At 60.1% G+C, this 56,350-nt stretch carries 53 protein-coding genes (2 of these 53 cut by a window edge); 21 read left to right on the top strand and 32 right to left on the bottom strand.

The features are described from left to right. On the top strand, nt 1–437 hold the 3' portion of the coding sequence (cadR, locus tag TK42_RS11180) for a Cd(II)/Pb(II)-responsive transcriptional regulator (protein WP_103734214.1). Its footprint begins 4 nt before the window's first position; 437 of the gene's 441 nt are visible here — the last part of the coding sequence; its start codon lies beyond the left edge, outside the window; the stop codon is at nt 435–437. A gap of 132 nt (nt 438–569) precedes the next feature. Here the strand turns inward: cadR and TK42_RS11175 are convergent, their stop codons facing one another. Next, on the bottom strand, nt 570–1,403 hold the full coding sequence (locus TK42_RS11175; protein WP_103734213.1) for a thymidylate synthase: 834 nt from the start codon (nt 1,401–1,403) through the stop codon (nt 570–572). A gap of 51 nt (nt 1,404–1,454) precedes the next feature. Then, entirely contained in the window at nt 1,455–2,267 is an 813-nt protein-coding gene (gene lgt, locus TK42_RS11170) for a prolipoprotein diacylglyceryl transferase (protein WP_005792329.1), read from the bottom strand. Between the two features lie 216 nt (nt 2,268–2,483). On the opposite strand from lgt, the gene TK42_RS11165 reads away from it, so the two are divergent. Then, on the top strand, nt 2,484–3,230 hold the full coding sequence (locus TK42_RS11165) for an NRDE family protein (RefSeq protein WP_103734212.1): 747 nt from the start codon (nt 2,484–2,486) through the stop codon (nt 3,228–3,230). A 98-nt stretch (nt 3,231–3,328) separates the two neighbouring features. Here the strand turns inward: TK42_RS11165 and ptsP are convergent, their stop codons facing one another. Both ptsP and TK42_RS11155 read right to left on the bottom strand, forming a co-directional pair. Then, nucleotides 3,329–5,608 carry a phosphoenolpyruvate--protein phosphotransferase gene (ptsP, locus tag TK42_RS11160; RefSeq protein WP_005792331.1) on the bottom strand — a complete coding sequence of 760 codons (2,280 nt, stop codon included), beginning with the start codon at nt 5,606–5,608 and terminating at the stop codon, nt 3,329–3,331. Between the two features lie 22 nt (nt 5,609–5,630). Next, the gene (locus TK42_RS11155) at nt 5,631–6,110 is read right to left on the bottom strand and encodes an RNA pyrophosphohydrolase (protein WP_003176750.1); all 480 of its coding nucleotides are present in this window, start codon (nt 6,108–6,110) and stop codon (nt 5,631–5,633) included. Between the two features lie 143 nt (nt 6,111–6,253). Here TK42_RS11155 and TK42_RS11150 point away from each other — a divergent pair, with 143 nt between their 5' ends. Continuing rightward, nucleotides 6,254–6,910 (top strand): HAD family phosphatase, encoded by a 657-nt coding sequence (locus TK42_RS11150; RefSeq protein ID WP_032878883.1) that lies wholly within the window; start codon nt 6,254–6,256, stop codon nt 6,908–6,910. Between the two features lie 94 nt (nt 6,911–7,004). Here the strand turns inward: TK42_RS11150 and TK42_RS11145 are convergent, their stop codons facing one another. Both TK42_RS11145 and ilvA read right to left on the bottom strand, forming a co-directional pair. Then, nucleotides 7,005–7,418, bottom strand: coding sequence for a DUF2269 family protein (locus TK42_RS11145; RefSeq protein WP_103734211.1), 414 nt, complete (start codon nt 7,416–7,418; stop codon nt 7,005–7,007). A gap of 40 nt (nt 7,419–7,458) precedes the next feature. Next, nucleotides 7,459–8,973: a threonine ammonia-lyase, biosynthetic gene (ilvA, locus tag TK42_RS11140; protein ID WP_032878878.1), complete on the bottom strand. Its 1,515-nt coding sequence runs from the start codon at nt 8,971–8,973 to the stop codon at nt 7,459–7,461. 138 nt (nt 8,974–9,111) lie between these two features. Here ilvA and rpiA point away from each other — a divergent pair, with 138 nt between their 5' ends. Continuing rightward, entirely contained in the window at nt 9,112–9,783 is a 672-nt protein-coding gene (rpiA, locus tag TK42_RS11135; RefSeq protein ID WP_032878877.1) for a ribose-5-phosphate isomerase RpiA, read from the top strand. A 317-nt stretch (nt 9,784–10,100) separates the two neighbouring features. Further along, nucleotides 10,101–12,047 carry an autotransporter domain-containing protein gene (locus TK42_RS11130; protein WP_103734210.1) on the top strand — a complete coding sequence of 649 codons (1,947 nt, stop codon included), beginning with the start codon at nt 10,101–10,103 and terminating at the stop codon, nt 12,045–12,047. On the opposite strand, the gene TK42_RS11125 is transcribed toward TK42_RS11130, so the two are convergent. From TK42_RS11125 to TK42_RS11110, 4 genes are all read right to left on the bottom strand, one after another. After that, nucleotides 12,048–12,956 carry an SdiA-regulated domain-containing protein gene (locus TK42_RS11125; protein WP_032878873.1) on the bottom strand — a complete coding sequence of 303 codons (909 nt, stop codon included), beginning with the start codon at nt 12,954–12,956 and terminating at the stop codon, nt 12,048–12,050. Nucleotides 12,957–13,077: 121 nt separating this feature from the next. Then, a complete protein-coding gene (locus TK42_RS11120; RefSeq protein ID WP_103734209.1) occupies nt 13,078–14,001 on the bottom strand; it encodes an SdiA-regulated domain-containing protein in 924 nt (307 codons plus the stop codon). A 250-nt stretch (nt 14,002–14,251) separates the two neighbouring features. Then, the gene (locus tag TK42_RS11115; protein WP_032878871.1) at nt 14,252–14,917 is read right to left on the bottom strand and encodes a fumarylacetoacetate hydrolase family protein; all 666 of its coding nucleotides are present in this window, start codon (nt 14,915–14,917) and stop codon (nt 14,252–14,254) included. A gap of 22 nt (nt 14,918–14,939) precedes the next feature. Continuing rightward, entirely contained in the window at nt 14,940–16,334 is a 1,395-nt protein-coding gene (locus TK42_RS11110; protein ID WP_103734208.1) for an FAD-binding oxidoreductase, read from the bottom strand. A gap of 205 nt (nt 16,335–16,539) precedes the next feature. Between TK42_RS11110 and serA the strand changes: the two genes are divergently transcribed. After that, complete coding sequence (gene serA / locus TK42_RS11100; RefSeq protein WP_005792342.1) at nt 16,540–17,769, top strand: phosphoglycerate dehydrogenase; 1,230 nt, start codon at nt 16,540–16,542, stop codon at nt 17,767–17,769. Nucleotides 17,770–17,833: 64 nt separating this feature from the next. Here the strand turns inward: serA and TK42_RS11095 are convergent, their stop codons facing one another. Beyond that, nucleotides 17,834–18,274: a DUF4399 domain-containing protein gene (locus TK42_RS11095; RefSeq protein ID WP_103734207.1), complete on the bottom strand. Its 441-nt coding sequence runs from the start codon at nt 18,272–18,274 to the stop codon at nt 17,834–17,836. A 134-nt stretch (nt 18,275–18,408) separates the two neighbouring features. On the opposite strand from TK42_RS11095, the gene TK42_RS11090 reads away from it, so the two are divergent. Further along, nucleotides 18,409–18,903, top strand: a complete 495-nt coding sequence (locus TK42_RS11090) for a transporter substrate-binding domain-containing protein (RefSeq protein WP_103734206.1) — start codon at nt 18,409–18,411, stop codon at nt 18,901–18,903. Between the two features lie 133 nt (nt 18,904–19,036). Here TK42_RS11090 and TK42_RS11085 read toward each other — a convergent pair whose 3' ends face one another. Beyond that, a complete protein-coding gene (locus TK42_RS11085; RefSeq protein WP_005792345.1) occupies nt 19,037–19,669 on the bottom strand; it encodes a 2OG-Fe(II) oxygenase in 633 nt (210 codons plus the stop codon). 132 nt (nt 19,670–19,801) lie between these two features. Here TK42_RS11085 and TK42_RS11080 point away from each other — a divergent pair, with 132 nt between their 5' ends. Continuing rightward, complete coding sequence (locus tag TK42_RS11080; protein WP_032878866.1) at nt 19,802–20,554, top strand: DUF2059 domain-containing protein; 753 nt, start codon at nt 19,802–19,804, stop codon at nt 20,552–20,554. Between the two features lie 100 nt (nt 20,555–20,654). On the opposite strand, the gene TK42_RS11075 is transcribed toward TK42_RS11080, so the two are convergent. Next, nucleotides 20,655–21,596 (bottom strand): alpha/beta hydrolase, encoded by a 942-nt coding sequence (locus TK42_RS11075; RefSeq protein ID WP_103734260.1) that lies wholly within the window; start codon nt 21,594–21,596, stop codon nt 20,655–20,657. Between the two features lie 99 nt (nt 21,597–21,695). On the opposite strand from TK42_RS11075, the gene TK42_RS11070 reads away from it, so the two are divergent. Both TK42_RS11070 and TK42_RS11065 read left to right on the top strand, forming a co-directional pair. After that, nucleotides 21,696–22,271, top strand: a complete 576-nt coding sequence (locus tag TK42_RS11070; protein WP_103734205.1) for a DUF6436 domain-containing protein — start codon at nt 21,696–21,698, stop codon at nt 22,269–22,271. A 26-nt stretch (nt 22,272–22,297) separates the two neighbouring features. Further along, entirely contained in the window at nt 22,298–24,652 is a 2,355-nt protein-coding gene (locus TK42_RS11065; RefSeq protein ID WP_103734204.1) for a penicillin acylase family protein, read from the top strand. 10 nt (nt 24,653–24,662) lie between these two features. Here TK42_RS11065 and TK42_RS11060 read toward each other — a convergent pair whose 3' ends face one another. Beyond that, nucleotides 24,663–25,628 carry a GlxA family transcriptional regulator gene (locus TK42_RS11060; RefSeq protein ID WP_103734203.1) on the bottom strand — a complete coding sequence of 322 codons (966 nt, stop codon included), beginning with the start codon at nt 25,626–25,628 and terminating at the stop codon, nt 24,663–24,665. Between the two features lie 240 nt (nt 25,629–25,868). Between TK42_RS11060 and TK42_RS11050 the strand changes: the two genes are divergently transcribed. Continuing rightward, nucleotides 25,869–26,510 (top strand): HD domain-containing protein, encoded by a 642-nt coding sequence (locus TK42_RS11050; RefSeq protein ID WP_032878860.1) that lies wholly within the window; start codon nt 25,869–25,871, stop codon nt 26,508–26,510. 128 nt (nt 26,511–26,638) lie between these two features. Here TK42_RS11050 and TK42_RS11045 read toward each other — a convergent pair whose 3' ends face one another. From TK42_RS11045 to TK42_RS11015, 7 genes are all read right to left on the bottom strand, one after another. After that, on the bottom strand, nt 26,639–27,523 hold the full coding sequence (locus TK42_RS11045; RefSeq protein WP_078822585.1) for an ABC transporter permease subunit: 885 nt from the start codon (nt 27,521–27,523) through the stop codon (nt 26,639–26,641). After that, nucleotides 27,520–28,440: an ABC transporter permease subunit gene (locus tag TK42_RS11040; protein WP_005792353.1), complete on the bottom strand. Its 921-nt coding sequence runs from the start codon at nt 28,438–28,440 to the stop codon at nt 27,520–27,522. The genes TK42_RS11045 and TK42_RS11040 overlap by 4 nt, the downstream gene beginning before the upstream one ends. Beyond that, nucleotides 28,437–29,579 (bottom strand): ABC transporter ATP-binding protein, encoded by a 1,143-nt coding sequence (locus TK42_RS11035; RefSeq protein ID WP_003195240.1) that lies wholly within the window; start codon nt 29,577–29,579, stop codon nt 28,437–28,439. The genes TK42_RS11040 and TK42_RS11035 overlap by 4 nt, the downstream gene beginning before the upstream one ends. Nucleotides 29,580–29,644: 65 nt before the next feature. After that, nucleotides 29,645–30,739 carry a polyamine ABC transporter substrate-binding protein gene (locus TK42_RS11030; protein WP_005792355.1) on the bottom strand — a complete coding sequence of 365 codons (1,095 nt, stop codon included), beginning with the start codon at nt 30,737–30,739 and terminating at the stop codon, nt 29,645–29,647. Nucleotides 30,740–30,888: 149 nt separating this feature from the next. Then, nucleotides 30,889–31,983: a polyamine ABC transporter substrate-binding protein gene (locus TK42_RS11025; RefSeq protein ID WP_032803992.1), complete on the bottom strand. Its 1,095-nt coding sequence runs from the start codon at nt 31,981–31,983 to the stop codon at nt 30,889–30,891. 149 nt (nt 31,984–32,132) lie between these two features. After that, nucleotides 32,133–33,497, bottom strand: a complete 1,365-nt coding sequence (locus TK42_RS11020; protein ID WP_103734202.1) for an aspartate aminotransferase family protein — start codon at nt 33,495–33,497, stop codon at nt 32,133–32,135. Nucleotides 33,498–33,555: 58 nt separating this feature from the next. Continuing rightward, nucleotides 33,556–34,914: a glutamine synthetase family protein gene (locus tag TK42_RS11015; protein ID WP_003195249.1), complete on the bottom strand. Its 1,359-nt coding sequence runs from the start codon at nt 34,912–34,914 to the stop codon at nt 33,556–33,558. A gap of 597 nt (nt 34,915–35,511) precedes the next feature. On the opposite strand from TK42_RS11015, the gene TK42_RS11005 reads away from it, so the two are divergent. Both TK42_RS11005 and TK42_RS11000 read left to right on the top strand, forming a co-directional pair. Beyond that, nucleotides 35,512–36,888, top strand: a complete 1,377-nt coding sequence (locus tag TK42_RS11005; protein WP_003213894.1) for a glutamine synthetase family protein — start codon at nt 35,512–35,514, stop codon at nt 36,886–36,888. 152 nt (nt 36,889–37,040) lie between these two features. Then, complete coding sequence (locus TK42_RS11000; protein WP_103734201.1) at nt 37,041–37,703, top strand: TetR/AcrR family transcriptional regulator; 663 nt, start codon at nt 37,041–37,043, stop codon at nt 37,701–37,703. A gap of 65 nt (nt 37,704–37,768) precedes the next feature. On the opposite strand, the gene TK42_RS10995 is transcribed toward TK42_RS11000, so the two are convergent. From TK42_RS10995 to TK42_RS10960, 8 genes are all read right to left on the bottom strand, one after another. Then, nucleotides 37,769–37,984 (bottom strand): molybdopterin-binding protein, encoded by a 216-nt coding sequence (locus TK42_RS10995; protein ID WP_003176783.1) that lies wholly within the window; start codon nt 37,982–37,984, stop codon nt 37,769–37,771. Between the two features lie 19 nt (nt 37,985–38,003). Then, complete coding sequence (gene ssuB, locus TK42_RS10990) at nt 38,004–38,810, bottom strand: aliphatic sulfonates ABC transporter ATP-binding protein (RefSeq protein ID WP_005792359.1); 807 nt, start codon at nt 38,808–38,810, stop codon at nt 38,004–38,006. Beyond that, nucleotides 38,807–39,592: an aliphatic sulfonate ABC transporter permease SsuC gene (gene ssuC / locus TK42_RS10985; RefSeq protein WP_103734200.1), complete on the bottom strand. Its 786-nt coding sequence runs from the start codon at nt 39,590–39,592 to the stop codon at nt 38,807–38,809. Before ssuC ends, ssuB begins: the two co-directional genes overlap by 4 nt. Nucleotides 39,593–39,601: 9 nt before the next feature. Further along, nucleotides 39,602–40,750, bottom strand: a complete 1,149-nt coding sequence (gene ssuD / locus TK42_RS10980) for an FMNH2-dependent alkanesulfonate monooxygenase (protein ID WP_005792361.1) — start codon at nt 40,748–40,750, stop codon at nt 39,602–39,604. 25 nt (nt 40,751–40,775) lie between these two features. Continuing rightward, nucleotides 40,776–41,744 carry a sulfonate ABC transporter substrate-binding protein gene (locus TK42_RS10975; RefSeq protein ID WP_103734199.1) on the bottom strand — a complete coding sequence of 323 codons (969 nt, stop codon included), beginning with the start codon at nt 41,742–41,744 and terminating at the stop codon, nt 40,776–40,778. A 96-nt stretch (nt 41,745–41,840) separates the two neighbouring features. Then, nucleotides 41,841–42,434, bottom strand: coding sequence for an NADPH-dependent FMN reductase (gene ssuE / locus TK42_RS10970; protein ID WP_103734198.1), 594 nt, complete (start codon nt 42,432–42,434; stop codon nt 41,841–41,843). Between the two features lie 317 nt (nt 42,435–42,751). Further along, a complete protein-coding gene (locus TK42_RS10965) occupies nt 42,752–43,390 on the bottom strand; it encodes a peroxiredoxin (protein ID WP_003195267.1) in 639 nt (212 codons plus the stop codon). Between the two features lie 273 nt (nt 43,391–43,663). Beyond that, nucleotides 43,664–45,004 (bottom strand): OprD family porin, encoded by a 1,341-nt coding sequence (locus TK42_RS10960; protein ID WP_032878849.1) that lies wholly within the window; start codon nt 45,002–45,004, stop codon nt 43,664–43,666. Nucleotides 45,005–45,374: 370 nt separating this feature from the next. Between TK42_RS10960 and tauA the strand changes: the two genes are divergently transcribed. Beyond that, entirely contained in the window at nt 45,375–46,361 is a 987-nt protein-coding gene (gene tauA / locus TK42_RS10955) for a taurine ABC transporter substrate-binding protein (protein WP_103734197.1), read from the top strand. Nucleotides 46,362–46,474: 113 nt separating this feature from the next. On the opposite strand, the gene argA is transcribed toward tauA, so the two are convergent. After that, complete coding sequence (gene argA, locus TK42_RS10950; protein ID WP_005792368.1) at nt 46,475–47,773, bottom strand: amino-acid N-acetyltransferase; 1,299 nt, start codon at nt 47,771–47,773, stop codon at nt 46,475–46,477. Nucleotides 47,774–47,906: 133 nt separating this feature from the next. Next, entirely contained in the window at nt 47,907–49,055 is a 1,149-nt protein-coding gene (gene argE / locus TK42_RS10945; protein WP_103734196.1) for an acetylornithine deacetylase, read from the bottom strand. Between the two features lie 158 nt (nt 49,056–49,213). On the opposite strand from argE, the gene TK42_RS10940 reads away from it, so the two are divergent. Next, entirely contained in the window at nt 49,214–50,581 is a 1,368-nt protein-coding gene (locus TK42_RS10940) for an inorganic triphosphatase (protein ID WP_103734195.1), read from the top strand. Between the two features lie 70 nt (nt 50,582–50,651). Here the strand turns inward: TK42_RS10940 and TK42_RS10935 are convergent, their stop codons facing one another. After that, entirely contained in the window at nt 50,652–51,122 is a 471-nt protein-coding gene (locus tag TK42_RS10935) for an Lrp/AsnC family transcriptional regulator (protein WP_005792372.1), read from the bottom strand. A gap of 127 nt (nt 51,123–51,249) precedes the next feature. Between TK42_RS10935 and TK42_RS10930 the strand changes: the two genes are divergently transcribed. From TK42_RS10930 to TK42_RS10905, 6 genes are all read left to right on the top strand, one after another. Then, entirely contained in the window at nt 51,250–51,588 is a 339-nt protein-coding gene (locus TK42_RS10930; protein ID WP_032878844.1) for a hypothetical protein, read from the top strand. A gap of 82 nt (nt 51,589–51,670) precedes the next feature. Then, nucleotides 51,671–53,365: a GspE/PulE family protein gene (locus TK42_RS10925; RefSeq protein ID WP_103734194.1), complete on the top strand. Its 1,695-nt coding sequence runs from the start codon at nt 51,671–51,673 to the stop codon at nt 53,363–53,365. Between the two features lie 76 nt (nt 53,366–53,441). Further along, nucleotides 53,442–54,362, top strand: a complete 921-nt coding sequence (locus tag TK42_RS10920; protein WP_003195285.1) for an SPFH domain-containing protein — start codon at nt 53,442–53,444, stop codon at nt 54,360–54,362. Between the two features lie 10 nt (nt 54,363–54,372). Continuing rightward, complete coding sequence (locus tag TK42_RS10915) at nt 54,373–54,819, top strand: NfeD family protein (protein WP_005792377.1); 447 nt, start codon at nt 54,373–54,375, stop codon at nt 54,817–54,819. Nucleotides 54,820–54,887: 68 nt separating this feature from the next. Then, nucleotides 54,888–55,202: a DUF2388 domain-containing protein gene (locus TK42_RS10910; protein ID WP_003176799.1), complete on the top strand. Its 315-nt coding sequence runs from the start codon at nt 54,888–54,890 to the stop codon at nt 55,200–55,202. A 164-nt stretch (nt 55,203–55,366) separates the two neighbouring features. Further along, a protein-coding gene (locus TK42_RS10905; RefSeq protein WP_032878841.1) for a DegT/DnrJ/EryC1/StrS aminotransferase family protein crosses the window boundary here: on the top strand, nt 55,367–56,350 show its 5' portion. The gene runs 159 nt beyond the window's last position; 984 of the gene's 1,143 nt are visible here — the first part of the coding sequence; it begins with the start codon at nt 55,367–55,369; the stop codon falls past the right edge of the window.

Genomic DNA, 56,350 nt, shown 5'->3' with positions numbered 1-56,350 from the left:
AGATCGGCGAACTGGCCAAACTCACCGACTGCCCGGTGGAAACCATCCGTTATTACGAGAAGGAAAGCCTGCTGCCACCGCCTGCGCGCACTGAGGGCAACTACCGGGTCTATACCCAGGCGCACACCGAGCGGCTGATCTTTATTCGCAACTGCCGCAGCCTGGACATGACCCTCGAAGAAATCCGCAGCCTGTTAGGGCTGCGCGACAGCCCCCAGGACCAGTGCGAAAGCGTGAATGCGTTGATCGACGAACATATCCACCACGTGAAAGCGCGGATCGACGGATTGCTGGCCTTGCAGGAACAACTGCTGGACCTGCGCCAACGTTGCGGCGGTGGGGATCAGTGCGGGATTTTGCAGCAGTTGGAGGTCAGCGGCGGGATTGCGGCCAGTGAGGCCGAGCCTTCACATGTGGGCCGAAGCCACGGCCACTAAACTCAAGCGAACACGCAACCCATGTGGGAGCTGGCTTGCCTGCGATAGCGGTGGGCCCGCGACATTGATGTCGCCTGACACTCCGCTATCGCAGGCAAGCCAGCTCCCACAGTTTTTTACCGCGTTGGGCCGTTAGATAGCCACGTCGGCCTTGATGCTTGGGTCCGCGTCGTAGCCCACGATCTCGAAGTCTTCGAACTTGTAGTCGTAGATCGAAGCAGGCTTGCGCTTGATCACCAGCTCCGGCAGCTTTTTCGGCGTGCGCGCCAACTGGGTCTGGATCTGTTCCATGTGGTTGCTGTAAGCGTGGGTGTCGCCAGTGGTGACAATGATCTCGTGAGGGATCAGGTCGCATTGCTGGGCCAGCATATGGGTCAGCAACGCCAGCGCGGCGGTGTTATACGGCAGCCCCAGGAATACGTCAGAGCTGCGGATATACAGCTGCATCGACAGATGGCCGTCATGCACGAACGCCTGATACAGCAAGTGGCACGGCGGCAGGGCTTGCTTGCCGTTGCGCGCGTTTTCCTGCGGGCTCCGGGTTTCGTCCGGCAGGTACTCGACGTTCCAGCCGTGGAACAGGATGCGGCGGCTGTTGGGGTTGGTCTTGAGCGTGTGCACCATGTAGTCGATCTGGTTGATCGTGCCGCCGTCCTTGGTAGGCCAGGCGGTCCACTGCTCGCCGTACACCGGGCCCAGGTCACCGTCTTCGGTGGCCCACTCATCCCAGATCTTCACGCCATTTTCGTTGAGCCATTTGATGTTGGTGTTGCCGCTCAACATCCAGATCAGCTCGTTGGCGATGCTTTTGAAGTGCAGTTTCTTGGTGGTCAGCAGCGGGAAGCCGTCGGCCAGGTTATGCCGATACTGACGGGCGAACACGGCCTTGGTGCCGGTGCCGGTGCGGTCGCCCTTGGTCAGGCCATTGGTCACGACGTCGTGCAGCAGTTCGAGATATTGCTTCATGTGAGTACCTGTATCGTTGAAGCCGAGGCGGGCAAACCTCGGCGTTCGAATTTAAAGCGCGGCGTTCTTCAGCGGCTGCGGGCGGTTGTAAGCCCACCACAACATGCCCAGGCCCGCCAGGATCATCGGCAGGCTGAGCACCTGACCCATGGTCAGCCAGCCCCACGCCAGGTAGCCCAACTGCGCATCCGGCACCCGAACGAACTCGACGATAAAGCGGAAAATCCCGTAGAACAGCGCGAACATGCCCGACACGGCCATGGTAGGGCGTGGCTTGCGCGAGAAGAGGTAAAGAATAAGGAACAGCGCCACACCTTCCAACGCGAACTGATACAGCTGCGACGGGTGGCGCGGCAGTTGCGCCGGGTCGCTGAACGGCGGGAACACCATGGCCCACGGCACGTCGGTTGGCTTGCCCCACAACTCGGCGTTGATAAAGTTGCCAATGCGCCCGGCACCCAGGCCGATCGGCACGAACGGCGCCACAAAATCCATCAACTGGAAGAACGACTTGCCGTTGCGGCGCCCGAACCACCACGCAGCGATCATCACGCCGACAAACCCGCCGTGGAATGCCATGCCGCCCTTCCACACTTCGAAAATCAGCGTCGGGTTGGCGATATACGCAGACAGGTCGTAGAACAGCACATACCCCAGGCGCCCGCCGACGATCACCCCCATCGACATCCAGAACACCATGTCGGAGAGCTTCTCCTTGGTCCAGGTCGGGTCGAAACGGTTCAGGCGCCGGGAAGCCAACAGCCAGGCACCGCCGATGCCGATCAGGTACATCAACCCGTACCAATGGATTTTCAGCGGACCAATGGCCAGGGCCACCGGGTCGATCTGCGGGTAAGGCAGCATTGCGACTCCTCGTTAAAACATTTAGTCATGACGCACCGGACCATGCCGATGTGCGATTAAGCCTGCGTTACAGCGGCGAGATCAAATTAAGAAGTTCACATACACGCCAAATAGCCCGGCATGTTAACGGATGGAAGGTGAACGGCCCAACTTCGTTACGATGGAACGCCTGCACATCTGTGGGTAGAGTGGCAAAAACACAAAAGGGGTCACCCGATGTGCCTGATTGTTTTCGCCTGGCGACCGGGCCATGCCCAACCGCTGATCGTCGCGGCCAACCGCGATGAGTTCTATGCCCGCCCCAGCCTGCCGCTGGCCCAGTGGCCGGATGCGCCGCAGGTCTACGCTGGCCGCGATCAGGAGGCCGGGGGCACTTGGCTGGGTGTCAACTCGGATGGGCGTTTCGCTGCGCTGACCAATATCCGCGACCCGCACCAGCCACCGGCACGCAAGTCCCGGGGCAAGCTGGTGGCGCGCTTTCTCAGTGGGTCGCTGCCCATTGATGACTATTTAGCCGACGTTAACAGACGTTCGATTGAATATTCCGGGTTTAACCTGCTGGTGGGTACGCGGGATGAGCTGTGGCATTACAACGCCAATGATACCGAGCCTACGTTGCTGAAGGCTGGGGTTTACGGGTTATCCAATGCCGGGCTGGATACGCCCTGGCCTAAGTTGGTGAAGGCCAAGGCGGCGTTCAGCGCAGTACTGGAGAACCCCGAGCCTAAGGCACTGCTGGGAATTCTCAGCGACCCGCAGACCGCCCCGTTTGCTGAACTGCCGGACACCGGCGTAGGCCTGGCGACCGAAAACCTGCTATCGAGCGTGTTTATCGCCAGCCCCAGTTATGGGACACGGGCCAGCACGGCGCTGATTGTGAATGCCGATGGGACGCGCAGGATGCTGGAGCGTAGCTTTGGCCCACACGGCGGGCGGCTGGGCGAGGTCGAACTGGAAATCTGACGGCGCTTGGACTGACGTCATCGCAGGCAAGCCAGCTCCCACATTTGGAATGCAGTTCCCTGTGGGAGCTGGCTTGCCTGCGATGAAGGCGCCTCGGTCTAGAGGGTTTTCGCCGAGGCCGGGTTGATCATCCGGGTCAGCCCGAGGTTCTTCAGCGCCAACTGCAACGAGCTGTGGATAACTTGCGGGTTGTCGATGGTCATCAACTGCGCGAGCAAATCCTTGGCCATGCCCAGGTCAACCTGGCGCAACATCCACTTCACCTTCGGCAAGTTGGTGGCGTTCATCGACAGGCTGTCAAAGCCCATCGCCATCAGCAACACCGCAGCGGCCGGGTCGCCAGCCATCTCACCGCAGATACTCACCGGCTTGCCTTCGGCATGGGCGTCGCGCACCACGTGTTGCAACGCTTGCAACACCGCCGGGTGCAGGTAGTCGTAGAGGTCGGCCACCCGTGGGTTGTTACGGTCCACCGCCAGCAGGTACTGGGTCAGGTCGTTGGAGCCCACCGAGAGGAAATCCACCTGCCGCGCCAACTCCTTGGCCTGGTATACCGCTGCGGGAATTTCGATCATCACGCCAATCGGCGGCATCGGTACGTCGGCGCCTTCGTCGCGTACTTCGCCCCAGGCGCGGTGGATCAGGTGCAGGGCTTCTTCCAGCTCATGGGTGCCGGAGATCATCGGCAGCAGGATACGCAGGTTGTTCAACCCCTCGCTGGCCTTGAGCATGGCGCGGGTCTGGACGAGGAAAATTTCAGGATGGTCGAGGGTAACGCGAATGCCACGCCAGCCAAGGAAGGGGTTGTCTTCCTTGATGGGGAAATACGACAGTGACTTGTCGCCGCCAATGTCCAGGCTGCGCATCGTCACCGGTAGCGGGTGGAAGGCCTGCAGTTGCTCGCGATAAATCGCCAGCTGCTCCTTCTCGCTCGGAAAACGCTGGTTGATCATGAACGGCACTTCGGTGCGGTACAGCCCCACCCCTTCGGCGCCGCGTTGTTGCGCACGGGCCACATCCGCCAGCAGGCCGGTGTTGACCAGCAGCGGCACGCGATGGCCGTCGAGGGTGACGCACGGCAGCTCGCGCAACGAATCGAGGCCCTGGGCCAGTTGCTTCTCTTCTTCCACCACTTCGGCGTATTGCTTGCGCAGCACGTCGCTGGGGTTGGTAAATACCTCGCCGCGATGCCCATCGACGATCATGTCGATGCCGTCGACCTTGGAGTACGGCAGGTCCACCAGGCCCATCACCGTCGGGATGCCCATGGCCCGGGCCAGGATCGCGACGTGGGAGTTACCCGAGCCCAATACCGAGACCAGGCCCACCAGCTTGCCCTCAGGCACTTCTCCGAGCTGAGTGGCCGTCAGCTCTTCGCTGACCAGGATGGTGTTATCGGGGAAGACCATGTTGGTGCTGCGGTCTTCCTGCAAGTACGCCAGCAGGCGCCGGCCCAGGTCGCGCACATCCGAAGCCCGCTCGCGCAGGTAGGCGTCATCCATCATCTCAAAGCGGTTGACGTGATCGGTGACCACCTGGCGCAACGCGCCCTGGGCCCACTGGCCGGTCTTGATCACAGTCTTGACTTCGTTACCCAGGGACGCGTCGTCGAGCATCATCTGGTACACGTCGAACAGCGCACGCTCTTCAGGGCGCAGCTGGGTGGCCAGCTTGTTCGACAGGTTGCGCATGTCGGCGCGCACGCCTTCCAGGGCGGTCTTGAACAGTTTGATTTCGGCTTCGATGTCGTGGACGGTCTTGTCCGGCACCACATCGAGGTCGGCCGGCGGCAGCATGACCACCGCCGTACCCACCGCAGCACCCGGCGAACCGGGCACGCCGACGAACTTGGCTTCCTGGATGCCCTTGCCCTGGCGCCCCAGGCCGCGGATCGAGCCGGTGGCTTCGGCGTGGGCGATAACCCCGGCCAACTGCGCGCTCATGGTCACCAGGAAGGCTTCTTCACCTTCATCGAACTGGCGGCGTTCTTTTTGCTGGATGACCAACACGCCGACAACGCGGCGGTGGTGGATGATCGGCGCCCCCAGGAACGAGGCGTAGCGCTCTTCACCGGTTTCGGCGAAGTAGCGATAACGCGGGTGGTCGGCCGCATGTTCGAGATTCAGGGGTTCTTCACGCGTCCCCACCAGGCCCACCAGACCTTCATTGGGCGCCATGCTGACCTTGCCGATGGAGCGCTTGTTCAAGCCCTCCGTGGCCATCAGCACAAAACGGTTGGTCTCGGGGTCCAGCAGGTAAACCGAGCAGACCTGGCTGCCCATGGCTTCCTTGACGCGCAACACAATAATCCCCAACGCCGCCTTGAGATCCTTGGCGGAGTTAACTTCCTGGACGATCTTGCGCAGCGTATTGAGCATGGCTCGGGGTCGAACTCCGTCGTCAGTCGCGCGCTAAAAGGCGCGGGGCAAGCTCTTTGAGAGCGCGGCGGTAAACCTCGCGCTTGAATGTCACCACCTGGCCCAACGGGTACCAATAGCTGACCCAGCGCCAGCCATCGAACTCCGGTTTACCGGTCAAATCCATCCGCACCCGCTGCTCGTTGGAGATCAGGCGCAAAAGAAACCATTTCTGCTTCTGGCCGATGCACAGCGGTTGGCTGTGGGTACGCACCAGGCGTTGCGGCAAACGATAGCGCAACCAGCCACGGGTACAGGCCAGAATCTGCACATCTTCACGCTCAAGGCCGACTTCTTCGTTCAACTCACGGTACAAGGCGTCTTCAGGGGTTTCGTCGGGGTTTATCCCACCTTGAGGAAACTGCCAGGCATCTTGGTTGATTCGGCGAGCCCATAGCACCTGTCCGGCATCATTCGTAAGAATAATCCCGACATTAGGACGGAAACCATCGGGGTCGATCACGGCAACAACCTCGCAAACGCATGTCGCCGCATTGTTCCACAAAGATTGTTCCAGCGGCAACGAGGCTTCTTACCTTATGTGCACTCTTGTGAAAAGACCGTATTCTGGACGCCTTTTTACAGACTTTTCAGCGAGTAACTGCAATGCGCCTGGCTTTATTCGACTTGGACAACACCCTTCTCGGCGGTGACAGCGATCACGCCTGGGGCGATTACCTGTGTGAGCGTGGGATTCTTGACCCGGTGGCCTACAAGGCCCGCAACGACGAGTTCTACCAGGACTATCTGGCCGGCAAGCTGGATAACGCCGCTTACCTGAACTTCTGCCTGGAAATCCTCGGCCGCACCGAGATGGCCCAACTGGACGAGTGGCACAACGACTATATGCGCGACTGCATCGAGCCGATCGTGCTGCCCAAGGCGGTGGAACTGCTGGCCCAGCACCACGCCGCCGGCGACAAGCTGGTGATCATCACCGCCACCAACCGCTTCGTCACTGCGCCAATTGCCGCACGGCTAGGCGTTGACACCCTGATCGCCACCGAATGCGAGATGGAAAACGGCCGCTACACCGGGCGCAGCACTGATGTGCCGTGCTTTCGAGAAGGCAAAGTGACGCGCTTGAATCGCTGGCTGGAAGAGACTGGGTACAGCCTGGAAGACAGCTACTTCTATAGCGACTCGATGAATGATTTGCCGTTGCTGGAGCAGGTGACGCATCCGGTGGCGGTGGATCCGGATCCGAATTTGCGCGCTGAAGCGCAGAAGCGGGGCTGGCCGGTGATCACTCTGCGCAGCTGATGACGCTATCGCAGGCAAGCCAGCTCCCACATTTGGAATGCATTCCCCTGTGGGAGCTGGCTTGCCTGCGATGAAGGCGACGCGATCTAACGCTTTAAACCGGCTTGGCGCCCATCAGCCCTGCAATCGCCACAAACCCCACCAGGCTGACCACCGCCAGCACCAGGGTAAAATTCAGGCTGCCGCCCTCACCCTTGCGCAGGCGATTAAGGCGCGCCACCAGCCAGAACCACGCCAGCGCCGCCACGGTGTAGAGGATGCTGGAGCCTAAAATCCAGGTTTGCCCCAGGGGCCAGCCGATCAGGTGCACCAGCCGCCAACCGGTGAACGGCATACTGACCAGGCAAATGCCCATCAGCAGCCACACGAACGCCCATGGGCGTTGCACGATGACCGCCGGGCCGGCACTGCGTTTACGCCAGGCCAGTACGGCCAGGCCGAGGCCGCTGAGCAGCAGCAACACGGTGGCGGTGATGTGGATAACCTTGAGGGTGGTCAGTGTTTCCATGGTCTCGATTCCTTAAAGGCCGCTCAGTCAGCGTAGTCGCTCAACCGAGGAACAACTGGTAGGCCGGGTTTTCGCTTTCATCCCAGTACGGGTAGCCGATTTCAGCCAGGGCTGCCGGCACCAGGTGGCGCTCGTCCGCCGGCACTTGCAGCCCGGCGACCACACGCCCGTCCGCTGCACCGTGGTTGCGATAGTGGAACATCGAAATGTTCCAGCGCCCGCCCAGCTTGTGCAAGAAGTTGAACAAGGCGCCCGGACGCTCCGGAAATTCGAAGCGAAACACCACCTCATCGCTGACTTTGGCCGCATGGCCGCCCACCATATGGCGAATGTGCAACTTGGCCAGTTCGTTTTCGGTCAGGTCCAGCACGGGGAAACCCTGGCTGGTCAGGCTGGCGATCAGTGCGCTGCGCGGATCGTTTTCCGGGTGGGTCTGCACGCCGACGAAGATGTGCGCTTCGCTGCCGGAGTGGTAGCGGTAATTGAATTCGGTGATCTGGCGCTTGCCCACGGCCTCGCAGAACGCCTTGAAACTGCCCGGCTGCTCGGGGATGGTTACCGCGATGATGGCTTCGCGGCCTTCACCCAGCTCGGCACGCTCGGCCACATGGCGCAGGCGATCGAAGTTGACGTTGGCGCCAGAGTCGATGGCGACAAAGGTCTGGCCGCTGACGCCGCGAGTCTCGACGTACTTCTTGATCCCGGCCACGCCCAACGCGCCTGCCGGCTCGGTGATGGAGCGTGTGTCGTCGTAGATATCCTTGATCGCCGCGCAGATTTCATCGGTGCTGACGGTGATCACTTCATCCACATGATCCTTGCAGATGTCGAAGGTGTGCTGACCGATCTGCGCCACCGCCACGCCATCGGCAAAGATTCCTACGGTCGGCAGCACCACGCGCTCGCCTGCCGCCATGGCGGCTTGCAGGCAGTTGGAGTCGTCCGGCTCGACGCCGATGATCTTGATTTCCGGACGCAGGTATTTCACATACGCCGCAATACCGGCGATCAGCCCGCCGCCGCCCACCGGTACGAAAATCGCGTCCAGCGGCCCCGGGTGCTGGCGCAGGATTTCCATCGCCACGGTGCCCTGCCCGGCAATGGTGTGTGGATCATCGTAAGGGTGAATGTAGACGTAGCCTTTTTCGTCGACCAGCTTGAGCGAATAGGCCAGGGCTTCCGGGAAGGAATCACCGTGCAGCACCACTTTGCCGCCCCGCGAGCGCACGCCTTCGACCTTGATCTCCGGGGTGGTCTTGGGCATCACGATGGTGGCCTTGACCCCCAGAACCTTGGCCGCCAGGGCCAGGCCCTGGGCATGGTTGCCCGCCGATGCCGTGACCACGCCACGGGCGCGTTCCTCGCTGCTCAATTGGGTCAGCTTGTTGTAGGCGCCGCGAATCTTGAACGAGAACACCGGCTGCAAGTCTTCGCGCTTGAGCCAGACCTTGTTGCCCAACCGCTCGGAGAGCTGGCGGGCAGTCTGCAAGGGAGTTTCCACGGCGATGTCATACACGCGCGAGGTGAGGATCTTTTTGACGTAGTCTTCAAGCATCGGCAGGCATCTACTTCACGAGTTGGGCAGGGCCAAGGAGTCTAACCCAGCGTTTGGGCGGGCGACCACACGAATCCGGAGGTTTTGTTGGGTTATACTCGCGCCCCTCGATAACTCCCCGCCCGTTCCGGAGCCCGCATGACCCAGGATCAACTCAAACAGGCAGTGGCCCAGGCCGCCGTCGATTTAATCCTTCCCAAACTCGACGACAAGAGCATCGTCGGTGTCGGCACCGGCTCCACTGCCAACTGCTTTATCGACGCGCTGGCCCAACACAAGGGCGCGTTCGACGGCGCCGTGGCGAGTTCCGAAGCCACCGCTGCACGCCTTAAAGGCCATGGCATTCCGGTGTACGAGCTCAACACCGTGAGCGACCTGGAGTTCTACGTGGACGGCGCCGATGAAAGCGACGAACACCTGAACCTGATCAAGGGCGGTGGCGCGGCCCTGACCCGCGAGAAAATCGTCGCGGCCGTGGCCAAGACCTTCATCTGCATCGCCGATGCCAGCAAGCTGGTGCCGGTGCTCGGCGCCTTCCCGCTGCCGGTGGAAGTCATCCCAATGGCTCGCAGCCACGTAGCCCGCGAACTGGTGAAACTGGGCGGCGACCCGGTGTACCGCGAAGGTGTACTGACCGACAACGGCAACATCATCATTGATGTGTTCAATATGCAGATCACCAATCCGGTGGAGCTGGAGACGCAGATCAATGCCATCGTCGGTGTGGTCACCAACGGCCTGTTCGCCGCACGCCCGGCGGATGTGCTGCTGCTGGGCACCCCGGAAGGCGTGAAAACCCTCAAGGCTTAACAACACCACAACTCCAATGTGGGAGGGGCGGTGCGACGATTCGACTTGCTCCCGATAGCAGTGTGTCAGTCAGAATATCTGGTACTGATACACCCAATCGGGAGCAAGCCCCCTCCCACATTTGCAGCACTCCTATCCAAAACCGTGCGCTCGGTCACGGCACGCCAAGTCCCGCCTGGTATCCAATCGGATACAAATTACAGCCACGCGACCCACGCGTTTAACAATGCGTCAATTTGCAGCCGCCCACGGAATGAGGCGCGCATTGTGCAAAGGGTCTGGGCTTTGAACATTCCCATCACCTCAAGGAAGACCTTGTGATAAAGCCCCTAGCCATCGCCATCAGCGTTGCCGGTGCCCTGCTGTCCGCGCAAGCCCAAGCTTACGAGTACGGCCAGCACGCCAACACCACCCTGGAAAAACTGATCAATGACTACCCCGGTCGTTATCGCGGCACGGCCAATTTTGCCGGCGCTGCTGATTGGATGCAGAGCCAGATGGGCGCGGCCTATTCCATCAGCCGCCAGGACTTCACCTGGAGCAGCGGCAGCCGTGCTGCGCAAAACGTGGTGGCCTACGCCGCCGGCACCAAGCCGCAGTACGTGGTGATTGGCGCGCATTTCGACACCTACTTCGGCCGCCCCACCCTGCAAGGCCTGGATGACAATGGCTCCGGTGCCAGCGTGCTGACCGAGGTGGCGAAGAACCTCGGCGGCCTGTCATTGGAAAATGGCCTGCAAATCGTCGGATTCGGCGCGGAAGAAGAAGGTTTGCGCGGCTCCCGGGCCTTTGTTGACTCGCTGAGCGCCAGCCAGCGCGCCAATATGCTTGCGATGATCAATCTCGACAGCCTGATCACCGGCGACATGATGTATGCCCACGCCGGCCAGAACAGCACCGACAACCCGGCCCTGGCGTCATTGCGCGAGCACACGTTTCAGATCGCCAAGGAGTTGAATATCCCGCTATTCACCAACCCCGGCCTGGACCCGCAATACCCCAAAGGCACAGGCTGCTGCAGTGATGGTGAACCTTTCGAGCCGCTGAATATCCCGATCCTTTATGTAGAAGCCACCAACTGGGAACTGGGCGATCTGGACGGTTATACCCAGACCGACAACCCGAAAATCCCAGGCGGCTCGACCTGGCACGAGCCGAGCGAAGACAACAAAGGCGTACTCACCGACGCCTTCGGCCAGGCGCGCATCGACCAGCGCCTGCGTGACTATTCACGCTTGCTCAGCCGCCTGGTGCTGGAACTGACCAACGCCGACCTGATGGCCTCGACGGCGTCCGGCGGTGCCGTCGCACGCAACATGCAGGACAACCTGCAACGTCAGCATCAAGCCATGGTGCGCCTGCACGATCGCCGCTGGCTGACCCTGCAGGCCGCCAGCCGCGAGGTGGGCAGCTTTGATGGCGAGATCGGCGTGGACGGCGAATATAGCCCGGACAGCGGTTTCGACACGGCCCCCAACCCCGAAGCCCGACGCCTGGGCCTGCACGCCCTTGGCGATTATCAGCTGACCCCAAGCCTGAATATCGGTGCCAGCCTGAGCTACCTCAACGGGCGCGACAAACTGGAGCATCGCGGCAAACTGGACAGCGACACCTGGCAGGCAGCCGTGTACGCGCTGCTCAATGATGGCGGGCCAAGCTGGCTGGCCGGTGACCTGAGCATCGGCCACACGCGTTTCGATTCCAAACGCAACCTGATCATCCAGGCCAATGGCGGGCCGATCCTGCTCAATCAGCAACTGACGGGCGAGACTGATGCCCTGGCGTTGGGCGCGCGGGTGCTGGGCGGCTACGACTTTGACTTCGGTGCGCTCAAGAGCGGGCCTTTCGCCGGCCTGGACTACAGCCACTACCGCATCGACACGTTCCACGAAAAACAGAACCTGCGCACCGCCCTGCAGTATGAAGAGCAGTCTTTCGACTCCCTGCAAGCCAGCCTCGGCTGGCGCGTGCGTGGCGCTGTCGCCCTGCCCTACAGCCTGAGCCTGATGCCGTATGCAGACATCGCCTGGGTCAAGGAAATGGCCGATGGCCGCTTGGATGACCTGCAACTGACAGCCCGCGCCGATGGCCAGGCGCGCACCGCTCGGCTCGGCTCAGCAGACAAGAGCTTTGGTCGCGCACAAATCGGCAGCCAATTGGCGATCACCCCGCAGTTGGGGGTGTATGCCGAGGTCAATGGCCGCCTGGGTCATGCCGAAGGCAGCCAGACCGGCTATACGCTGGGCGTGCAATGGATGTTCTGATCAGGTTTTTTTGAACACGTAAAACAGGTTCGGCTCGCTGACCATATACAGCGTGCCCTCGTCATCCATGGCAATCCCTTCGGCCTGAGGCACGCGCTTGCTCAGGCCATGGCGCCCTTTAAGCAACGACAAACTGCTTAAGGGGCGACCGTCGATGTCCAGCTCCAAAACCAGGAACGATTCATCCGACAGCGCCAGCAGATGGCCGCTGCGCTCGTCGTATTGCAGGCTCGACAGGTCGCGCACAAACAGTCCGGCATCGCGCTTGGGGTTGTTGATCACGTGCACCGAGTAGGTTTTTTCCGCCTTGAAATGCGGGAAGCCATGCACTTCATAGATCAGCATCGGGTCGCGCTCCTTGGCGACGAACAGACGCTTGCCCACCGAATCATAGGCCAGGCCCTCGAACCCCTTGTTGCTGCCGATATGTACGCCGAGGGTCATCTGCTCCGCGTCGGCGGCGTCGAGGAAGGTTGTGTCGTCGTCCACATGCACCTTGATCAGCCGCTGCTGGCGCTCATCGCTGATGACGTAAATGTTGTCACTGATAAACTCCACAGCCTCTGCATCGCCAAACCCCACCAGTGGAATGCGCCGCAGGATCTTGCCCTCCAGGGACAGCTCCACCAGCTCAGCGTTTTTATTGGTGACGGTAAACAGGCTTTTGCGCACCGGATCGTAGGTGAGGGCCGAGACATCATCGTCGAGCCCTTCGATCACCTGGCCTTCCAGGGTCACGCGGTAATCTGCCAGGCCAATGGCGCGCTCATCGGCAGGCTGGCGCCACACCTGCCAGTTGAACCAGGCACGCTCGAACAGACGAAACTGCTGCGCAACGACCCCGGCGGCAACCAGGGCAAGCAACAGCAAGATGAAAACAGCAGGTTTGGGGCGGGCAAGTCGACGCATCGGGGCGGGCTCAGTGAAAAAACTGGCGAATAGATATCAAGGTCGCCTGAATTTAAACTTAAACGCGCCGAACTGTCTGGCGAATGCCGTTTATAAAGAAAAGTCTGACGTAATTCGTCAGTTATTTCTGCTTTTCAAAACGATAGAACAAGTTGGGTTCACTGACCATGTACAGGTTGCCGCTCTCATCCAGGGTCACCCCTTCGGCGCGCGGGATGGTGTCTTTCAGGCCGTTGAAGCCACCGAGCAAGGTCATGAAGCTGACTTGCTCGCCTGTTTCGTCCAGTTCCAGCAACAGGTGGGAATCGGCCGACAGCACCAGCAAGTGCCCAGTGCGCGGGTCAATGGACAAGGCCGAAAGGTTGCGCACATCCAGTTCGGTGCTGGCCAGCTTTTGCTTGTCGCCGGTCAGCGTGTTGCCATCGCTCTTCCACGTGAACAAGGCCGGCGGCCGCTCTTCGCCCAGTACAAGCTGCTGATTGCGCTTGTCCCACGCGATCGCTTCAAAGGCTTTGTTCTGGTCTTTGGAGGGGCCCAGGTCATGGCTTGGGAAATCAGCTTTGTTCAGCGCCGTGGTGCCGGCGTCCACCTTTACCACGGTCACGGTGTGATCGCGTTCATCTACCACGGCCATCGAGCCGTTTTCCATCACCGTCACGCCCTCAGGATTGTTCCAGCCATTGAGCGGCATCTTGCGCAATACGTCGCCTTGCAGGCTCAGCTCCACGAGAAACGGGTTTTTGCCCATGACGGAAAACAGGGTTTTGGTCTGGGGGTTGTAGGACAGGTCGGAAGCCTCATCCTTCTCCATACCGGGCAGCGGCTTGGCGTCGATGACCGCCTGATAGTCCGGGAGCCAAACACTCTCCTGGCGTTCAACCGGGCTCTCGAAGCGCTCCAGCACCCACAGCACACCGCGATCATCCCAGTGCATGGCCCAGGCCACGCCATACAGAACGGCACCGGCCAAAAATACCCAGGAATACCAGCGCATGGACAAGCGCGAGCGAAGCGAGGTTTTCGAAGTGGGTAGAGGCACGGCCATTGAGCGCTTTTCCGGAAAGTCAGCTGTATGGGATAGCACAGGATTCAACGGCCTGCGCGCAAGAGGCTGGGATTATCCGGATGGCGTGTGAAAAAAATGCAAAAGCCCATACTTGGGATATACACAAAACCAATGTGGGAGGGGCGGTGCGACGATTCGACTTGCTCCCGATTGCGGTCTGTCTGCCAGCTTATTTGTAGCTGACCCACCGCTATCGGGAGCAAGCCCCCTCCCACAGTTTGGCCGTTACTTAGCGCACGACGCTTTCGAAACGGTTCACACCCGCCAGCTCCAACACCAGCTCATCCCCCACATTCAACGGGCCTACGCCTGCCGGAGTGCCGGTGAGAATCACATCACCCGCCTGCAGGGAGAAGCAGCCCGCCATGTGCTGGATCATCGGTACGATCGGGTTGAGCATCTGCGCGCTGTTGCCATCCTGGCGCACTTCGCCGTTGATGGTCAGGCGTATGCCGATGTCGGTCACGTCCGCAAAGGTACTGCTGACGACGAAGGGGGCAAGCACCGCCGCGCCGTCGAAGCACTTGGCGATTTCCCACGGTAGGCCCTTGGATTTCAGCTCGGCCTGTTTGTCGCGCAGGGTCAGGTCCAGCGCCGGGGCGAAGCCGGAGATGGCGTCGAGGACTTCTTCGCGGTTTGGCTTGTTCGACAACGGCTTGCCGATCAACACCGCGATTTCCACCTCGTAATGCACCGAACCACGTTCGGTGGGAATCGCAAAACCACCTTCCAACGGCACCACGCAGCTACCGGGCTTGATGAACAGCAAAGGCTCGGTGGGCACCGGGTTATCCAGCTCCTTGGCGTGTTCGACGTAGTTACGCCCGATGCACACCAGTTTGCCCACAGGGAAGTGGATGTTGGTGCCGTCGACATACTTGTGCTGGTAGCTCATGGAACGACTCCTTCAGGTGCGGTTAAACCGCGAAGATTTTGCCAGGGTTCATGATCCCGTTCGGGTCGAACACGGCCTTCACAGCCTTCATGTACTCGATTTCAACCGGCGAGCGGCTGTAGGTCAGGTAATCACGCTTGGTCATGCCCACGCCGTGTTCGGCGGAAATCGAGCCGTTGTACTTGGCGACGGTTTCGAACACCCACTTGTTCACAGTGGCACACTTGGCGAAGAACTCGTCCTTGCTCAGGTTTTCGGGCTTGAGGATGTTCAAGTGCAGATTACCGTCACCGATATGACCGAACCAGACGATTTCGAAATCCGGGTAGTGTTCGCCGACGATCGCATCAATTTCGCTCAAGAATGCCGGCACTTTGGAGACGGTGACCGAAATATCGTTCTTGTACGGTGTCCAGTGGGAGATGGTCTCGGAGATGTACTCGCGCAGCTTCCACAGGTTGTGCAACTGGGTTTCACTCTGGCTCATCACACCGTCCAGTACCCAGCCCTGCTCGACGCAATGCTCGAACGTTTCCAGCGCATGGTTGGCGACTTCTTCAGTGGTGGCTTCGAATTCCAGCAGCGCGTAGAACGGGCACTCGGTTTCGAATGGCGCCGGCACATCGCCACGGCCGAGGACTTTAGCCAGGGCCTTGTCGGAGAAAAATTCGAAGGCGGTCAGGTCCAGCTTGCTCTGGAACGCGTGCAGCACCGGCATGATCGAGTCGAAGTCGGTGGTGCCGAGTACCATGGCGGTGAGGCTTTTCGGGGCACGGTCCAGGCGCATGGTGGCTTCGACCACAAACCCCAGGGTGCCCTCAGCGCCGATAAACAGCTGGCGCATGTCGTAGCCGGTGGCGTTTTTGATCAGGTCGCGGTTCAGTTCCAGCACATCGCCCTTGCCGGTAACGACTTTCATGCCGGCCACCCAATTGCGGGTCATGCCGTAGCGAATCACCTTGATCCCGCCGGCATTGGTGCCGATATTACCGCCAATCTGGCTGGAACCGGACGAGGCAAAATCCACCGGATAGTACAGGCCGTTTTCTTCAGCGACGTTCTGCAATTGCTTGGTGACCACGCCCGGCTGGCACACGGCGGTGCGGTCGGTAAGGTTCACGTCGAGGATCTGGTTCATATAGTCGAACGACACCACCACTTCGCCATTGGCCGCGACTGCCGCTGCCGACAGGCCGGTGCGCCCACCGGACGGCACCAGTGCTACCTTGTGCTCGTTGGCCCAACGGACGATGGCCTGCACCTGCTCAGTGGTCTTGGGAAACACGATAGCGCTGGGCGCGGGGGCGAAGTGCTTGGTCCAATCCTTGCCGTAAGCCTCCAGGGAGTCGGCATCGGTCAGCACTTTGCCGGGCTCAACCAGGGTCTTTAGCTCATCAATCAGGGCAGGATGGGTCATCGACAGAACTCTCGAACAATTCATGGTCATCCTGAGAACGCTTCACGTCGCAGGAATAGGTGTTTAGCGGGGTGCGTATGCTAGCATACCGCCCCCGCAGGACAGACCCAAAGGGCGTTTCTGCGGTGACGGCTTTCCTGCCGTCCGGGTCAGCTTGCGCTGCTCGACTCCCTGCCAATTTTCTCCGGGATACAGGTTTACGCAGATGAGCAAGACTTCTCTCGATAAGAGCAAGATCAAGTTCCTTCTTCTGGAAGGCGTCCACCCATCGGCTGTCGACGTTCTGAAAGCCGCCGGGTACACCAGCATTGAGTACATCACCAGTTCTCTGCCGGAAGCCCAGCTCAAGGAAAAGATCGCCGACGCGCACTTTATCGGCATTCGCTCCCGCACTCAGCTGACCGAAGAGATCTTCGACCACGCCAAGAAACTCGTGGCGGTCGGTTGTTTCTGCATCGGCACCAACCAGGTTGACCTCAACGCAGCGCGCGAACGCGGTATCGCGGTGTTCAACGCCCCGTACTCCAACACCCGTTCCGTAGCGGAGCTGGTATTGGCCGAGGCCATCCTGCTGCTGCGCGGTATCCCAGAGAAGAACGCCTCCTGCCACCGTGGCGGCTGGATCAAAAGCGCGGCCAACTCCTTCGAGATCCGCGGCAAGAAGCTGGGTATCGTCGGTTACGGCTCGATCGGCACTCAACTGTCGGTGCTGGCCGAAGGCCTGGGTATGCAGGTGTTCTTCTATGACACCCTGACCAAGCTGCCATTGGGCAACGCGACTCAAGTCGCCAGCCTGACCGAACTGCTGGGCATGTCCGATATCGTCACGCTGCACGTTCCGGAAACGGCCGAGACCCAGTGGATGATCGGCGAGAAGGAAATCCGCGCGATCAAGAAAGGCGGGATCCTGATCAACGCCGCTCGCGGCACTGTGGTCAAGCTCGATGCCCTGGCCGACGCAATCAAGGACAAGCACCTGATCGGCGCCGCCATCGACGTGTTCCCGGTGGAGCCACGCTCCAACGACGACATCTTCGAAAGCCCGCTGCGTGGCCTGGATAACGTGATCCTGACCCCGCACATCGGCGGCTCCACCGCTGAAGCCCAAGCCAACATCGGCCTGGAAGTCTCGGAAAAACTGGTCAAGTACAGCGACAACGGTACCTCGGTATCGTCGGTCAACTTCCCGGAAGTGGCCCTGCCGGCTCACCCGGGCAAGCACCGCCTGCTGCACATCCACCAGAACATCCCGGGCGTGATGATGGAGATCAACAAGGTCTTCGCGGAAAACGGCATCAACATCTCCGGTCAGTTCCTGCAGACCAACGAGAAGGTCGGCTACGTGGTCATCGACGTCGACGCCGAGTACTCGGACCTAGCGCAAGAGAAGCTGCAGCACATCAACGGCACTATCCGTAGCCGCGTGTTGTTCTAAGGTTTCAACCGCACCACGAAAAAGGGAGCCCCTCGGGGCTCCCTTTTTTGCATCTGAACAAATCTTACTTGACGTTAACCGTGATGACTTTCGAGGCTACCGTAGGCTCGAACTGGCGATGCACGTTGTCGCCAGCCACCAGTTGCAAGGTGTGCTTGCCTGGCGTGAGGGTCAGCTCGGTCTCGGTTTGCGCCTTGCCGAAGTGAATCGAGGTAGGCGTGGCCGGGATCGCTTCGTTTGCGTTGAGCGCCCCCACTTCCTGATCTACCAGCAGGTGATGATGGCCGGCGCCCGGTACCTGTTTGTCGATCGGCTCCAGGTCCAGGCCCTTGATGCCAAATTTGACGGTGAAGGTTTTGTCGACAGTAGCGCCGTCTTTGGGCGAGACAATGAACACTTCAGCACCAGCAGGAGCCGGTGTGCGCGGCTGGTCGGCAGCGCTGGCCAACATCGAAGCACCCAGCAGCAGGGACGCCAGGGTTGCACGGGACAAAAGGGCTTTCATTCGCTTCTCCAGTTTTTCAGTGAAATCTGTAGGGTTATGACAACTTCGCGATAAATTGCGGTCCAAGGCACCCGACACCATAGCAAAACGATGCTGAACAGCGCCTCGTCCATTCGAATTCTCTAGGAGTGACCATGCGCTTTTCGCCTGGCCTGTTACTGTTGCTTGCCCTTCTGAGCCCATTGGCCCATGCCGAGCTGATCGATGACGTCAATGATCGCGGCGAACTGCGTATAGCCCTGGAAGCCAACACCCCGCCGTTCAATTTCAAGGAAGGCGACAAGCTCACCGGCTTTGAAGTGGAACTGGGTGAGCAACTGGCGAAAGAAATGGACGTACGCTCCTCGTTTATCACCACCGATGATGCCGACCTGATGAACGGCGTGGCGACCGGCAAATACGATGTGGCAATCAACCATATCGCTATGACTGCCGAGCTGAAGGATCGTTTCGATGTCAGCGCCGCTTATAACGATAAACCTGAACTGGTGATCCCGTTTCAGAAGGGCAACCCCGCGTTCAAGAGCAGCCTGGACAAGGCGCTGGAGCGGATGAAAGCGGATGGCCGCTTGAAGGCGCTGGCGCAGAAGTGGTTTGAGAGCCGAACACCGATAGTCAAGACACAGTAGGTCAAATGTGGGAGGGGGCTTGCTCCCGATTACTGAGTGCCAGTCACGGCATCTGTTGACTGAGCCACCGCTATCGGGAGCAAGCCCCCTCCCACATTTTGTCCAAGGCAAGACTTTAGAATCCTTTGCCTGCCTAAAACGGCTCGTTGCCCCGCCGGCGAAACCAGCCGGTCAGGGACAGGCGTTCGCGCGTGGCCGGCAGTACCTCGTGGGGCACCTCGCCCGACAAAAACACCACCAGGCAGCCGCCGGTGGGCACCACGTCATATTCGACGCCGCCCTTGAGGTACATGCGCAACTGGCCGCCATGCTCGGGCAGCCAGGCGTCGTTCAAGTAGATCACCGCCGAGACCATGCGCCGGTCGTCGTCACGAAAGCGGTCCACATGCTTGAGGTAAAACGCACCGGGTGGGTACATCGCGAAGTGGCTTTCGAAATCTTCCAGCCCAAGGAACAGGCTGCGGTTCATTGCCAGGCGCAGGCTGTCCATGACGGCCATATAGGTGTCGCAAACCGCCGCGTCGCCCTCTTCCAGCCACTGAATATGATCACCGCGAATACCCTCGCGAATCTCCTGGGCCGGCCCGCGCCCGACTGCCGCCGGTGCCAGCTCACCTTCGGCCGCACGTTTATGGCACTCAGCCGCCAGTTCCAGGGTCAGAGCCTGGGGCAGGAAGCCATTCTGCTGCGACCAGCCTTTTTCGGCCAAGTCGTCAACGATACGTTGCAGCAGCGGGTCATCGAGGGATATTTGCATGGCGCGCATAGTATCCATACGCCTGAGAATCCGACAGCGCCGTCGAGCGCCCGAATGCACTTTAAATCAGCTGTCTGATAGGACTTCTCGACAAATCCTACGCCCGACACGGACAATAGTGGCCGACTGACAGGAGTCCATATGCGTCGTTTGTTTTTTACCGTGTTGATGTTCTGCGTTTTGCCCGCCTGGGCAGACGGCCATGACCAGTTGTACAAGGTTGCCGGCTGGGCCGAACAACGTGCGCATTTCAATGACGCCCTCAGTGCCGCCCAGCAACGCTACCGCAATAGCCTGCCGCCGGTGGTGTATCAGGCGCTGGTGGACAACAGCAATAAGCGCTTTGGCGCCCAAGCCATGGATCAGCGTGCCGAGGCGCAACTGCGCAAGCACCTGGCCAACCCGAAACCGGCCCTGGCGTTCTTCCAATCGCCCCTGGGCCGCAAGATCGTCGCCGCAGAATTGCTGGCCACGCGCCGCGACCAGTTGGCGAAAAACGCCCAGGGCTTGCCGAAAATCCAGGCCGACGCCACCCGCAGCCTGATCATCGGCCATCTGGCCCAAGCCCTGCCCGCGCGCGAGGCCGGTGCAGAAGTCAGCCTGGCGATTGCCGGTGTAGCGGCCGACAGCTTGAGCCAGATGATCCCCGGTTTGCTTGGCGGCGGTCAGGCCCAGGGTATGTTGAATGGGCAGCGCGAACGGTTGATGCAACAAATCGACAAGGACCTGAACAACACGCTGTTGTACGTCTACCGGGATTTGTCCGACCCGGAGCTGGAAGAGTTCGCTACGTTTGCCGAATCGCCGGAAGGTAAGGCGTATTACCAGGCGGCCCTGGCAGCCATTCGCGCAGGGCTGGCTGTCGGCCAAAGCACCTCAAGCCTGACGCAGTAATTGTGGGAGGGGGCTTGCTCCCGATAGCAGAGTGTCAGTCACCAGATATATGACTGACACACCGCAATCGGGGCAAGCCCCCGCCCACATTTAAAATGCGTTAGTTCAGGTGATCGGTGAGGTACTCGAAGTACTCATTACGAATCTCTGGAATCTCATTGGCCAAGTGATGCCTGCCCCGCGGCAGCATCAACACCTCGGGCTGGGCGAACTTCCCCCGCAGCACGCGCAAGTTGTGCTGCCAATCCACCGTCATATCCTCCTCACCCTGCACGATCACCGGCCGCCGTGGGCTGCGGGGTGCGGCTTCGATGCGTTTGATCCAGCGCGCCAGCGCCCCTACCCAAGCGGTGGGCAATTGTCGCGGCTGCAGTGGGTCGGCTTCAAGGAACGGTTTGAACGCAGGGTCGTTGGAGTTATCGCTGAAGCGTCGGGCGATGCCTTTGACGAACGGGCGCAGCAGGTAATAGCTGACCTGCGACCATCCCCAGGCACGCGGCCGCACCAGCGGTGAGAGCAGGAAGGTCTTGCCCTGGGCCGGGCTGTCGGCGCCGTGGTTGAGCAAGTGATCCACCACAATGGCGCCGCCGGTGCTTTGCCCGAACAGGTGCCAGGGTTGCGGCAATTGCAGCGCCTTGGCCTCAGCGAACAACGCCTGCACCACGCTCTGGTACACCGCAAACTCATCGATGCTGGCGCGCGGGCCGCTGGACAAGCCGTGGCCCGGCAAGTCGCAGGCGATCACCACAAAGCCCTGGTCCAGCGCCCAATCCACCACATGGCGGTACAACCCCATGTGGTCGTAGAAACCGTGGAACATGAACATCGTTGCCACCGGCGCAGGCGGCCACCATACCTGGGCCACCACTTCAAACCCGTCCACTTCCAAGCGCCCCAACCGGCTCACCGCCGGCACCTTGCGAGCGGCCAGGTCAAGCCCATAGAAACGTTGATAGACCCTTGCCTCGGCGCTAAGCGGTTGCGCGTCCACCAGGGGCCGCAAGCTTTCGCGCAGATGATCAGGGTCAAAGGTGACGGGCATAAAGGCTTCCAGACTGGCGGTGAAGATGAATATCGAGCTGCGATATTCATCTGTCAGGACAAGCATGGCAAGCTACGCGACCTGCGAGGATACCTTTGAATGCGACCGCCTTACCGCAACGCCCTGTTCGCCAGCCTGATCCTGGTTATCTGCGCCGGCGTGCTGTGGGCCGCGTATGACTGGTTCCAGGGCCGCTACCTGCGCGCCTTCAGCGAGCACACGGCGGTATTCTCCGGCGATGCGCTGCAACTGCCCGCCGCCCTCAGCGGCCCTGGCCCGATTCGCCTGGTGCACTTCTGGGACCCGGCCTGCCCGTGCAATGTCGGCAACCAGCAACACCTGGGTGAGCTGATCGAGCAGTACGAGCCCCAAGGGGTCGAGTTTTACGCCCTGCAAAAAGCCGGTAGCCACGGCACCCTGCCCGACAACCTGCGCCACATGAAAATCCTCGACGCCCTGCCCGGCGCCGATCGCATACCCGCCAGCCCGGCCGTGGGCATCTGGGACCGCACAGGCAAACTGGCCTATTTCGGCCCCTACAGCGAAGGGCTGACGTGCAATGCCAGCAACAGTTTTATCGAACCCATTCTCAAGGCCCTTGGAACCGGACGCGAAGTGAATGCCACTCACACCCTCGCGGTAGGCTGCTATTGTTCGTGGCCTAAGGATCAGTAGCCCGTCCACTCTGGTAAGGAATGTTCATGAAGCGCGTCTTGCAGATTTTCGCGGTGCTGATTGCGCTGGTCGCCCTCGGCGCCGGTTGGTATGTCTACAGCAAGCAGCCCACGCGTCAGGGCACAGCGACCCTGGCCCACCTGCAAAGCTCGGTCACGGTGCGCTACGACGACCGTGGCGTACCGCATATCCGTGCCGAGAACGAGGCTGACCTGTACCGCGCCCTGGGCTATGTGCATGCCCAGGACCGGCTGTTCCAGATGGAGGTCATGCGGCGCCTGGCCCGTGGCGAACTGGCCGAAGTGCTGGGGCCCAAACTGCTTGAGACCGACAAGCTGTTTCGCAGCCTGCGCATTCGTGAGCGCGCCTTGAGCTACGCAGAGCACATGGACCCCGACTCAGCGTCGTCCAAAGCCCTGCAAGCCTATCTGGACGGGATCAACCAATATCAGGACAGCCACGCCAGCCCCATGGAGTTCGACGTGCTGGGCATCCCCAAGCGCCGCTTTACCGTCGAGGACAGCATCAGCGTCGCCGGGTACATGGCTTACAGCTTTGCCGCCGCCTTTCGTACCGAGCCGGTGCTGACTTACGTACGTGACCATCTGGGCAGCGACTACCTGAAAGTGTTCGATCTCGACTGGCAACCCAAGGGTGCGCTCAACCTGGCGGCCAGTGACTGGCAAACCCTCGGCGCCATCGCCGCCCTGAGTGAGCAGGCCCTGGCCGACAACGGCCTGCCGCAGTTCGAGGGCAGCAACGCCTGGGCCGTCAGCGGCAGCCATACCAAAAGCGGCAAGCCGTTGCTGGCGGGTGATCCGCATATTCGCTTCTCGGTGCCATCGGTGTGGTACGAGGCGCAGCTGTCGGCGCCAGGCTTTGAGCTGTACGGCTATCACAACGCGCTGGTGCCGGTGGCGTTCCTGGGGCACAACCTGGACTTCGGCTGGAGCCTGACCATGTTCCAGAACGACGACCTTGATCTGGTCGCCGAGAAGGTCAACCCGGACAACCCCAACCAGGTCTGGTATCACGGCCAATGGGTCGACATGACCAGCAGCGAGCAACAGATCCAGGTCAAGGGCCAGGCGCCGGTGACCCTCACGCTGCGCCGTTCGCCCCACGGCCCGATCATCAATGACGTGCTCGGCGAGAACGCGGGCAGCACGCCAATTGCCATGTGGTGGGCGTTCCTGGACACCGAAAACCCGATCCTCGACGGCTTCTACCAACTCAACCGCGCCGATACCCTGGCCAAGGCACGTGCCGCGGCCGCCAAGGTGTCGGCACCGGGCCTGAACATCATATGGGCCAATGCCAAGGGCGATATCGGCTGGTGGGCGGCAGCGCAGTTGCCGATCCGCCCGGCCGGCGTCAACCCGGCGTTCATCCTCGATGGCAGCACCGCCCAGGCCGACAAGTTGGGCTTCTACCCGTTCAGCGCCAACCCCCAGGAAGAGAACCCGGCACGTGGCTATGTGGTCTCCGCCAACGCCCAACCGGTATCGCCCACCGGCATGGAGATCCCGGGCTACTACAACCTCGCGGACCGTGGCCAGCAGTTGAACGCGCAGTTGAGCGACAACAGCGTGAAGTGGGATGTAAGCAACAGCCAGGCTTTGCAACTGGGCACCACCACCGCCTACGGCCCACGCCTGCTCGCACCGCTGCTGCCGGTGCTGCGCGAAGGGATCAAGGACCCGGCTCAGCTCAAGCTGGTGGAACAGCTCGCAAGCTGGAAAGGCGACTACCCGCTGGACTCCACCAGTGCCACGCTGTTCAACCAGTTCCTGTTCAACCTTGCCGACGCGACCTTCCACCCGAAGCTGGGCGATGCACTGTTCAAGACCCTGATCACCACCCGTGTGATCGACGCGGCGTTGCCACGCCTGGCAGCCTCGGCGGACTCACCCTGGTGGGAGGGCAAGCGCGCGGATATCGTCAAGCTCGCCTGGGACAACAGCCTGGCCCACCTCAAGACGACCTTCGGCGACGACCCGGCGCAGTGGCAGTGGGGCAAGGCGCACACCTTGACCCATGGTCATCCGCTGGGCATGCAGAAACCGCTGGATAAGCTCTTCAACGTCGGCCCGTTCGCCGCACCGGGCAGCCACGAAGTGCCGAATAACCAGACCGCCGCGATCGGCCCGGCGCCATGGCCGGTGACCTATGGGCCTTCGACACGGCGCCTGATCGACTTCGCCGACCCTGCCCACGCACTGACCATCAACCCAGTGGGACAAAGCGGCGTACCGTTTGATGCTCACTATGGTGATCAGGCGCAAAGCTATATCGAAGGCGGGTATGAGCAGGCGCATTTCAGTGATGAGGAAGTGACGGCCAATACCCGAGGCACCCTGAAACTGTTGCCTGCCAGATAGCTGTTTATCGCTACACCGGCGCCGCAAAGTTAAGCCTGAACTGTTGCGGCGTGACGCCCAGGCGGCGATTGAACACGCTGCGCATGTGCTGGGCGTCGCGAAATCCGCATTGATAGGCCACCGTCTTGAGTGGCGCCGGGCTGCTTTCGAGCATCACCCGCGCCGCATCCACCCGCGCTCTCTCGACAAATTCCGCCGGCGTGATCCGCGCTTCACGGGCGAACACCCGGGAGAAATTGCGCGCACTCATATTGGCCGCCCTGGCCAAATCGGCAATGGTCAAATCCCCGGTCAGGTTGGCCAGCACGTACAACTGCACCAGCGCCACCGCCGAAGTGGCCTCGGCATGGGGAGTGAGAAACGGGCTGAACTGCGATTGCCCGCCCGAGCGTTGGGTGAACACCACCAGGCGCTTGGCCACGCTCAGCGCCACTTCCGGGCCGTGATCCTGGGCCAGCAGGTACAGCGAAAGATCGATACCCGCCGTGACCCCGGCCGAGGTGTAGAGGTTACCGTCCTGCACATAGAGACGGTCGGCCTCGACCTGGGCAGAAGGGCACAGGCGCGCCAGGCTGGCGGCGTCATTCCAGTGGGTAGTGACAGTTTTACCGTCCAGCAGACCGGCGCGGGCCAGCATGAAGGCGCCGTTGCAGATCGAGCCGAAGCGCTGTGCCCTGGCAGCGGCACCGCGCAGCCACTCATCAAACTGAGGGCCGAAATCTTCGAAAGGCAGTTGCGGGCCGCCCGCTACCAGCAACAGGTCGTAGGGCTGCCGGGCTTCGCTGTAGTGCTTGTGCGCCTGCAATGACAGGCCATTGGAGGCAGCCAGAGTGCCGTGGCCGAAACCGATCACCTCCAGGCGGTAGTGATCGTCAGGCGCCAGGAAGCGGTTGGCCTCGCAGAACACATCCATGGGCCCGGTCACGTCCAGTGACTGGACGCCGGGGAAGATCAGGATCGCGACGGTTTTGTGCATGGGAGACCTTTATCTCTGGGCTGACGCAAAACCCTGTGGGAGCTGGCTTGCCTGCGATGCAGACACCTGGGCTCATCAGGTATACCGAGGTGATGCTATCGCAGGCAAGCCAACTCCCACATTAGATCGCGCGCAGCCTTGGCGCGATGTGGCAGCACATTGGCCGAAAACGCGCCCTCGTCTCGATAGCTGCGTCGCCCAAGCGCGAACAGACTGGATGCTTTCCAGAGGAGCACCACCATGAACACCACCATCGCCGGCATCAAAATCCCCGACAGCGCCTTGGCCAAAGCCACCACTGAATACATCCGCGACATCGAATCCGACCTGCTGTACCACCACTCGCGCCGGGTATTTCTGTTCGGCGCCTTGAGCGGAGAGCGCAAGCAACTGGCCTACAACCCGGAGCTGCTGTATGTCGGCGCAATGTTCCACGACCTGGGCCTGGTGGAAGGTCATCGCAGTGACGACCAGCGTTTCGAAGTGGACGGTGCCAATGCCGCCGCCGCGTTCCTCAAGCCTTACGGGCTGAGCGATGACGATATCGAACAAGTGTGGTTGTCCATCGCCCTGCACACCACACCGGGTGTGCCGCAACACCTGCGCCCCACCGTGGCGCTGGTGACCGCCGGGGTGGAGATGGACGTGCTGGGCATGGACTACGCCGCATTTTCCACGGTGCAGCGCGAAGCGGTGGTGCATGCGCATCCACGCGGTGAAGGGTTCAAGGAGTGCATCATCTGCGCGTTTGCCGACGGCTTGCGCCATCGCCCGCAGACCACGTTTGGCAACGTGAAGACGGATGTGCTGGTGGATCAGGAGCCGGGGTTCAGGCCGATGAATTTTGTCGAGGTGATTCGCACGTCGCCGTGGTTGGCGTAGCTGAGTTGAAATGCGATCAAATGTGGGAGGGGGCTTGCCCCCGATGGCGGTGTGTCAGTCAGCAAATCTGATACTGATACACCGCTATCGGGAGCAAGCCCCCTCCCACATTTGGACCTCACCCAGCTTTAGATCGGGGCTGGAGCGCGGCGCTTGTCCGGCTGTTGCCAGCCGTCAGCCGCGGCTTCTTCGATGGCTTGCTGGATGGCCTTCTTGCGATGCTCTTCGGCCCGACGGCTGAAGAACCACACCAGGAAGGTCACCAACGACACCGCCAACAGGATCAGGCTCGCCACCGCGTTGATCTCGGGTTTAACCCCAAGGCGCACCGCCGAGAACACTTCCATCGGCAAGGTGGTGGAACCCGGGCCCGATACAAAGCTGGCCAGTACCAGGTCATCCAGGGACAGCGCAAACGACATCATGCCGCCCGCCGCCAGCGACGGCGCGATCATCGGGATGGTGATCAGGAAGAACACCTTCCACGGCCGCGCGCCCAAATCCATCGCGGCTTCTTCGATCGACAAATCCAGCTCACGCAAGCGCGCCGACACCACCACCGCCACATACGCCGCACAGAACGTCGTGTGCGCGATCCAGATGGTGACGATGCCACGTTCCTGGGGCCAGCCGATCATCTGCGCCATGGCCACGAACAGCAGCAACAGCGACAGGCCGGTGATCACTTCAGGCATGACCAACGGCGCCGTCACCAGGCCGCCGAACAGCGTACGGCCCTTGAACTGGCTGATACGCGTGAGCACAAATGCCGCCAACGTGCCCAGCGCCACCGCGGCCACCGCCGTGTAGCAGGCGATTTCCAGGGAACGGGCCACCGAGCCCATCAACTGGGTGTTGTCCAGCAGGCCCACGTACCACTTGATCGACCAACCGCCCCACACCGTCACCAGCTTGGATTCGTTGAACGAGTAGATCACCAGGATCAACATCGGCAGGTAGATAAACAACAAGCCTGCGACCAGCATGAAGCTGGAGAAACGAAAGCGCTTCATATCTTGCCCTCCAGCTCTTTGGCCTGGCTGCGGTTGAACAGAATGATCGGCACGATCAGGATCGCCAGCATCACCACGGCCAAGGCAGAAGCCACCGGCCAGTCACGGTTGTTGAAGAATTCCTGCCACAACACTTTACCGATCATCAGGGTTTCCGGGCCGCCGAGCAGTTCAGGGATCACGAACTCGCCCACCACAGGGATAAACACCAACATGCAGCCGGCGATGATGCCGTTCTTGGACAGCGGCACGGTGATTTTCCAGAAGCTGTTGAAGGTGCTCGAACCGAGGTCGGAGGCAGCTTCGAGCAGGCTCTGGTCGTGTTTGACCAGATTTGCGTACAGCGGCAGGATCATGAACGGCAGGTACGAGTAGACCACGCCGATATACACCGCGATGTTGGTGTTGAGGATCTGCAACGGTTCACTGATCAGCCCCATGGACATCAGGAAGCCGTTGAGCAAACCGTTGTTGCTGAGGATGCCCATCCACGCATACACGCGGATCAGGATCGCGGTCCAGGTCGGCATCATGATCAGCAGCACCAGCACGGTCTGCATCTCTTTGCGCGCGGTGGCTATGGCGTAGGCCATCGGGTAGCCGATCAGCAGGCACAGCAGCGTGCTGAAGAACGCCATCTTCAACGAGCCCAGGTAGGCGGCGATGTACAACTCGTCGCCCGCCAACAGGCTGTAGTTGGCCAGGTTCAGCACCACTTGCAGCTTTTGCTCAACGTAGGTGTAGATCTCGGTATAGGGCGGGATCGCCACATCGGCTTCGGCAAAGCTGATTTTCAATACGATGAAAAACGGCAGTGCGAAAAACAGAAACAGCCAGAGGAATGGAATCCCGATGACCACCTGCTTGCCATTGGGGATTATGCGATCCAAGCGCCGCTTGAATTTCTTCATGTTCATGAGCGAAGTACCACGCCGCTGTCGTCTTCCCACCACACGTAAACCTGATCACCCCAGGTTGGGCGCTGGCCACGGCGTTCGGCGTTGGCGACGAAGGACTGCACCAGCTTGCCACTCGGCAGCTCCACATAGAACACCGAGTGACCGCCCAGGTAGGCGATATCGTGCACCTTGCCGCTGGACCAGTTGTGCTCGCAGGTCGGCATTTCGGTGGTGACCAGCAGTTTTTCCGGGCGAATCGCGTAGGTCACCGACTTGTCTTCCACCGAAGTAGCGATGCCGTAGCCCACGTAGATGTCGCGATCCAGGTCCGGGCACTTGAGCACCGCATGGCCTTCGGCGTCGTCCACCACCTGGGTGTCGAAGATGTTCACGTTGCCGATGAACTCGCACACCAGGCGGCTGGTAGGGGTTTCGTAGATGTCGATCGGGCTGCCGATCTGGGCGATCCAGCCCAGGTGCATGATCGCAATACGCTCGGCCATGGTCATGGCCTCTTCCTGGTCGTGGGTCACCATCACGCACGTCACGCCGACGCGCTCGATGATCTCTACAAGCTCAAGCTGCATCTGCGAGCGCAGCTTCTTGTCCAGGGCGCCCATTGGCTCATCGAGCAGCAAGAGTTTGGGGCGCTTGGCCAGGGAACGGGCCAGGGCTACACGCTGGCGCTGGCCGCCGGACAGTTGGTGCGGCTTGCGCTTGGCGTATTGGCTCATCTGCACCAGCTTGAGCATCTCGGCCACGCGGGCGTCGACTTCGGCCTTGGGGATCTTGTCCTGCTGCAGGCCGAACGCGATGTTCTGCGCCACGGTCATGTGCGGGAACAGCGCATAGGACTGGAACATCATGTTGATCGGCCGCTCGTAGGGCGGCATGTCGGTAATGTCCACGCCGTCCAGGTAGATGCGGCCTTCGGTTGGGCGCTCGAAACCTGCGAGCATACGCAGCAAGGTGGACTTGCCTGAACCCGAACCGCCGAGCAAGGCGAAGATCTCGCCTTTCTTGATTTCCAGGGACACATCGTCCACCGCAATCGTCTCGTCGAACTTCTTCGTGACCCGGTCGATTTTGACCAGCACCTTTTTCGGTGTCTGGTCGCCCTCGAGGGCTTTCTTATAGGCGCCGGAGGCAACTGCCATTTACGAAACTCCCAAAAAAAGAGTGCAGCTCGCCCAATACGGGCCAGCCTTGGATAGTTTGAGCCTTACTTGCCCGTCTTGACCTTGGTCCAGCTACGGGTCATTAAACGCTGCACTTTCGGGGGTAGCTCGAAGTTGACGAATGTCCGCTCGAGAACCGCCTGCGGTGGGTAAACCGCTGCGTCGGTGCGTATCGATTGTTCCATCAGCTTGTCCGCCCCGGGGTTAGGGTTGGCGTAACCGACGTAATCACTGACCTGGGCGATCACCTCAGGTTGCAGCAAATAGTTGATGAAGGCATGAGCCTCTTTAACGTTGCTCGCATCCTTGGGGATCGCCAGTACGTCAAACCAGAGGTTGCCGCCTTCCTTGGGAATTGCGTAGGCGATGTTCACGCCCTTGCCCGCCTCGGCCGCGCGGGCCTTGGCCTGGAACACATCACCGGAGAAACCGGCAGCCACGCAGATGTTGCCGTTGGCCAGGTCCGAGATGTATTTGGAGGAGTGGAAGTAAGTCACGTAGGGCCGCACTTTGAGCAGCTTCTCTTCGGCCTTCTTGTAGTCGGCCGGGTTGGTGCTGTTAGGGTCCAGGCCCATGTAGTTGAGCACTGCCGGCAGCATTTCATCGGCCGAATCCATGAACGACACACCGCAGGTGGCGAGCTTCTTCATGTTTTCCGGTTCGAACAACACCGCCCAGGAATCGATATGGTCGACGCCCAGCACTTCCTTGACCTTATCGACGTTGTAGCCAATGCCGTTGGTGCCCCACAGGTACGGCACCGCGTACTGGTTGCCCGGGTCGTTCTTTTCCAAGCGCTTGAGCAGGGCCGGGTCGAGGTTGGCGTAGTTTGTCAGCAGTGACTTGTCGAGCTTCTGGAACGCCCCGGCCTTGATCTGCTTGCCGAGGAAATGGTTGGACGGCACGACCACGTCATAGCCGGTACGCCCGGCGAGCAACTTGCCTTCCAGGGTTTCGTTGGAATCAAACACGTCATACACGGGCTTGATGCCGGTGGCCTTTTCAAAGTTGGCCAGGGTGTCGGGGCCGATGTAGTCCGACCAGTTATAAACATGCACCGTCGATGCGGCCTGCACGCTGACAGCCAGCGTGATACCTGCACCCACCAGCAAGGCTTTGCGAAATAAAGAAATTGGCAAGTGGAGGTCCTCTTAAATAGTTGGGCCCAAAGTTGTTGCCCGGCAACAAAACCGGCGCGCAACTTACCCTCGATAAACCGATCCGGCAAAACTTTCTTTGATCTAATTTGTGGGAGAGGGGCTTACCCCCCTCCCACAGCTGCCAGGGCTTACTTGCCCGACTTGATCTTGGTCCAGCTACGGGTCATTTCACGCTGGGTCGCGGCCGGCAAGTCGGCAATCGCGTAGAGCTTGGCCTGCACGTCCGCCGACGGGTAGATGCCCGGGTCGCTGGTGATGTCTTTGTCTACCAGTGCGGTGGCCTTCTCGTTACCGTTCGGGAAGCGCACGCTGTTGGTGATGCTCGCCATCACTTCCGGCTTGAGCAGGTAGTTCATGAAGGTGTAGGCGGCCTCGACGTTTTCGGCATCCTTGGGGATAGCGACCATGTCGAAGAAGCTGCCGGCGCCTTCTTTCGGAATGTCGTAGGCGACTTTGACTTTGCCACCGGCTTCAGCCGCCCGGGACTTGGCTTGCTGGATGTCACCCGAGTAACCCACGGCCACGCAGATGTTGCCGTTGGCGAGGTCGGAAATGTACTTGGACGAGTGGAAGTAACCGATCGAAGGACGGATCTTCAAGAACAGGTCTTCAGCCTGCTTGAGATCGGCTTTCTTCTGGCTGTCGGTCGGCAGGCCCAGGTAATGCAGCGCGATTGGCAGCATTTCGGTTGGCGAGTCGAGGAAGCTCACGCCGCAGCTTTTCAGCTTGGCGATGTTTTCCGGCTTCATCAGCACATCCCACGAATCGATCTTGTCCACGCCCAGCGCGGCCTTGACCTTCTCCGGGTTGTAGCCGATGCCGATCGAACCCCACATGTACGGGAACGCGTGCTTGTTGTCCGGGTCGCTGACCGACACGGCCTTGAGCAGGGATTTGTTCAGGTTGCTGTAGTTAGGCAGCTTGGACGTGTCCAGCTCCTGGTACACGCCGGCCTTGATCTGCTTGGCCAGGAAGTTGTTCGACGGCACGACGATGTCGTAGCCGGACTTGCCTGCCAGCAACTTGGCTTCCAGGGTCTCGTTGCTGTCGAACACGTCGTACACCACCTTGATGCCCGACTCTTTTTCAAAGTTGGCGATGGTGTCCGGTGCAATGTAGTCAGACCAGTTGTACACGTGCAGCACTTTATTGTCTGCCTGGGCCGCGCCCGCCATTGCGCCCATCAGGGACAAGGCGAGGAGGGTCTTGCCAGCGTTTTTCAAACCTAATGCCTTCATTGGGTGATGCTCCGATTTTTCTTTTTTGGGCCGCACATTGTTTATGTTTCGGGCCCAGCCAAAGGGCAACAAAACAGGACGACAGTCTGGCAAGTTCAGGGGCCCGCTTTCAACCGGCCCCCGCATTTATCTACTCAGCCCTGCAATGCCGCCAACGTCAGGTCCAGGCAATGACGGGCCTTGGTCACCAGCTCGTCGATTTCTGCCTGGCTGATCACCAGCGGCGGCGAAATGATCATGGTGTCGCCCACGGCGCGCATGATCAGGCCATTCTCGAAGCAGAAGGTTCGGCAGATCATGCCGGCGCCCTTGCCTTCATGACGCTTGCGCGTGGCCTTGTCCTGCACCAGCTCGATCGCACCGAGCATACCCACGCCGCGCACTTCGCCCACCAGCGGGTGGTCAGCCAGCTCCCTCAGACGTTTCTGCAAATACGGTGCCGTTTCGTCGTGTACACGGCTGACGATTTTTTCATCGCGCAGGATACGGATGTTTTCCAGGGCCACGGCCGCTGCGACCGGGTGGCCGGAGTAGGTAAAACCGTGGTTGAAATCGCCCCCTTCGTTGAGCACCGCCACCACTTCGTCGCGCACGATCAGGCCGCCCATGGGCACGTAGCCTGAGGTCAGGCCCTTGGCGATGGTCATCATGTGTGGCTTGAGGTCGTAGAAATCGCTACCGAACCACTCACCGGTACGGCCGAAACCGCAGATCACTTCGTCGGCGACAAACAGGATGTCGTACTTGGCGAGAATTTCCTTGATGCGCGGCCAGTAGGTGGCGGGTGGCACGATCACACCACCAGCTCCCTGGATCGGCTCGGCGATAAAGGCGCCGACGTTGTCCACGCCCAACTCCAAAATCTTCTCTTCCAGCTGGTTGGCGGCCCAGATCCCGAATTCTTCAGGGCTCATGTCGCCGCCTTCGCCAAACCAGTAGGGTTGAGCGATGTGGGTGATGCCCGGGATAGGCAGGTCGCCCTGCTCATGCATATAAGTCATGCCACCCAGGCTGGCGCCGGCCACGGTGGAACCGTGGTAGCCGTTCTTGCGGGCAATGATGGTTTTCTTGTTCGGCTGGCCCTTGATCGCCCAGTAGTGGCGGACCATGCGCAACATGGTGTCGTTGCCTTCGGAGCCGGAGCCGGTGAAGAACACATGGTTCATGCCGGCGGGCGCGACTTCGGAAATGACTTTGGCCAGTTCAAGCACCGGCGGGTGAGCGGTCTGGAAGAACAGGTTGTAGTACGGCAGCTCTTTCATCTGTTTGGCGGCGGCGTCAGCCAGTTCGTCGCGACCATAGCCGATCGCCACGCACCACAGGCCGGCCATGCCGTCGAGGATCTTGTTGCCTTCGCTGTCCCACAGGTAAACGCCGTGGGCTTTGGTGATGATCCTTGGGCCTTTCTCTTTCAATTGCTTGAAATCGCTGAACGGCGCCAGGTGGTGATCATTGCTCAAGGCTTGCCATTCACGGGTTTGCGGGTTGTTGCTGGACATACCAATCTCCTAGACTTTTCAGTGAAGGGCGCGCCGTTTGAAGGGCGCGCCCGGCGCATCAGACGGCGAAGAGCAGGAATTCCCGCTCCCACGAACTGATCACGCGCTTGAAGTTTTCATGCTCGGCCCGCTTGACCGCGACGTAGCCTGTGATGAACTTTTGCCCCAGGTATTTCTCGATGGTCTTGCTGTTTTCCATACGCTCAAGGGCATCTTCGATGGTCAACGGCAGACGCAGATTGCGGCGCTCGTAACCACGGCCGACTACTGGCGCGCTCGGGTTGTGGCCTTCGACCATGCCGATGTAGCCGCACAGCAGGCTGGCGGCAATCGCCAGGTAGGGGTTGGCATCGGCGCCCGGCAGGCGGTTCTCCACGCGGCGGTTCTGTGGGCCGGCATCTGGAACGCGCAGGCCGACGGTGCGGTTCTCTTCGCCCCACTCCACGTTCACCGGCGCCGAGGTGTCGGGCAGGAAGCGGCGGAACGAGTTCACGTTCGGGGCGAACAGCGGCAGCAATTCAGGGATGAACTTCTGCAGGCCACCAATGTGGTTGAGAAACAGCTGGCTCATGGTCCCGTCTTCATTGGAGAAGACGTTCTTGCCGGTGGCGATGTCGATGATGCTCTGGTGCAGGTGCATCGCGCTGCCGGGCTCGCCGGTCATCGGCTTGGCCATAAAGGTGGCAGCCACGTCGTGCTTGAGCGCGGCTTCACGCATGGTGCGCTTGAACACCAGGATCTGGTCGGCCAGGGACAGGGCATCGCCGTGACGGAAGTTGATTTCCATCTGCGCGGTGCCGTCTTCGTGGATCAGGGTGTCGAGGTCCAGCTCCTGCAGTTCGCACCAGTCGTAGACGTCTTCGAACAGCGGGTCGAATTCGTTGGCCGCTTCTATAGAGAAAGACTGGCGGCCAGTCTCCGGGCGCCCGGAACGGCCAATCGGCGGTTGCAGCGGAAAGTCCGGGTCTTCGCAACGCTTGGTCAGGTAGAACTCCATCTCCGGCGCCACGATGGGCTGCCAGCCGCGGTCGGAGTAGAGTTTGAGGACTTTCTTGAGCACGTTGCGCGGCGACAGCTCGATCGGGTTGCCTTGCTTGTCGTAGGTGTCGTGGATCACCTGAGCAGTGGGCTCGATGGCCCAGGGCACCAGGAATACCGCGTTCTGGTCGGGGCGGCAGATCATGTCGATGTCGGCCGGGTCGAGCAATTCGTAATAGATGTCGTCTTCGACATAGTCGCCGGTCACGGTCTGCAACAGAACGCTTTCGGGCAGGCGCATGCCTTTTTCGGCGATGAACTTGTTGGTCGGCGAGATCTTGCCCCGGGTAATACCGGTGAGGTCGCCAATCATGCATTCGACTTCTGTGATCTTGTGGTCTTTCAACCAATCGGTGAGCTGGTCGAGGTTGTTACTCATAAATGCCTCTGGGCTGGGTTTCCTGGCATCCGTTAAAAGCCAGGCGTTGGTTGACGCAGCATCCGCGTCGTTTGTTCATTCAGGGTAGGAGCTTACCTGCCATTTGCCCAAGGGTTGCATTCCTCACGCCAAAGTTGTGCAGAATCATGATCGGCACGGCGAATATGGGCGGGTGGGTGGCGCAGGCGTTGGTAAAGAGGAGGTCGGACGGGCCGTCAAGAATATTGGCCGGTGCGTGAGCATTCACGCGGGACGAACGGACTGCGCACAATGTGTGGCGCAAGCACGCAGAGACGCCGAATGGCGGCAGGTGAAACATGAAGCACCCCGGTATTATTGCTGTTATGGGTTTGAATCGAGCTTAGCCTTGTTCATTTTTTTACACAACACCCCCGTAAAAAATACAACACGGCCCGCTCAAGCCTGCAGGTCCAAAGACCTTTAAACCCAAAAAACCGCCCCAAAAAGCCCCAAAAAAGGCTTCATGGCGCTTTTTTAGGGCAAAAAATGCCTCGCTTGACTTCGGCAAGCCGTTCGGGTTGACTGAAACCAGAAAAGATCAATGATTGATATTTTTAACAACAAAGGTGTTGCATCATGTCGGTACCCCCGCGTGCCGTTCAGCTTAACGAAGCGAACGCGTTCCTTAAGGATCATCCTGAGGTTCTGTACGTAGACCTTCTAATTGCGGATATGAATGGTGTGGTGCGCGGCAAGCGCATCGAACGCACCAGCCTCCACAAGGTTTACGAGAAGGGCATTAACCTGCCTGCCTCTTTATTTGCCCTGGATATCAATGGCTCGACGGTGGAAAGCACCGGCCTGGGCCTGGACATCGGTGATGCTGACCGAATCTGTTATCCAATCCCCGACACCCTGTGCAATGAACCCTGGCAAAAGCGCCCTACCGCGCAATTGCTGATGACCATGCACGAACTTGAAGGTGAACCTTTCTTCGCCGACCCGCGCGAAGTGCTCCGCCAAGTTGTAAGCAAGTTTGACGACCTCGGTCTGACCATCTGCGCCGCCTTCGAGCTTGAGTTCTACCTGATCGACCAGGAGAACGTGAACGGCCGCCCACAACCGCCCCGCTCGCCGATCTCCGGCAAACGCCCGCACTCGACACAGGTCTACCTGATCGACGACCTCGACGAATACGTCGATTGCCTCCAGGACATTCTGGAAGGTGCCAAGGAGCAAGGCATTCCGGCCGATGCCATCGTCAAGGAAAGTGCCCCGGCGCAGTTCGAAGTGAACCTGCACCACGTGGCCGACCCGATCAAGGCCTGCGACTACGCAGTACTGCTCAAGCGCCTGATCAAGAACATCGCCTACGACCATGAGATGGACACCACCTTCATGGCCAAGCCTTACCCAGGGCAGGCAGGCAACGGGTTGCACGTACACATCTCCATTCTGGACAAGGACGGCAAGAACATCTTTGCCAGCGAGGATCCCGAGCAGAACGCCGCATTGCGTCACGCGATCGGCGGTGTGCTGGAGACCCTGCCCGCCCAAATGGCGTTCCTGTGCCCCAACGTCAACTCCTACCGTCGTTTCGGCGCACAGTTCTATGTGCCGAACTCGCCGTGCTGGGGCCTGGACAACCGCACCGTAGCGATTCGCGTACCCACCGGCTCTTCCGATGCCGTGCGTATCGAACACCGCGTGGCCGGTGCCGATGCCAACCCTTATCTGCTGATGGCTTCGGTCCTGGCGGGTGTACACCACGGTCTGACCAACAAGATCGAACCGGGCGCTCCGGTGGAAGGCAACAGCTACGAGCAGAACGAGCAAAGCCTGCCGAACAACCTGCGCGATGCCCTGCGCGAGTTGGACGACAGCGAGGTGATGGCCAAGTACATCGATCCTAAATACATCGATATCTTTGTTGCCTGTAAGGAAAGTGAGCTGGAAGAGTTTGAACACTCCATCTCCGACCTTGAGTACAACTGGTACCTGCATACCGTGTAAGCGGTTGCGGCATTGAAGAAGCGCCACAGGCTTAGGGTCGGTGGCGCTTTTTTATGGGCTTATTCCGGGAGACCGAATTGCTCCCGATGGCGGTTTGAAAGACAACACACCTCCCTGCTCATACAATGCCCGCTGCCTTGTAGGAGACATCCATGACCACCCGCCCCGCCGCCCCTCGCAAACCCCGCGCCCGCAGCCAGGCCCGGATCGACGCGATCCTCGACGCCGCCCGCGCCTTGCTGGCTGCCGAAGGCGTGGCCGGTTTGTCGATCTACAGCGTGGCCGAACGTGCGCAGATTCCGCCGTCGTCGGTGTATCACTTCTTCGCCAGCGTGCCGGCTTTGCTGGAGGCGTTGACCGCCCAGGTACACGCCGCCTTTCGCGCTGCCATCCAGGCGCCCATCGAGCATGAATCGCTCAAGCATTGGCGCGACCTGTCCTACATCGTTGAACAGCGCATGCTCAACGTTTACGACCAGGACGCGGCTGCACGTCAGTTGATCCTGGCACAGCACGGGTTGACTGAGGTGACCCAGGCCGATCGTCAGCATGACCTGGAGCTGGGGGACTTGATGCTGGAGGTGTTCAACCGCCACTTCGAAGTGCCGAGCTTGCCCAAGGACGTAGATGTATTTGCCCTGGCGCTGGAGCTGAGCGACCGCGTGTATGCGCGCTCAGTGCATCAGCATGGGCTGATTACGCCGCGTATGGCTGAGGAAGGAATGCGAGTGTTTGATGCCTATGTGGGGCTCTACTTACCCGCATATTTGTCCAAACGGGCCTCATCGCAGGCAAGCCAGCTCCCACATTTTTGATCTGTGAATACATTCAAATGTGGGAGCTGGCTTGCCTGCGATAGCGAGCTCAAGAGCGACGCGAATCACAATTTGGCAATCGACACCTCAGTCGATTTCACAAAGGCAATCACTTCACTGCCAATCACCAGCTCCAGCTCTTTGACCGAACGCGTAGTGATCACCGAAGTAACGATGCCGGACGCAGTCTGTACATCGATTTCCGACAGTACGTCACCGACCACGATTTCCTTGATGGTGCCTTTGAACTGGTTACGCACGTTGATGGCTTTAATAGTCATGATGTTTTTCCTGTGTGGGTTATTGAGCCCAACGCAATTGCGTCGGCAGCGGTGAAACAGGTTCGGGTTCCGGCGGTGAGCCGGGCAGCGACAGCACGCGGTTGAGCACCTCGGCCTCTAACGCGGCCAGGCGATGTGAACCACGGGCCCGTGGGCGTGGCAGGTCGACGGCGAGGTCGAGACCGATTTCGCCGTCTTCGATCAGAATCACCCGATCGGCAATCGCCACGGCTTCGCTGACATCGTGGGTCACCAGCAACACAGTGAAACCGTGCTTGCGCCAGAGGTTCTCGATCAGTTGCTGCATCTCGATGCGGGTCAGGGCGTCCAGTGCGCCCAGCGGCTCATCGAGCAGCAACAGCCGCGGTTGGTGAATCAACGCGCGCGCCAATGCCACACGCTGCTTCTGGCCACCGGACAAGGCCGCCGGCCATTCATTGGCGCGCTCGGCCAGGCCCACCGCTTCCAGGGCCTCCAGCGCCCTGGGGCGCCAGTTGCCCGTAAGGCCAAGGCCGACGTTGTCGATGATCTTTTTCCACGGCAGCAAACGTGCTTCCTGGAACATCAATCGTGTGTCTTCAATCGCCTCGTGCAGCGGCGCGGAGCCGGCCAGCAGCTCGCCGCCACTGGCCTTGTCCAGCCCCGCCAACAGGCGCAACAAGGTACTCTTGCCGCAGCCGCTGCGACCTACCACGGCCACGAATTGACCGGCCGGAATATGCAGGTCGATGTCCTTGAGCACTTCGCGAGTGCCGAAGGATTTGCGCAACTTGCGCACCGCCAGGGGAATGCCCTTGAGCAGGCGCGGGGGTTGTTGAGCTGTCATGCCGCACCTCCTTTGACTTGATACGCCGGGTGCCAGCGCAGCCATACCCGTTCCAGGCCACGCGCCGCCAGGTCGGCGAGTTTGCCGAGGATCGCGTACATCACGATGGCCAGCACCACCACATCGGTTTGCAGGAACTCACGGGCATTCATCGCCAGGTAACCGATGCCGGAACTGGCCGAGATGGTTTCCGCCACGATCAGCGTCAGCCACATAAAGCCCAGGGCAAAGCGCACGCCCACCAGGATCGACGGCAGCGCGCCAGGCAGGATGACTTGCCAGAACAGGCTGAACCCCGACAGGCCATAGCTGCACGACATTTCCACCAGCGCCGGGTCGACGTTGCGGATACCGTGATAGGTGTTCAGGTAGATCGGGAACAACGTGCCGAGTGCCACCAGGAAAATCTTCGCGGTCTCGTCAATGCCGAACCACAGGATCACCAGTGGAATCAGCGCCAGGTGCGGCACGTTACGAATCATCTGCACAGAGCTGTCCAGCAAGCGCTCGCCCCACTTCGACAACCCGGTGATAAAGCCCAGGGCCAAACCAATGCTGCCGCCGATCACAAAGCCCAGGCCAGCACGCCAGCCACTGATGGCCAGGTGTGTCCAGATTTCGCCGCTGACCACCAGGTTGACTCCGGCTTCGATCACCGCACTCGGCGCTGGCAAAATGCGCGTCGACAACCACCCCGCCGACACCGACAACTGCCACACCGCCAGCAACAAGATCGGCAACACCCAGGGCGCCACGCGATGGCTGAATTTTTCAAAGTCCATAACGGCGCCTCAACTCTGTGACGCAGCTTTGGGAAGGATGTCGTTGGCGACCATCTCGCCAAACGGGCTGACGTAACCGGCGCTTTTCGGCAACTCGGGACGTTCGATATCCAGATGCGGAAACAACAGTTCGGCGACCCGATACGACTCTTCCAGGTGTGGATAACCGGAGAAGATAAAGGTGTCGATACCCAGGTCCGCGTATTCCTTGACCCGCGCCGCAACCGTTGGGCCATCGCCGACCAGCGCCGTGCCTGCCCCGCCACGCACCAGGCCGACGCCGGCCCACAGGTTGGGGCTGACCTCCAGGTTGTCACGGCTGCCGCCATGCAAAGCGGCCATGCGTTGCTGACCGACCGAATCGAAACGCGCCAGCGACGCCTGGGCGCGGGCAATGGTGTCGTCGTCCAGATGGGAGATGAGTTTGTCGGCGGCTTTCCAGGCCTCTTCGTTGGTCTCGCGCACAATCACATGCAGGCGAATGCCGAAGCGCAGGGTACGCCCGAGTTTCTCGGCCTTGGCGCGAACCTGGGCGATTTTTTCCGCGACAGCAGCCGGCGGCTCGCCCCAGGTCAGGACCATTTCCACCTGCTCGGCTGCCAGGTCCTGGGCCGCTTCGGAGGAACCGCCGAAGTACAGCGGCGGGCGCGGTTGCTGGACCGGTGGGTAGAGCAGCTTGGCGCCTTTGACGCTGATGTGCTCGCCGTCGTAGTCCACGGTTTCGCCTTCGAGCACGCGGCGCCAGATGCGCGTGAACTCCACCGATGCCTGATAGCGTTCTTCGTGGCTGAGGAACAAGCCATCGCCAGCCAACTCTTCCGGGTCACCGCCAGTCACCAGGTTGAATAACGCACGACCACCGGACAACCGGTCCAGGGTGGCGGCCTGGCGTGCGGCGACCGTCGGGGAAATGATCCCGGGGCGCAGAGCAACCAGGAATTTCAAACGCTGGGTCACTGGAATCAGCGAGGCAGCCACCAGCCACGAGTCTTCGCAGGAGCGACCGGTAGGGATCAACACCCCGCCGAAACCCAGGCGGTCAGCGGCCTGGGCCACTTGTTGCAAATAACCGTGATCGACGGCGCGGGCGCCTTCGGCGGTGCCAAGGTAATGGCCGTCGCCGTGGGTAGGCAGGAACCAGAAAATATTGAGGCTCATGGAGTTGTCTCCTGAAGGAATCGGATTACGGCGCTTTGGCAACCGCGGCGGGTGGCGTCCAGATCACGTCCTTGATGCTCAAGGGCTTGGGGATCAGTTTGAGCTGGTAGAAGCTGTCGGCGATTTTCTGCTGGGCCGCGACCACTTCCGGGGTCAGGAACAGCGCACCGTAGCCCTGGCGTTTCACCGAGGTCAGGGTGATGTCGGCGGGCAGGCCCAGCAGCGGTGCGACTTGTTCGGTGACTTCCTGCGGGTTGGCCTTGGACCACTCGCCCACCGCGCGCACTTCATCCACCAGCGCCCTGATCACTTCAGGGTGTTGCTCGGCGTAGGGTTTGGTGGCCAGGTAGAACTGATGGTTGTCGGCAATGCCGGTGCCGTCACGCAGGGTACGGGCTTGCAGTTGTTTCTCGGCGGCGGCCTGGTACGGGTCCCAGATCACCCAGGCATCCACACTGCCGCGCTCGAAGGCGGCACGGGCATCGGCAGGTGGCAGGAATACGGTTTTCACGTCGGTGTAGTTGAGGCCGGCATCTTCCAGGGCTCGCACCAGCAGGTAATGCACGTTGGAGCCTTTGTTGAGCACAACCTTTTTGCCTTTGAGCTCGGCGACCGATTTGATCGGTGAGTCTTTGGGCACCAGGATCGCTTCACTGGTAGGCGCAGGCGGTTCGTAGGCGACGTAAAGCAAGTCGGCGCCGGCCGCCTGAGCAAACACCGGTGGCGTTTCACCGGTGACGCCAAAGTCGATGGAGCCGACATTCAGGCCCTCAAGCAACTGCGGGCCGCCGGGAAACTCGGTCCACTGCACCTGCACGCCTTGGGCGGCCAGGCGTTTTTCCAGCGTGCCCTTGGCCTTGAGCAGCACCAGGGTGCCGTACTTCTGATAACCGATCCGCAGGGTCTCGGCGGCTTGGGCTTGAACAATGGCGCCGAAGGACACAGCCGCAGCAAACAGTGCGACCAGACCACGACGCAAGATGACAGTGCGCATGGCGCTCTCTCCACAGTTGCGATTAGGGTTTTGGCTGCACCTGCTTGGCCGTTGGCGGCTGAGTAAGGTGAGTGTTTCTCGATTCGGGGGTAAGGCTCAGATGCTCCAGCGAGCACTCAACAAACGTTCATTCAACACGTCCGGATCCAGCGGTTTCGGGCGACGCGCCATGGCGCTATAGAGCTGCTCCAGGGCTTCGTGCAAACGTTTCTCAAGCACTGGCACCAACTGCGCCTGAAAACTGCCTTCGCCGTAAGCGATCTGACTGTCTTCGGCGAAAATGCCGTGGAGCAATTCCTGGGCTTTGAGAGCCGACAGCACCGGCTTCAGGGCGTAGTCCACCGCCAGCATGTGGGCGATGCTGCCGCCGGTAGCCATCGGCAATACCACCTTATGGGCCAAGGCACGTTCGGGCAGCAGGTCCAGCACGGTTTTCAGCGCACCGGAGAACGATGCCTTGTACACCGGCGTGGCGATCACCAGGCCGTCGGCATTGGCCACCTGTTGCAACAGGTCGATGACCTTGGGGCTGTCGAACCGTGCGTGCAGCAAGTCTTCAGCCGGGAAGTCGCGTATCTGGTAACTCACCACCTCTACGCCCTGCTGTTGCAGCCATTGACGGGTTTTATCCAGCAACACCCCGGAGCGCGAACGCTGGCTGGGACTGCCTCCAAGTGTTACGACCAGCATGTAGGAAATTCCTTGAGCAAGTGTCGGCGGTTCGCTGTACGGCGATGGCGCCAAGATGGAACAGACCATATCAGTAGATTTATATATCTATAAATCTTATTTATTCATTTGTTTATTCCATAAATACATAAGCCGTTTATCAATCGCCAGGCGAAAAAAAGGCCGTGAAAACGGCCTGAAAACCCCTGCTGTGTGAGACGGTTTGCAACTTGATGCCTTTGCTGTTCATGAGGCCGCCATCGCGGGCAAGCCCGGCTCCCACAGGGGAATGCGGTCAACTGTGGGAGCCGGGCTTGCCCGCGATGGCGATATCCGCCTTAACGATTGGGTTGTGGGGTGAGGCGCAGGTACGGCTTCACCGCGCGGTAGCCCTTTGGAAAGCGCTTCTTGATCTCTTCCTCGTCCTTGAGCGACGGCACGATCACCACCTCATCCCCATCCTGCCAGTTGGCCGGCGTGGCGACCTTGTGGTTGTCGGTCAGTTGCAGCGAGTCGATCACCCGCAGGATTTCATGGAAGTTGCGCCCGGTACTGGCCGGGTAGGTGATAGTCAGGCGGATCTTCTTGTTCGGGTCGATCACGAACAAAGAGCGCACGGTGAGGGTGTCACTGGCGTTGGGATGGATCAGGTCGTAGAGGTCCGAGACCTTGCGGTCGGCGTCGGCCAGGATCGGGAAGTTGACCACGGTGTTCTGGGTCTCATTGATGTCTTCAATCCACTTGTGATGCGAGTCCACCGGGTCTACCGACAGGGCGATGGCCTTGACGCCACGTTTTGCGAATTCGTCCTTGAGCTTGGCGGTGAAGCCCAGCTCGGTGGTGCACACCGGGGTGAAGTCTGCCGGGTGGGAAAACAACACACCCCAGCTGTCGCCCAGCCATTCGTGGAAGCGAATCTTGCCGGCGCTGGAATCCTGTTCGAAGTCGGGGGCGATGTCGCCCAGTCTTAGGCTCATGGTGTGGCTCCTGATGAGTGCTTATGGAGCCCACTGTGCATGGATTTGGATTTATTTAAAAAGAATAAATATCGATTTATCTAGACGATAAAGGAATATTAAAAATGTGTTCATTGGACTTGGGCACAGGCGAAGATCAACATTGTTTTCAAGGTTCGAGAAGGCCTTGAGTCGCTGTAGTAAAGAGGGTTTCAGGAAGGGCTTGCGGGGGTTGAGCCCGACTTGAAAGCAGTACACCTTGCCCGGCATTGCGCCGGGCAAGGCTTTACAGTCTTACAACAGCGGGATCGAGTAGCTGACGATCAGGCGGTTTTCGTCCTGGTTACGTGCGTTGGCGATGTCGCTGCGCCACATAGCGTTTTTCCACGCCACGCCGACGTTTTTCAGCGGACCTTCCGGTACGACGTAGGCAACAGTGATGTCACGTTCCCACTCGGACTGGCCGGTGAACTCGGCACGGTTGCTGGCAACGGTGTCGATATGATCACCCTTCAGGTAAACCACACCAGCGGTCAGGCCAGGTACGCCCACCTTGGCGAAGTCGTAGGAGTAGCGAGCTTGCCAAGTGCGCTCGCCGGCACGGGCGAACTTCTGGATCTGCATGTCGGTGGTGATGTAAGCCGACGAGCCGTCACCCTGGTTCAACCAAGGGAAGTCGCTGCTGCCGTTGCTGACCTGGTAACCGCCACCGAAGGTGTGGCCGGCAACCGAGTACAGGAACAGGCCGCTGTACAGGTTGTTGTCGACTTTGCCACGACCGGAGTTGACGCCACCGTAGTTGCCTGTGGAGAAGTAGGCAGACTGGTTGCCGTTGTTACCGTCGTCGGAGCTGTTGAAGTAACGCAGATCAGACTTCAGCACGCCAGGGCCGATAGCCCAGTTGTGGGTCAGGCCCAGGAAGTGTTGCTTGTAGAAATCTTCCAGGTTGCCGTAGTAGTACTGGGCGGTCAGGTCCTTGGTGATCTTGTAGTCACCACCGGCGTAGTAGAACTTGTTGCTCGAACGCCAGTTCACACCGCGGCTGTTGGCGCCGGAGATGGACAGGCTTTCGTTGTTGCTGGAGTTACGGCCCTTGGCTTTTTCGATCTGGCCGGCAACCAGGGTCAGGTCCTTGATGTCGCTGGAGGTGATCTGGCCACCCTGGAAGGTCTGCGGCAGCATACGACCATCGTTGGTGACGATGACCGGCAGCTTGGGCTGCAAGGTACCCAGCTTCAGTTCGGTCTGGGAGATCTTCGCTTTGGCGGTCAGGCCCAGGCTGGAGTAGTTATCAACGGCTTCGCCATTGGACTTGCTCGGGAAGATGGTGCCGCCATACGAGCTGGCGGTCGCGCCGTTGGTGCCGCCACCGGAATCCAGGCGAACACCCAGCAGGCCGATAGCGTCAAGACCGAAGCCGACGGTGCCTTGGGTGTAACCGGAGATGAAACGCAGATCGAAGCCTTGGCCCCACTCTTCGTTCTTGTTCGCACCAGCACCTTCACGGTTGTCGGTGTTGATGTAGAAGTTACGCAGGCCCAGTGTGGCCTTGCTGTCTTCGATGAAACCGGCGGCGCCTGCTTGCTGGGCGATTGCGCCCAAAGCTACAGCCACAGCCAAGGTGGACTTCTTCATGTACCGCTCCTCTCGTTTCTAATTTTTGTATTTCTTTGGCCCCGGGTCTGACGCCCTGGATCCACAGATGCGCGATTAGCGCCAGATAGTGACTAGCAAGTCAATCGTAACCTTGTGTGTCTACTACCTTCGTCTAATCGCAGTTGATTTGGTCCCTGCAGGGTAATGAGTTTTTCATACACCCAAAAAGAATTGTTTCATTCTTTTTCATACGATTCGGGAATAAGCGGATGCGTGAAGCGGGTGGGTCGAGTGACACGAACCGCTCCATAAGCTAATTCCTAAAGGGTATTTACCAGTGCTTTTTTAGATCGATTAGTGTGACCGTATGGTTGCATACGTCACTCACGATCAAAAAGGCGACGCCATCATGGCCAAACGCACATCCTCCCGTCAATTTGTTACAGTTTTTGTATCGGTATTACTTTCTTTTGGTGTCAGCGCGGCCGATTTGACGGTCGGCTACCAGACCGGCATCGATCCCAGCAAAGTCCCCCAGGCCGACGGTCTCTACGAAAAAACCATTGGTGAGAAAATCGCCTGGCGCCGGTTCAACAGTGGCCCGGAGGTGGTCACGGCCATTGCCTCGGGTGATGTACAAATCTGCAACCTCGGTTCCAGCCCCCTCGCCGCAGCCGCTTCGCGCAATCTACCCATCGTCGCGTTTATCGTATCGGCACAGATCAACGCTTCTGAAGCCCTGGTAGTGCGTAATGGCAGTGGCATCGACAAACCCGAAGACCTGATCGGCAAAACCATCGCCACACCCTTCGTCTCAACCTCCCATTACAGCCTGCTCGGCGCCCTAAAGCATTGGGGGCTGGACACTAAACAAGTCAAAGTGGTGAACCTGCAACCGGCCGAAATCGCCGCCGCCTGGAAGCGCGGCGATATCGACGGCGCATTCGTGTGGTCACCGGCCCTGGGCGAAATCCGCAAGACCGGCAAAACCCTGACCGATGCGGCGCAGGTGGGCCAATGGGGCGCACCGACGTTTGAAGTGTGGGTAGCACGCAAGGATTTCGCCGAAAAACATCCTGAGGTAGTGGCCAGGTTTGCCAAGGTCACCCTCGATTCATTCGCCGACTATGCCGCGCATAAAGACAGTTGGACGGTGGATTCGGAACCGGTGCAGAAGATCGCCAAATTGACAGGCTCCAATGCCGACGATATTCCAGAGTTGCTGGCGGGCACGACGTTTCCCGATGCGCAGGCACAACAGACCGAAGCGCTGCTCAAGGGCGGCACGGCGAAGGCGATTGGGGAGACGGCGAAGTTCTTGAAAGAGCAAGGCAAGGTGGAGACGGTGTTGCCGGACTATTCGGCCTATGTGACCGACAAATTCATCACACAATAAATACAGTCTTCGGTGGGAGCTGGCTTGCCTGCGATGCCAGCAACTCGGTCGTTCAGATAAACCGAGGCGCTGCTATCGCAGGCAAGCCAGCTCCCACACAGAGCCGTACTCTTTTACAGGGCCTTTTCAAAGATCTTGGAGTTGCGCTGATAGTTGTACAGCGACGCACGCGCCGACGGCAGGCGGTCCACGCTGCTCGGCACAAAACCGCGCTCACGGAACCAGTGGGCCGTGCGCGTGGTGAGCACGAACAAGGTCTTCAACCCCTGAGCACGTGCACGGGTCTGGATGCGTTCGAGCAACACATCGCCGCGTGCGCCGTGGCGGTACTCCGGGTTCACCGCCAGGCACGCCAGCTCGCCAGCATCCGAATCCGCAATCTGATACAGCGCTGCGCACGCGATGATCATGCCTTCGCGCTCGACCACGCTGAACTGTTCGATTTCCCGCTCCAGCACTTCCCGCGAACGACGCACCAGAATGCCCTGCTCTTCCAGCGGACTGATCAGGTCCAGCAAACCGCCGACGTCTTCGATCGCCGCTTCGCGCACCAGTTCGAATTGCTCCTGGGCCACCAGCGTACCGCCGCCGTCACGGGTAAACAGCTCGGTGAGCAAGGCGCCGTCTTCGGCGTAGCTGACGATATGGCTGCGCCCTACTCCACCCCGACAGGCTTCGGCAGCGGCGTCGAGCAGCTCGGCCTGATAGTTGCTGCCCAGGCGTTGCAGGTGCGCAGGCACTTGCTGCGGGCGCAATTCACGTACCAGACGGCCGTTCTCATCGATCAGGCCGGGATCGGCGCCGAACAGCAGCAATTTGTCGGCACCCAGGTCGATGGCGGCACGGGTGGCGACATCTTCGCAGGCCAGGTTGAAGATTTCACCGGTAGGCGAGTAGCCCAACGGCGACAACAGCACGATAGAGCGCTCGTCCAGCAGGCGGTTGATGCCTTTGCGGTCGACCCGGCGGACTTCGCCGGTGTGGTGATAGTCAACGCCCTCAAGCACGCCAATCGGCCGCGCCGTCACCAGGTTGCCGCTGGCCACGCGCAGGCGCGAGCCCTGCATGGGCGACGAGGCCATGTCCATGGACAGGCGCGCTTCGATGGCGATACGCAGATGGCCGACAGCGTCGATCACGCACTCCAGCGTCGCCGCATCGGTGATGCGCAAGCCTTCGTGGTAAGCCGGGGTCAGGCCGCGTGCTTCAAGGCGGGTTTCAATCTGCGGACGCGAACCGTGCACCAGCACCAGCCGCACGCCCAGGCTGTGGAGCAGCACCAGGTCGTGGACGATATTGCCGAAGTTGGGATGTTCCACACCGTCGCCAGGCAGCATGACCACAAAGGTGCAGTCGCGGTGGGCATTGATATAGGGCGAAGCGTGACGAAGCCAATTAACGTATTCGGGCATAACACCTGGGCCTGTAATAAAAAGCAGCCGAAAAAGGATGAGTCGCAAAAACGCACAGCGGGCTGATGGTTATCGTCGGAACAGGCTTGGCGACACGCTCGCTCTCCTTATGTACGAATGGGCAAAGGTTAATTTATGCAGGTTTCAGGCAGTAATGTTCGATCAATTCCCGCAATAGACGCACTGTAGGCGTCAAGCGTGACATTTCGAGGTACTCGCCCGGCTGGTGGGCGCAGGCGATGTCGCCGGGGCCAAGCACCAGGGTTTCACAACCAAGGCGCTGAAGATAAGGCGCTTCGGTGCCGAACGCTACTGCTTCAGCACGATGACCGGTCAACCGTTCCGCCACCCGCACCAACTCGGTGTCTTCGGGCTGCTCGAAAGGCGGCACTTCGGGGAATAGCGGCGCGTAGTCGATCTTGACCTTATGACGCTCGGCCAAGGGTTCGAGCTTCTGCCGGATCGCCGCACGCAGCACTTCAGGGTCCATGCCCGGCAAGGGTCGCAGGTCGAACTCCAGGGAGCACTGGCCGCAGATGCGATTAGGGTTGTCGCCGCCGTGGATACAGCCGAAATTCATGGTCGGCTGCGGCACGCTGAATTGCGCGTTGCGGTATTCGCGCTGCCAGGCCAGGCGCAGGCCGCGCAGTTCGCCGATGGCATCGTGCATGGCTTCGAGGGCGCTGTGGCCCAGGCTTGGGTCCGACGAGTGGCCGCTGCGGCCAAGGATGTCGATACGCTCCATCATCACGCCTTTGTGCAGGCGAATCGGCTTGAGCCCAGTTGGCTCGCCAATCACCGCCGCCCGTCCCAGCGGCCTTCCCGCCTCGGCCAGGGCACGCGCGCCGGACATGGAGCTTTCCTCGTCACAGGTGGCGAGGATCAGCAGCGGCTGCTTGAACGGCTGGTCCAGCAACGGCAACACCGCTTCAATGGCCAGGGCAAAAAATCCTTTCATGTCGCAACTGCCCAGCCCCACCCAACGACCATCGACTTCCGTCAGCTTGAGCGGATCGGTCTTCCACAGCGCCTCATCATAAGGAACCGTATCGCTGTGGCCCGCCAACACCAAGCCACCGGGGCCGCTGCCGAAACTGGCGAGCAGGTTGAACTTGCCAGGGCTGACTTGCTGGATGTCGATAGCGAAACCCAGGTCGCCCAGCCACGCGGCGAGCAGATCGATCACCGGGCGGTTGGTCTGGTCGAGAGACGCTTGGGTGCAACTCACCGACGGCGCGGCGATCAAGGCGGCGAACTGCTCTTTCATGGACGGTAACGGCATGCGCGGTCTCCCAACTTCCCGGATGAACCTCACTATAGAGGCATCTGCCCAACACAATAAACCGTTGCGGCACGTTGCCGGGCTCAGTCCTGTACACTGCACGACCTTGGCAGCCACACTTTTCCCCGGCTGCGCTCCCGATCCTGGATTTTCCGGCCATGCAGAAAGAAACCGAAATCAAGCTCCGCGTCAGCCGCGAAACACTCGCCGCGCTACGTGAGCACCCGCTACTGAAAAAACGCAACAAAAGTGGCTGGGAACGCCGTGAGTTGATGAATCAGTACTTCGACACCCCCGAGCGCGACCTGGCGCAGGCCAAGGTCGCCCTGCGCCTGCGCAAGGACGGTGACGACATCATTCAGACCCTCAAGACCCGTGGCCAAAGCGTCGCCGGCTTGTCGGAACGCAACGAGTACAACTGGGACCTGCCCAAAGCCAAGCTCGATGTGAAGAAACTCGACGGCGAGTGCTGGCCCGAGCAACTGGCCGAGTTGGACAAAAAGACCCTCAAGCCGATCTTCACCACCGACTTCGTGCGTGAACGCGCCGAAATCGCCTGGGGCCGTGGCAAGGCCAAGGTGGTGATCGAAGCCGCCCTGGACTTGGGCCATGTGGTGGTTGGCAAGCAGAAGGAAGAAATCTGCGAGCTGGAACTGGAATTGCGCGAAGGCGAACCCGCCGCCCTGCTGGAGCTGGCCGCCGAACTGGCTGCGACCCTGGCGCTGATGCCCTGTGACATCAGCAAAGCCGAGCGCGGTTATCGCCTGTATGACGCGAGCAGCTACTCATTGAGCCTGCCGGCACCGCAGATCCACGCCGAAATGCCTTTGGATGATGCTTTCGCTGCAATCATGTGGCACCTGTTGGGCAGTAGCCAGCGCCTGGCCGAGCAATACCGTTTCAGCGGCCACTGGCGCTTGCTGCAGGACTGGGTCGAGAACCTGGGTGAGTTGCGCGCGCTGATCGGCAGCCTCGGCCAGGCCGCGCCGCGCCAATCCACCAGCGAACTGCGCAGCGCCCTGGATGCACTGCTGGAAGACTGGCGCCCGCTGGTCCAGGCCGGTGACGACGATGAAGACATTCGCAAAGCCGCACCGGAGCAGTTCATCGAAGAATTGCAAGATGTACGCTGGGGCCTGTTCTCACTGAATACCTCGCGCTGGCTGCTGGACCGTACCTGGACCGCCGAGCGCAACGTGCGCGGCAACCGCCAGGGTGCTGCGCAAATCACCAACTGGCTGCCACGCCTGCTGGCCGACGACGCCGTCGCCCTGCAACTGCCGCGCTACCAGCAACAGCCCGAAGACCTCGCCGAGCAACTGCCGCGCATCGAACGCATCCAGGCCTGGCTGCACCATGCGCGCCATGTGGTAGACATTGCTGAACTGGACCGTTTGTACGGCGAGCTGAACAAGCTGGCGCAGTTGGCTAACCAGCCGATCACCGATGAATCGCTGGATGCGCGTATGCACCAGGCGATTGCGGTGTATCAGAACCGGGCCTGGAAGACCCTCCTGCGCCTGTAAAATCGCATCGGGAGCAAGCCCCCTCCCACATTGTGTGGGAGGGGGCTTGCTCCCGATGAGGCCCGCCCTGTCAGCGCAATACTGGCAGGCTGGTAGTGGACTTGATCTCCGACAACGCCACGATGGAGTTGACCTCCTGGATCCCCGGCACCATCGATAACTTCTCGAAGAAAAACCGCTCATACGCCTCGATGTCCGAAGTGACGATGCGCAGCAGAAAATCCACCGACCCCATCAGCACATAACACTCCAACACCTCCGCAAATCCGCGAATCGCTTCGGTGAACTCAGTGAAGTTGGAGCGGCCGTGAGCGTTGAGTTTGATCTCGGCGAAAATCTGCGTGTTGAGCCCGATTTTCTTGCGGTCCAAGAGGGTGACCTGGCCCCGGATCACGCCCTCTTCCTTGAGCCGCTGAATGCGTCGCCAGCACGGAGACTGCGACAGGCCGACCTGCTCGGCGATCTGTGCGCTGGAGAGCGAGGCGTCCTCTTGCAGCAGGGCCAGAATGCGGCGATCGTAGACGTCCAACTCGCTGTGCATAGAAATACCTTTAGAGGTGTATTTTTTGAATTGATTGATTCGATAATGCGCCAATAAGGCTCATCTTAGATAAGAAATCTCCCTAGGCGAATGTGAAAATTCCTCCAGTCGATTTTGGAGAGTCAGTATGCACGCCGTCGAAACCGCCCACCCTGTCACCCGCGTCGATGCGTGGGCCGTCAACAGCGCCCACTGTCAGGCGCACTATCGGATCGTCGCCGAGGCTGAGCCCGACGTGCTGTGCCGGGTGCTGAACTACTTTGCGCTGCAGTTCCTGACGCCAGCCCACGTCAATATGAGCCGGGACGCCGACCTGCTGAATATCGATATCGTGATCGACGGCCTTAGCTGGCACCGTGCCCAAGTCATCGGTGAAAAGATTCGAAACCTGATCAGTGTCTGCGACCTGGAGTTGTGGCCGGCTGATGCCGAGCGGCCTCAGGCACTGGCGGCGACGGCACGGTAAAAACCTGCAATACACCTGGGAACGAGGATTTCCAGCGACTGACTAGTCTGGGATTACACCCCAAACCACCCAGGAAACCTGCATGACCGCTGCCTCCCTCGACCACCCCTTGGAACTGCACCAATTATTGCCGGCGTTGATCGAGCAGGGGCTGATTACCGCACAGGCGGCGCATAGCATTCAGGCAGCATCTTGCACTCAACACCCCCTGGAATGCATCGCAGCCCAAGGCCCTTGTCTTGAGACCCTGACCCAATGGCTGGCACAACATGCAGGTCAGCCTTACCTGCGCATCGACCCGTTGAAGATCGACGTGGCGAGCGTGGTGCCGTTGATGTCCCATGCCTTCGCCCAGCGCCACGGCATTCTTGCGGTCGCCGTGGATGCCCAAAGCGTCACGATCGCCAGCGCCCAACCGTACATCAGCGGCTGGGAAGCCGGGCTCGCTCAAGTGCTCAAACGCACCATCAAGCGCGTGGTGGCCAACCCCCGCGATATCCAGCGCTGCCTCCACGAGTTTTACCGCTTGGCCAAGTCAGTCAGCGGCGCCGATCAGAAAATGGCGGTACCCGGCAACGTCGAACTGCTCAGCCTCGGCGCCAGCGACAAGGAGCCCGATGCCAATGACGCGCATATCGTCAATATCGTCGACTGGCTGTTGCAATACGCCTTTGCCCAACGGGCCAGCGATATTCATATCGAACCCTGTCGCGATCAGGGTCGGGTGCGTTTTCGCATCGACGGGCTGTTGCATGACGTCTATCAATTTCCGCCTCAGGTCACCACCGCAGTGGTCAGCCGCTTGAAAAGTCTTGGGCGAATGAATGTGGCCGAGAAACGCAAACCCCAGGATGGTCGCGTCAAGACCAGGAACCCGGCAGGCGCCGAAGTGGAATTGCGCCTTTCGACCCTGCCGACGGCGTTTGGCGAAAAGCTGGTGATGCGGATTTTTGACCCTCAGGTGCTGCTCAAGGACTTCGACCAGTTGGGCTTGTCGAGCGCCGATCAGCAGCGCTGGCACGCCATGACTCGGCAAGCCAATGGCATCATCCTGGTCACAGGCCCGACCGGCTCGGGCAAGACCAGCACCCTCTACACCACCCTCAAGCAACTGGCGACCCGAGAGGTCAACCTGTGCACGGTAGAAGACCCGATTGAAATGGTCGAGCCGGCGTTCAATCAAATGCAGGTCCAACACAATATCGACCTCACCTTTGCCAGCGGCGTCCGCGCCCTGCTGCGCCAGGATCCGGACATCATCATGATCGGTGAAATCCGTGACCGGGAAACCGCCGAGATGGCCATACAGGCCGCACTGACCGGGCACCTGGTGTTCTCGACCCTGCATACCAACGATGCGCCCAGCGCCATCAGCCGACTGCAGGAGCTTGGCATTGCTCATTATTTGATCAAGGCCACACTCATAGGCGTCATGGCGCAGCGTCTGGTGAGGGTTTTGTGCACCCACTGCAAGCGTGTGACGGGTGTGGAGAACATAGGCTGCTACGAGGCCGTCGGTTGTGTGGAATGCCGTGACAGCGGTTATCGAGGCCGAGCCGGGCTGTATGAAATCATGCCGTTGGACCCAGCGCTCAAGGCGCTGGTGACTCCCGGTACGGACATACAGGCGCTACGCCGTGAGGCGCTCGCGCAGGGCATGAACAGCTTGCGCATGGCCGGCATCGATAAAGTGAACGCCGGCGTGACCACGATGACGGAAATATTACGGGTCACGCCTGGGGATTCAGAAACAAATCCTTTATTTGTTGGGCCGTGAAACCGTCCTTATCGGTGACCAGACCGCTACAATCGGCCCAACGTCGTTCACTGACATCTTCAGATAAGGAATCGCTATGCAGATCGGAACCGTACTGCTTCTTTTTGTGGGCTTGGCCATCGCCATCCTGTTCATGGGTTTCAAAGTGGTGCCCCAGGGCTACCAATGGACGGTCGAACGTTTCGGCCGCTACACCAACACCCTCAAGCCCGGCCTGAACATCATCATCCCGGTCATGGACCGCATCGGTCGCAAGATCAACGTGATGGAAAGCGTGCTGGATATTCCGCCCCAGGAAGTCATCACTGCCGACAACGCCACCGTGCAGATCGATGCCGTGTGCTTCTTCCAGGTGGTCAACACCGCCCAGGCGGCCTACGAGGTCAACAACCTCGAACACGCAATCCGCAACCTGCTGCAAACCAATATCCGTACCGTCCTGGGCTCCATGGAGCTTGATGCCATGCTCAGCCAGCGTGATGGCATCAACGAGAAGCTGCTGCGCACCGTGGACGAAGCCACTGCGCCGTGGGGCATCAAGATCACCCGTATCGAGATCAAAGACATCAGCCCACCCGCCGACCTGATGGCCGCCATGTCCGGCCAGATGAAAGCCGAGCGAATCAAGCGTGCACAGATCCTCGAAGCCGAGGGCCTGCGTGCGTCGGCGATCCTGACGGCCGAAGGCAAGAAGCAGGCGCAGATCCTTGAAGCCGAAGGTAGCCGCCAGGCCGCGTTCCTGGAGTCCGAAGCACGTGAGCGTCAGGCCGAAGCCGAAGCTCGGGCGACACAAGTGGTGTCCGAAGCCATCGCGTCGGGCAATGTGCAGGCGGTCAACTACTTCGTCGCGCAAAAATACATCGATGCCTTGGGCAAGCTGGCGTCGGCCAACAACAGCAAGGTCATCCTGATGCCGCTGGAAGCCAGCCAGGTGATTGGCGCCGTGGGCGGTATAGGCGAAATCGTCAAGGCAACTTTTGGCAACCAGAAAGGCTGAGGCCAACACCATGTGGGACTTTTTGCTGCATTTGTCGTTCTGGGACTGGTTGGCGCTGGGCACCGTGCTGTTGATTCTTGAGGTGTTCGGCGCCGGCGGGTACCTGTTGTGGATGGGTATCGCCGCGGCCGCAGTGGGGGTGATCAAGTTCCTGGTCCCGCCACTCGGGCTGGAGTGGCAACTGCTGCTGTTCGCCATGCTGTCGATCCTGACAGCCGTGTATTGGTGGAAGCGCCAACGCAGCAGCGCCAAGGTCAGCGATCAACCGGGGTTGAACGAGCGCGGCTCCGAATTGATCGGGCGCACCTTCATGGTGCATCAGGCGATTGTGGATGGCCGGGGCAAGATTAAAGTCGGCGATGGCGTGTGGATGGTCACCGGTGCCGATGCCCCAGCAGGCGCTCAAGTACGCGTGGTTGGCCAGGATGGGGTGATTTTAGAGGTTGAAACTGTTTAGTCAGTGATGGAACTGGATCGGCTTAACTACAATCAAAACGTACAGATAACCCACCGGAGTCACCCATCATGCGTCTTAAATATGCTGTCGCAACCCTCGCTGTGCTTTCCCTACCTGTCGGCTCAGCCATGGCCGATAGCTTTTGGCGTAATGTCATCTCGTCGGGCGCCACCACTGGCTCGACTTACCTGACATTCAAGGACCACAAGCTGGTAGTCGCCGCCCAGGACGACGCGGGCAGCTTCGTCGCCAGCGACGGCGGCATCCGCGGCCCGTACCTGGAAGCGGCCATGCAGAAGGTCCGCGCCGACAACCCTGGCCTTCAGGCCACGGACATGGAACTGGCTAACGCCATCCTGGCGAAGAATGCTGTAACCGAGTAACAGCCGCACCGATAAAAAATGCCGCTTTTTCAAGCGGCATTTTTTTGCCTGCCCTATGACGAATCGTTCATAAGCGACAGGCTATATTCAGTCTTGCCGTGCAACCATGCGTTACTGACACGTTTAACATTCATCGCCTATCTTGAACGGATGCCTTCTTCGTCATGAGCCAACAGCCTTTCCTGCCGTTTTCCAAACCGACCATTGATGAAGCCACCATTTCGGCAGTCGGCGATGTCCTGCGTTCCGGCTGGATCACCAGCGGGCCAAAAGTGCAGGCGTTCGAGGCGCAGTTGTCGGAATACTTTGGCGGGAGGCCGGTGCGCACCTTCAACTCGGGCACCTGCACCATGGAGATCGCCTTGCGCATCGCCGGTATCGGGCCTGGGGATGAAGTCATCACGACACCGATTTCCTGGGTGGCCACCGCCAACGTCATCCTCGAAGTCGGCGCTACTCCAGTGTTCGCCGATATCGACCCGATTACCCGCAACATTGACCTGGCCCAGGTTGAGGCGGCAATCACCCCACGTACCAAAGCGATCATCCCGGTCTACCTGGCGGGCTTGCCCCTGGACATGCCGATGCTTTACGCGCTGGCCAACAAGTACAACCTGCGTATCGTCGAAGACGCCGCGCAAGCCTTGGGCTCCAGCTGGGACGGGGAACGCATCGGTGCAACCGGTGACTTCGTGTCGTTCAGCTTTCAGGCGAACAAGAACATCACCTCATCCGAGGGTGGCTGCCTGGTGTTGAACAACGCCGAGGAGGCTCGCCTGGCAGAGAAGTATCGCCTGCAGGGCGTGACCCGCACCGGTTTCGATGGCCTGGATGTGGATGTCCTGGGCGGCAAGTTCAATATGACCGACATCGCCGCCGCCATTGGCCTGGGGCAGTTTGCGCATATCGAGAAGATCACGGCCCACCGCCAGCACCTGGCACGCCACTACTTCCAGTGCTTTGGCAGTGACTTCGAAGAGAAATATGGCGCGCAACTGCCGCCGGCGGATTTCGAGAACAGCAACTGGCACCTGTTCCAACTGGTGTTGCCGGAGCGCCAGGACGGCTTGCCTGCTCGCGCAACGTTCATGGAGCAGATGCAGGCCCACGGCGTTGGCATTGGCTATCACTACCCGCCGATCCACTTG

The organism is Pseudomonas sp. GZJR-8 (genome assembly GCF_002916705.1).
Taxonomy (GTDB): Bacteria; Pseudomonadota; Gammaproteobacteria; order Pseudomonadales; family Pseudomonadaceae; genus Aquipseudomonas; species Aquipseudomonas synxantha_A.
The sequence above is the reverse complement of the archived record's forward strand: the minus strand, read 5'-3'. Positions and strand labels throughout refer to the sequence as shown.

Excerpts from the sequence above, each read along its gene's own strand:
- TK42_RS10915 (WP_005792377.1), top strand. The coding sequence starts at position 54,373 with ATGTGGGACTTTTTGCTGCATTTGTCGTTCTGGGACTGGTTGGCGCTG.
- TK42_RS11050 (WP_032878860.1), top strand. The coding sequence starts at position 25,869 with ATGAACACCACCATCGCCGGCATCAAAATCCCCGACAGCGCCTTGGCC.
- TK42_RS11175 (WP_103734213.1), bottom strand. The coding sequence starts at position 1,403 with ATGAAGCAATATCTCGAACTGCTGCACGACGTCGTGACCAATGGCCTG.
- TK42_RS11070 (WP_103734205.1), top strand. The coding sequence starts at position 21,696 with ATGCGACCGCCTTACCGCAACGCCCTGTTCGCCAGCCTGATCCTGGTT.
- TK42_RS11110 (WP_103734208.1), bottom strand. The coding sequence starts at position 16,334 with ATGACCCATCCTGCCCTGATTGATGAGCTAAAGACCCTGGTTGAGCCC.
- TK42_RS10965 (WP_003195267.1), bottom strand. The coding sequence starts at position 43,390 with ATGAGCCTAAGACTGGGCGACATCGCCCCCGACTTCGAACAGGATTCC.
- TK42_RS11065 (WP_103734204.1), top strand. The coding sequence starts at position 22,298 with ATGAAGCGCGTCTTGCAGATTTTCGCGGTGCTGATTGCGCTGGTCGCC.
- TK42_RS11095 (WP_103734207.1), bottom strand. The coding sequence starts at position 18,274 with ATGAAAGCCCTTTTGTCCCGTGCAACCCTGGCGTCCCTGCTGCTGGGT.
- TK42_RS11005 (WP_003213894.1), top strand. The coding sequence starts at position 35,512 with ATGTCGGTACCCCCGCGTGCCGTTCAGCTTAACGAAGCGAACGCGTTC.
- TK42_RS10935 (WP_005792372.1), bottom strand. The coding sequence starts at position 51,122 with ATGCACAGCGAGTTGGACGTCTACGATCGCCGCATTCTGGCCCTGCTG.
- TK42_RS10975 (WP_103734199.1), bottom strand. The coding sequence starts at position 41,744 with ATGCGCACTGTCATCTTGCGTCGTGGTCTGGTCGCACTGTTTGCTGCG.
- TK42_RS11145 (WP_103734211.1), bottom strand. The coding sequence starts at position 7,418 with ATGGAAACACTGACCACCCTCAAGGTTATCCACATCACCGCCACCGTG.
- argE (WP_103734196.1), bottom strand. The coding sequence starts at position 49,055 with ATGCCGTTACCGTCCATGAAAGAGCAGTTCGCCGCCTTGATCGCCGCG.
- TK42_RS11090 (WP_103734206.1), top strand. The coding sequence starts at position 18,409 with ATGCGCTTTTCGCCTGGCCTGTTACTGTTGCTTGCCCTTCTGAGCCCA.
- TK42_RS11045 (WP_078822585.1), bottom strand. The coding sequence starts at position 27,523 with ATGAAGCGCTTTCGTTTCTCCAGCTTCATGCTGGTCGCAGGCTTGTTG.
- TK42_RS11020 (WP_103734202.1), bottom strand. The coding sequence starts at position 33,497 with ATGTCCAGCAACAACCCGCAAACCCGTGAATGGCAAGCCTTGAGCAAT.
- ssuE (WP_103734198.1), bottom strand. The coding sequence starts at position 42,434 with ATGCTGGTCGTAACACTTGGAGGCAGTCCCAGCCAGCGTTCGCGCTCC.
- TK42_RS10925 (WP_103734194.1), top strand. The coding sequence starts at position 51,671 with ATGACCGCTGCCTCCCTCGACCACCCCTTGGAACTGCACCAATTATTG.
- argA (WP_005792368.1), bottom strand. The coding sequence starts at position 47,773 with ATGCCCGAATACGTTAATTGGCTTCGTCACGCTTCGCCCTATATCAAT.
- TK42_RS11165 (WP_103734212.1), top strand. The coding sequence starts at position 2,484 with ATGTGCCTGATTGTTTTCGCCTGGCGACCGGGCCATGCCCAACCGCTG.
- TK42_RS10930 (WP_032878844.1), top strand. The coding sequence starts at position 51,250 with ATGCACGCCGTCGAAACCGCCCACCCTGTCACCCGCGTCGATGCGTGG.
- TK42_RS11150 (WP_032878883.1), top strand. The coding sequence starts at position 6,254 with ATGCGCCTGGCTTTATTCGACTTGGACAACACCCTTCTCGGCGGTGAC.
- TK42_RS11000 (WP_103734201.1), top strand. The coding sequence starts at position 37,041 with ATGACCACCCGCCCCGCCGCCCCTCGCAAACCCCGCGCCCGCAGCCAG.
- tauA (WP_103734197.1), top strand. The coding sequence starts at position 45,375 with ATGGCCAAACGCACATCCTCCCGTCAATTTGTTACAGTTTTTGTATCG.
- TK42_RS10910 (WP_003176799.1), top strand. The coding sequence starts at position 54,888 with ATGCGTCTTAAATATGCTGTCGCAACCCTCGCTGTGCTTTCCCTACCT.
- TK42_RS11060 (WP_103734203.1), bottom strand. The coding sequence starts at position 25,628 with ATGCACAAAACCGTCGCGATCCTGATCTTCCCCGGCGTCCAGTCACTG.
- TK42_RS11080 (WP_032878866.1), top strand. The coding sequence starts at position 19,802 with ATGCGTCGTTTGTTTTTTACCGTGTTGATGTTCTGCGTTTTGCCCGCC.
- lgt (WP_005792329.1), bottom strand. The coding sequence starts at position 2,267 with ATGCTGCCTTACCCGCAGATCGACCCGGTGGCCCTGGCCATTGGTCCG.
- ssuB (WP_005792359.1), bottom strand. The coding sequence starts at position 38,810 with ATGACAGCTCAACAACCCCCGCGCCTGCTCAAGGGCATTCCCCTGGCG.
- rpiA (WP_032878877.1), top strand. The coding sequence starts at position 9,112 with ATGACCCAGGATCAACTCAAACAGGCAGTGGCCCAGGCCGCCGTCGAT.
- TK42_RS11075 (WP_103734260.1), bottom strand. The coding sequence starts at position 21,596 with ATGCCCGTCACCTTTGACCCTGATCATCTGCGCGAAAGCTTGCGGCCC.
- TK42_RS11120 (WP_103734209.1), bottom strand. The coding sequence starts at position 14,001 with ATGGCCGTGCCTCTACCCACTTCGAAAACCTCGCTTCGCTCGCGCTTG.
- TK42_RS11125 (WP_032878873.1), bottom strand. The coding sequence starts at position 12,956 with ATGCGTCGACTTGCCCGCCCCAAACCTGCTGTTTTCATCTTGCTGTTG.
- TK42_RS11115 (WP_032878871.1), bottom strand. The coding sequence starts at position 14,917 with ATGAGCTACCAGCACAAGTATGTCGACGGCACCAACATCCACTTCCCT.
- TK42_RS11085 (WP_005792345.1), bottom strand. The coding sequence starts at position 19,669 with ATGCGCGCCATGCAAATATCCCTCGATGACCCGCTGCTGCAACGTATC.
- TK42_RS10960 (WP_032878849.1), bottom strand. The coding sequence starts at position 45,004 with ATGAAGAAGTCCACCTTGGCTGTGGCTGTAGCTTTGGGCGCAATCGCC.
- TK42_RS10920 (WP_003195285.1), top strand. The coding sequence starts at position 53,442 with ATGCAGATCGGAACCGTACTGCTTCTTTTTGTGGGCTTGGCCATCGCC.
- serA (WP_005792342.1), top strand. The coding sequence starts at position 16,540 with ATGAGCAAGACTTCTCTCGATAAGAGCAAGATCAAGTTCCTTCTTCTG.
- ptsP (WP_005792331.1), bottom strand. The coding sequence starts at position 5,608 with ATGCTCAATACGCTGCGCAAGATCGTCCAGGAAGTTAACTCCGCCAAG.
- TK42_RS10995 (WP_003176783.1), bottom strand. The coding sequence starts at position 37,984 with ATGACTATTAAAGCCATCAACGTGCGTAACCAGTTCAAAGGCACCATC.
- ssuD (WP_005792361.1), bottom strand. The coding sequence starts at position 40,750 with ATGAGCCTCAATATTTTCTGGTTCCTGCCTACCCACGGCGACGGCCAT.
- TK42_RS10940 (WP_103734195.1), top strand. The coding sequence starts at position 49,214 with ATGCAGAAAGAAACCGAAATCAAGCTCCGCGTCAGCCGCGAAACACTC.
- ilvA (WP_032878878.1), bottom strand. The coding sequence starts at position 8,973 with ATGCTTGAAGACTACGTCAAAAAGATCCTCACCTCGCGCGTGTATGAC.
- TK42_RS11040 (WP_005792353.1), bottom strand. The coding sequence starts at position 28,440 with ATGAACATGAAGAAATTCAAGCGGCGCTTGGATCGCATAATCCCCAAT.
- TK42_RS11035 (WP_003195240.1), bottom strand. The coding sequence starts at position 29,579 with ATGGCAGTTGCCTCCGGCGCCTATAAGAAAGCCCTCGAGGGCGACCAG.
- ssuC (WP_103734200.1), bottom strand. The coding sequence starts at position 39,592 with ATGGACTTTGAAAAATTCAGCCATCGCGTGGCGCCCTGGGTGTTGCCG.
- TK42_RS11015 (WP_003195249.1), bottom strand. The coding sequence starts at position 34,914 with ATGAGTAACAACCTCGACCAGCTCACCGATTGGTTGAAAGACCACAAG.